The organism is Burkholderia aenigmatica, from assembly GCF_902499175.1.
Classification (GTDB): domain Bacteria; phylum Pseudomonadota; class Gammaproteobacteria; order Burkholderiales; family Burkholderiaceae; genus Burkholderia; species Burkholderia aenigmatica.
Genome location: NZ_CABVQC010000007.1, coordinates 1 through 55736, shown reverse-complemented (window position 1 = coordinate 55736; position 55736 = coordinate 1). Strand labels below are relative to the sequence as shown.

Below are 55736 nucleotides of genomic sequence, written 5' to 3'. Positions count from 1 at the left end.
TTCGGGAAACGCGACGTCGATCTCGACGTCGTCGAGCGTCACGGTTTCGAGCGGCACGTCGTCATCGTCCGCGAAGCTGACGACCTTCAGCGGAAAGCCGTCCTCGGTGTCCAGCCACAGCCGGTAGCGATGCACGCCATCGACCGCGTGCGCGGGCGCGCCCGTGACCGACACGCGCAGCGCGGTCCGGCCGCCGACGGCCTCCTCGCCTTCGGTCACCGTCGCGCCGCCTTCCTGCAGCGCATGGACGTTGCGCAGCAGTTCGCCGACGTCCGACCGGTCGACCCGGTGGCCGCTGCGGTCGCGCACGAGCGGATTGGACGGCGACAGCGTCAACGCGGGCGGCGCGTGCGCGCCGAACGGGCGCAGCCGCACCTTGCCGTCGCCGGGATCGTATGCGAGCACCGCGCCGTGATGCGGCGACACGAAATCCATCCGGACGAAGCCCGGCTTCAGGTACGCGTAGCGGATTTCGGTGTGCTCGCCGCTGCGCGCCGACGAGCGGATCGTCGCGCGGTACGAGCGGACGTGGTCGAAATGCGCCTGCGCGACGGTCACGGGATCGGCGGTCATGCTCGCTCCTATCAGGCTGGCGGCCAGCAACGCGGCGATCACGGCGCCGCCTCGACATCGAGCACGCCTTCCATCCCGCGCTCGCGATGGCTCCTGAAAAACAGCAGCCGATGCGTGCAATAGTAGGCGAACCGGCCCGGCTGCGTGGGCGTGAAGCGAAACGTCTTCGGCGTCGTGACGAGCTCGGTGTGCACTGCGATGCCGGCCTGCGGCGCATCGATTTCGAAGCTGTGCGGCACCAGGCCGGGTTCGGCCGACACGGTCAGTTCGACCGGCAGGTGCGCCCGCACGATCACGTGGTTCGGCCGGAAGAAATAGCTGCCGCCGACGATCGCCACCCGCTGCACGCCGTCGGCGTCGACGGGCACACGCACCGGCGCGTCGCCGTCCGCCCGCGCAAGCGCGGCGCCCGCGGCGAACACCGCCGGCACCAGCATCAGCACGAGGCCCTTCGTCATCGTCGTCTTCATCGCCTGCTCCGTACCGGTGCCGCGCGCGTCACCCCTTCCACGCGTCGGTCGGGCCGCCGAGCGCACCGCACGCGTCGATCGCGAGTTCGCGCAGGCGCCGTTCGTCGCCCTGGCCGGACAATGCGTAGCCCATCCCGCGATCCGACCAGAAATACGTGTAGCGATCGCCGGCCGACATCGCCTGCGGCGCGAGGCGCCGTGCATCGTAGGCCGTCATGTACAGCGTCACGCGCTCGCCGTCCGCACGCTGATACATGAGTTGCGCGGCCGGCCCCGCTTCGCCGGGGAGCAGCCGGCCGCCGAGCAGCTCGTAGCCGTATTCGTCGAGCGACGGCGCACGCACGGACCGCCCGAGACGCGCGGACAGCCACGCGACGAGACGTTCAGGGTCGCCTGCACCGACCTCGATCGGATGTTCGCGGTCGGCCACGTAAGTCGCGTACGCGACATCCGCGCGCGCGGCAAACGCCGGTTCGCGGCCGAACGCCATCCAGCCCGCATGCAGCGTGACGCCGATCAGCAGCCCGGCCGCCAGCCCCGCGAACGCATAGGCGATCCCGCGCCGTCGCGGCGCACCGCGCTGCACGAACAGCGCGGGTGCGGCGCCCGGCAACGGGAACAGCGCCTGCAGCGCGTCGCGCTGCGCACGGTAGTGCGCGAATCGTTCGGCTTCCTCCGGATCGGCCAGCACGCGCTCGAGCACCTCGCGGCGCTCATTCCCGGACAGCTCGCCGTCCAGCAACGCGGACAGCAGTTGCGCCGACGCATCGTCGTCCCGCTCGTTCGAAGGCTTGTGCGGATCGTCCATCATGTCTTCCCGATCACCCGTAACGCGGCCGTGCCGTGCGCCGACGGCTCGTCCGACAGCAGCGCGCGCATCTGCCCGCGCGCCCGTGCGAGCCGCGACATCACCGTTCCCACCGGTACGCCGAGTACCTCTGCGGCATCGCGATAGCTCAATTCCTCAAGGGCGACCAGCAGCAGCACCTCGCGCTGCTCGACCGGCAGCCGGTACAGCGCGCGCTGCACGTCGCGCAGCACCAGCCCGCCAATTTCGCCGGCCGGCGCGGCCATCGTCTGCCACGGTGCCGTCGCGTCATCGACTGCGATCTCGTGCCGCGCACGCAACTGGTCGATGAATCGGTGCCGCAGCAGCGTCAGCAGCCACGCGCGCAGGTTGCCGCCATCGCGCGGCGGGCGGTTCAGCGCGCGCTCGAGCGTGTCCTGCACGAGATCGTCCGCCCAGGCCCGATCGCCCGTCAACGCGCGCGCATAGCGCGTGAGATGCGGCAACCACACCAGCAGATCCGATTCGTAGCTCATCAGGATGCCTCGCGCACCGCCCCACCGCCCGCCGTCATGGACGCGCGACGTGCCACATGCCGCCGATCCCGTCGCCGCCCGCGTCGCCGGGCTTGCGATCCTGCTTCCAGCGATACAGCGGGCGCCCGTGGTACGCCCATTGCTTGCTGCCGTCGTCGCGTGCGACGAGACTCAGCGCGCCCGCGGCCTTGTCGTACGCGTCGGCGCGCGCGGGCGGCCAGCTGGCCGCACACGTGCTGTCGCACGCGCTCTTGCCGGGCGCATCGCGATCGAACACGTACAGCGTCATGTGATCTTCGTCGACCAGTTTCCCGTCGCCGGCCCGGGGCGGTTCCGCGGCGGCCGGCCGCACGATTGCCGCCACCAGCGCGGTGGCGGCGAATATCCGTTTCATGCCCGTTCTCCTTGGCACGGCGTCGCGACAGCGCGGCACCGGCCGGGTCGATCGGCTTCGTCACGGCCATTATCCTGCCGGCCGGCGCTGCCGGGATTCGGTAGGTAAACGGATGGAGGCGACCGGTTATTCCACGCCGGCCGACGAGCGTCGACTACGGCCATTCATGCGACGAAAGAAAGGGGGACACAAAAAGACAACGCGGCATGACATCGCTGTCATGCCGCGTTGCGCGACCCGTTGCGCACGGCGGCCGATCCGGCGCCGCCGTGCGTGTCCGGCCGGTTACTTCGGCAGTGCGCCCGTCAGCGACTGGAGCAGCGACGACACCGGTGCGAGCGGGTTGCCCGGCGCGCTGCTGCCCGAATGCGGCGTGACCGACAGGCCCGGCGCGGAGCCGAGCGCCGTACCCACCGTCGTGCCGACTGCGTTGACGACCGTCGCGGTCGAGTTGGCGCCCGTCGACAGCAGCGAGCCGGCCGCGCCCGCCGTGCCGCCGGCCGCGTTCGCGCCCGAGCCGAGCAGGCTGCCGCCCGCCGCTGCCGTCGAACCGGCCGCGCCCGACAGCGCACCGGCCGCCTGCCCGAGGGCCACCGGACCGTTCGCGAGTGCGCCCGTCACCGAACCGAGCGCCCCGGTCAGTGCACCGGCCGGGTTGCTGCCGCCGGTCAGGCCGTTCACGAGGTTCGTGATCGGTGCGATCGGGTTGTTGCCCGCCGCGCCCGACAGCGTACCGACGACCTGGTTCACGACGCCTTGCACCGGCGCCAGCGGGTTCGATCCGCCGAGGTTGCCGAGGGTGCCGACAACCTGGTTGACGACGCCCTGCACCGGTGCCAGCGGGTTCGTGCCGCCGACGTTGCCGAGCGTACCGACAACCTGGTTCACGACACCCTGCACCGGTGCCAGCGGGTTCGACCCGCCGACGTTGCCGAGCGCGCCCACGACGGAGCCGACCGCGTTACCCAGTGCGTTCGTGGCCGTGCCGACCGCATTGCTGTTGCCGAGCGCGCCGACGACCTGGTTCACGACGCCCTGCACCGGCGCCAGCGGGTTCGACCCGCCGAGGTTGCCGAGCGCGCCCGTCACCGAGCCGAGTGCGCCGGTCAGTGCACCGGCTGGGTTGCCGCCCGTCGGCAGCGCGTTCTGCAGGCCGTTGACGAGGTTCGTGATCGGCGTGATCGGGCTGCCGCCACCTGCGCCGGACAGCGTGCCGACGACCTGGTTGACGACGCCTTGCACCGGCGCCAGCGGGCTCGACCCGCCGAGCGTGCCCGCGAGTTGCGTGACGACGCCCTGCACCGGCGCCAGCGGGCTCCCTGCGCCGCCGACGTTGCCGAGCGTGCCCGTGATCGTGTTGACCGCGTTGCTCAGCGAGCCGGCCGGGTTGCCGCTGCCGAGCGTACCCGTGACCTGGTCGACGACGCTCTGGATCGGCGCCAGCGGGTTCGCGCCGCCGCCGATGCCGCCCAGTGCGCCCGTCACCGTGCCCAGTGCGCCGGTCAGTGCGCCTGCCGGGTTGCCGCTACCGAGCGCGCCCGTCACCTGGTTCACCACGCCTTGTACCGGTGCCAGCGGGCTCGAACCGCCGCCGATGCCGCCCAGTGCGCCCGTTGCGGTACCGAGTGCGTTGCTCAACGTCCCGGTCGCCGTGTTCAGTGCGCCCGTCAGCGCACCCGCCGGGTTGCCGCCGCTCAAAGCGCCCGTCACCTGATTGACGACGCCCTGGACCGGCGCCAGCGGATTCGCGCCACCGCCGATAGCGCCCAATGCGCCTAGTGCCCCCGTCACGTTACCGATCGCACCGGTCACCGTGCCTGCCGGATTACCGGCACCGAGCTCACCCGCCACCGTACCGAGTGCACCCGTCAACGCGGTTGCCGGGTTACCGCTATTGAGCGCCGTCGTTACTTGGTTGACGACGCCTTGAACCGCCCCCAGCGGGTACGAACTGCCACCGACATTACCCAGCGCACCGGTCACCGTGCCGAGTGCACCCGTCAACGCGCCTGCCGGGTTGCCGCCACCGAGCGCCCCCGTCACTTGATTGACGACACCTTGAACCGGCGCCAGCGGGTTCGCGCCGCCGCCAACATTGCCCAGCGCACCGGTCACCGTGCCGAGTGCACCCGTCAACGCACCAGCCGGGTTGCCGCCACCGAGCGCACCCGTTACTTGATTGACGACACCTTGCACCGGCGCCAGCGGGTTCGACCCGCCGCCGACATTACCCAGTGCCCCCGTTACCGTGCCAACCGCGTTGCTCAGCGTCCCCGTCGCCGTATTCAGCGCGCCGGTCAACGCGCCGGCGGGGTTGCCGCCGCTCAGTGCACCCGTTACCTGATTCACCACGCCCTGTACCGGCGCCAGCGGCTGCACCGAGCCGCCGCCACCGCCGAGTGCACCCGTCACCGCCCCCACGGCGCCCGACAGTGCCTGGCCGGGATCGCCAAGCGACGTCTGGATCGCGCCCGCCCCACCTGCCGCCAAGGTGACCGAGCCGAGCGGCGACGTACCCGTCGCGACCAGCCCGACCGACACGCCGTTCGTCTGCGGGTTGACGATCACTTGCGGAATCGGCAGCGCATCAAGGGCCCCCGCCATCGCGGAACCCGAAGCCAGCACCCCGAACACCGTCGCGACCGACAGCGCCACACCCGTCAATTTAAGATTTTGTCCCATCTTTATTTTCCCCATCTCGGTTGGCACTACGTTGATAAAGCATGGGGACGGATTGCACGAAGCGTGCCAATTCAAAAAAATGGATTCATTCGTCTGCCTATTGCTTGGCAATAACGTTTTTTTAATGGATTTCCGACGAAAACCACGGGATGTGGAGCCCGAATCATCGGACGAAAAAGGCCGACGGAGCGCGGATGTAACGTAACGTTTGCGAGCCCCGTAGTAACGTGTTCCGGTACATCCCGCGGGACACCGTAACGGCCGTTCCCGACGGTCCCGCACCTCGTCAGGGCCGGCTGCCCATTGCGTATTTCAGCGAAATGAAAATGCATTGCCGAATCGCGAATTTGCTGATTTTATTTATCTCGCGATTTCTTTCTTGACGATTACGCAGATCATTTCCGATTGCGTAGCCGCCATTAATACGGATAGCAGAATGAAAAACTGTGACGGCCGCAACGCGCCACCGGAGCGCGATGCGGGGCGCGACGATGGCCGGAGCGGCATCGTCGCGCCCCGCGCGTTCAGTTCAGCCGAAGCGCGCGGGCCGGTACGGATGGGGATCGATATAGGTCGGCGCGCCGGTCATCATTTCGGCGAGCAGGCGCCCGCTCGCGGGGCCGAGCGTGAGCCCGTGGTGACAATGGCCGAACGCGAACCACAGGTGGCGATGGCGCGGTGCGGGCCCGATCACCGGGCGCATGTCGGGCGTGCACGGCCGCATCCCGAGCCACGGCTCGGGATCGAGCCGCTCGCCGATGCCGAACGCGTCGCGCGCCAGCGGTTCGGCGCGCGCGAGTTGCACACCGGTCGGCGGCGCACCGCGCAGCGCGATCTCGACGCCGGTCGTGAGCCGCAGGCGGCCGCCTTCCATCGGCGCGACGACGAAACCTTCCTCCGTATCGCACACGGGCACGTTCAACGGCGCGCGCGTCGGCCGGTAGTGCATGTGGTAGCCGCGCTTCGCCCGCAGCGGAATCCGGTAGCCGAGCGGCTCAAAGACGTGATCGGACCACGGCCCGAGCGCCACCACGGCCGAGCGCGCCGAGATCGGCCCGTGTTCGGTACCGACCTGCCAGCCGTCACCCACCTGCGCGAGCGTCTTGGCGTCGCCGCGCACGAACGTGCCGCCGTCGCGCTCGAACAGCCGCGCGTAGGCCTTGGTCAGTCCGCCCGGGCTCGACACGGTCTTCGGGTCCTGCCAGTGGAATGCGCCGCAGAATGCGTCGCTGATACCGGGCTCGCTCGCTCGCAGCGCACGCGCATCGAGCACGGTCATCCGCAGCCCGTGCGCGTCGGCCACGCGCTGCTGCGCACGGGTTTCCGCATCGAACAGCGCGGGCGAACGGAACGCCTCGATCCACCCGCCGTCGTGCACGAGCGGCTGCGCATCGGTGCGCGCGAGCAGCGCGTCGTGCTCGACGACGCTCGCCGCGACGAGCGGCAGCAGGTCGCGCGCGGCGGCCGCGAGCCGCTGCGGCGACGATTCGCGCCAGAAGCGCGCGAGCCAGCCCGCATACGCGGGCAGCGCGCGGTAGTCCCAGTAGAGATCGACCGAGCGGTTGCGCGCATAGCGCAGCAGCGTGCCGAGCCGGCGCGGAAACGCGTACGGCACGACCGACGAGCGCTCGATCAGCCCCGCATTGCCGTGGCTCGTTTCCTCGCCGGGCGCACGCCGGTCGACGAGTGCGACGCGCAGCCCGCGATCCTGCAGATGCAGCGCCGACGACACGCCGACGATGCCGGCCCCCAGAACGATGACGTCGAAATCCATGGTTCCCCGTACTGCGTCGAGATTCGATGCGACGCGCGCCGGCGCGGCGGCCGGCGCGCCGCGGTGGTTACTTCGCGACGATGTCGCGCTTGAAGTACTTCTGCGACAGCGCGCTGAGCGTGCCGTCCTTCTTCAGCGCATCGAGCGCGCCGACGATCTTCGCCTGCAGCGCCTTGTCGTTCTTGCGCATCCCGAAGCCCGTGCCTTCGCCGAGCGTCGCCGGGTCCTTCAGCGGTTCGCCGACGATCTGGTAGTCGCGGCCGGCCGGCTTGTCGAGGAAACCGTCCTGCGCGGTCTGGGCTTCCTGCACGGCCGCGTCGAGACGACCTGCAACGAGATCGGCATAGATCTGGTCCTGATCCTGGTACGACACGACGGCCACCCCTGCATTGGCCCAGTGCGCCTTCAGGAAATCCTCCTGCGACGAGCCCTGCAGCACGCCGACGTGCTTGCCGCGCAGGCTCGCGACGTCGGGCCGCAGCGGCGAGCCGTGCTTGGCGATCATCACGATCGGCACCACGTAGATCGCCGGCGTGAAGTCGATGCTCTGCCGGCGCTTCGACGTGATGTTCATCGCCGAGTTGATCGCGTCGAACTTGCGCGCCTGCAGTGCCGGGATCAGGCCGTCGAACGAATTCTCGACCCAGACGCATTTCATGTTCAGCTTCGCGCACACCGCATTGCCGATGTCGACGTCGAAACCCTGCAGCTGGCCGGCCGGCGTCTTGCTCTCGAACGGCGGATAGGCGGCTTCGATCCCGAAGCGCAACGTGGTCTGATCCGCGTGGGCCGTGACGGCCGCGCAGGCAAGCGCCGCAGCGGCGCAGAGGGAGAGCTTCCAGTTCATGACGGTCCTTCCGTTCTGGATTGAGGCGATGAGGATCGGTCGCACGACGGCCTCGGCCGGGCGCCGGATCGGCATTCGAAGCAGGCGGCCGCCACGCGGCGACGCGTCGTATCCTGCACGCGAAATATAGACTCAAAGTCTACTATAGACTATAGGGGATACAAGAATCGTGTCCCGATACATCGCATCGAAATGTCGCCGACCACCCGGAATGCATTTGATTTATTGATGTTTTTTCAGCACCACGCGGCGAAACGCAGTCTCGAAAAGAAAAATTCTCCTGACTTAGTTTGTCTATATTAGACTTTTCGTCCATCACGAACACTGCCGGACACCGTCGAACGAGACAGTCCTGTCCGGCCCCGACCGGAGATGTCCCCATGACGCAAACCGCCCCGACCCTGCCGCTGACCGTCGACGAAGCCGCGGTGCGCGCGGCCCTGCCGTCGCTCGACGTGCTCGGCACGCTGCGCAGCATGTTCGCGTCGCTCGCCGCGGCGCGCGCGGTGCAGCCGCCGCAAACGCTCACGCTGTTTCCCGACCAGGCCGGCGACTTCATCACGTATCTCGGCGCGCTCGCCGACGCGCAGGTGTTCGGCGCGAAGCTGTCGCCGTATGTCGTGACGGGCGGCAAGCCCATCGTCACCGCGTGGACCGCGCTGATGTCGATGCGCACGGGCCAGCCGCTGATGTGGTGCGACGCGGGCCTGCTGACCGTCGAGCGCACCGCCGGCACGACCGCGCTCGCGGTCGACTGCCTCGCGCCGCGCGACGCGCGCCATCTCGCGATCGTCGGCGCGGGCGCGGTCGGCCTCGCGCATCTGCGGCACACGGCGGGATTGCGCGACTGGGAAACGATCCGCGTGTACTCGCCCGCGCTCGCCGGCGACGCGGCGCAGCAGGCGACGCTCGCGCAGCTCGATCCGCGCGCCCGTGCCGCCGCGAGCATCGAAGCCTGTGTGCGCGACGCAGACGTCGTGATGCTGTGCACGTCGTCGGGCACGCCCGTGCTCGGCGACGGGATGCTCACGCGCCCCGCGCTCGTCACGTCGATCAGCACGAACGTCGCGCGCGCACACGAGATTCCGCCCGCGTGGCTGCCCGACATGGACGTGTACTGCGACTACCGGCACACGACGCCCGCGAGCGCCGGCGAGATGCAGATCGCGACGGCGGAATACGGCTGGGACGCCGCGCGGATCGCCGGCGACCTGCCCGCGCTCGTCGCCGGCTCCTGCCCGGCACCGTCGTACGCCCGTCATGCCTTCTTCCGCTCGATCGGCCTCGGGCTCGAGGACATCGCGATCGCACACGCGCTGTACACGCACCTGACGCGCGCATGAGCGGCACGCGCGCGCGGGGCCGATACAATGGCGCAACCGCCGCGGCGGCCGCGCGCGGGCGCACGGGCATGCCGGCCAACGGTGCGCCGGCACGCCGGCCCGATGCGCTGCCCGGCCCCCGCCCACCCGAGATGGCGAACCCGATGCGCAAGAAGCAATCCCCCGTCAAGAACCTGCTGCTCACCCGCTATGCGCCGATCGCCGACGGTATCGCCGCGCTGTTCTTCCCGTACGCGGAAGTCGTGATCCACGACCTGCACGACCAGACCGTGCTGTATCTCGCGAACAACCTGTCGAAGCGCGAGGTCGGCGACGATTCCGCGCTCGAGGAAATCGATCATTCCGCGCGCGAGCGCGTGATCGGTCCGTACGAGAAGCTGAACTGGGACGGCCGGCGGATGCGCTGCGTGAGCAACGTGCTGTTCGACGACGAAGGCCGCCCGGCCGGGATGATGTGCATCAACTTCAACATCGCGGTGTTCGACGAGGTGCGCGCGACGCTCGACCTGTTCATCAAGGGCGCGGGCGTCGTCGCGCAGCCGGACGAGCTGTTCCGCGACGACTGGCAGGAGCGCATCAACACGTTCCTGCACGGCTGGCTGCGCGAACGGCAGGTCGGGCTGAACGGGCTCACGCGCGAGCACCGGCGCGAGCTCGTCGAAGCGCTTTATGCGGAGGGCGCGTTTCGCGGCAAGAGCGCGGCGAACTACGTCGCGAACGTGCTCGGAATGGGCCGCGCGACGGTCTACAAGCACCTCAAGCACCTGAAGGAAACGCAAGGCGACGCGTAAGCGACCCACCCCGCGGGCCGGTTCGCCGCGACGCGCGGCGGCGGCCGGCATCGGCAATCGCTTTCGGGACGCCGCTTCCGTGTCTATGCTTCGTGATACGCCGGGCGTCCGTTTCACACGGCCGCCCGGGCAAGCCCAAGCGTCGAAGCACAAAATGATATAGTCCCGGTTACATTTTTTTGCTGCCCGGAACCGCCCATGACGACCGCTCCCGCCCCGACTGCCCGCCCGACCCTGACCGTCGAAATCTGGTCCGACCTGATCTGCCCGTGGTGCTGGATCGGCAAGCGCCGCTTCGACGAGGCGCTCGCCGCGTTCGCGCATGCCGACCGCGTCGACGTCGCGTTGCGCGCGTACCGGCTGATGCCCGGCCAGCCGGTCGAGCCGGTCGAGGCGATGCTCGGCGGCAAGTACCGGATGTCGCCCGCGCAGGTCGACCAGATGCTGCGCCAGGTCGCCGACGCAGCCGCGAGCGTCGGGCTGCGCTACGACCTGCCCGGCACGCTCGTCGGCGACACGCTCGACGGCCACCGGCTCGTGAAGCTCGCGGAAGCGACGGGCCGCGCGCACGCACTGACCGAGCGGCTGTACCGCGCGTATTTCTGCGAGCACGGCTCGCTGTTCGATCACGCCGAGCTGACCGAATTCGCGGTCGAAGCCGGACTCGAGCGCTCGGCCGTCGAAGCCGTGCTGCGTAGCGACCTGTACCGCGACGAAGTCGAAGCCGACGCCGCGCGCGCCGCGCAGATCGGCGGTCGCGGCGTGCCGCTGTTCGTGTTCGGCGGCCGCTACGCGGTGTCGGGCGCGCAGCCGGCCGACGCGTTTGCGCAGGCGCTCGACCAGGCATGGCGCGACGGCATCGTCGAACTCGACGGTGACGACGCAGCCGCCTGCGGCCCCGACGGCTGCGCACTGCCGGCGCGCTCGTAACGCCCGTCGCATCCATCGCGCGCGTCCCGCCCGGACGCGCGACTACGCTTCGCTGCTGCCACAAACCGGCAGGAAGCCTGCGCCGATGGGGTCTACAATGCATCCTTTCAAATAACTATCAGAAGGCTGCAAGCCCATGACCCACGGGATTCACGGCGAGAAGCGCTGGTACGCGCTGATCGTCCTCTGCCTCGGCGTGCTGATGATCGTGCTGGACAGCACGATCGTGAACGTTGCGCTGCCGTCGATCAGCACCGACCTCCATTTCACCGAAACCGCCCTCGTGTGGGTCGTCAACGCGTACCTGCTGACGTTCGGCGGCTGCCTGCTGCTCGGCGGCCGGCTCGGCGACCTGTACGGCCAGCGGCGCATGTTCCTCGCGGGCCTCGTCGTATTCACGCTCGCGTCGCTCGCGTGCGGCCTTGCGCAGTCGCAGACGATGCTGATCGCCGCGCGCGCGGTGCAGGGGATCGGCGGCGCGGTCGTCTCGGCCGTCGCGCTGTCGCTGATCATGAACCTCTTCACCGAGCCCGGCGAACGCGCCCGCGCGATGGGCGTGTACGGCTTCGTCTGCGCAGGTGGCGGCAGCATCGGCGTGCTGCTCGGCGGGCTGCTGACGAGTTCGCTGTCGTGGCACTGGATCTTCCTCGTCAACCTGCCGATCGGCATCGCGGTCTATGCGATGTGCGTCGCGCTGCTGCCGCGCCTGCGCGCGCCGGCCGGTACCGCGCGGCTCGACGTCGCGGGCGCGATCACCGTGACCGCGTCGCTGATGCTGGCCGTCTACGGGATCGTCGGCGGCAACGAAGCCGGCTGGCTGTCGTTGCAGACCGTCGCGCTGATCGGCGCGGCCGTCGCGCTGCTCGCGCTGTTCATTGCGATCGAGGCGCGCGCCGCGCATCCGCTGATGCCGCTCACGCTGTTCGCCGCGCGCAACGTCGCGCTTGCGAACGTGATCGGCGTGCTGTGGGCAGCCGCGATGTTCGCGTGGTTCTTCCTGTCCGCGCTGTACATGCAGCGCGTGCTCGGCTACGGGCCGCTGCAGGTCGGTCTCGCGTTCCTGCCGGCGAACCTGATCATGGCCGCGTTCTCGCTCGGGCTGTCCGCGCGCATCGTGATGCGCTTCGGGATCCGTGGCCCGATCGCGGCCGGCCTGCTGATCGCGGCCTGCGGCCTCGCGCTGTTCTCGCGCGCGCCGGTCGACGGCGGCTTCGTCTGGCACGTGCTGCCCGGCATGACGCTGCTCGGTATCGGCGCGGGCGTCGCGTTCAACCCGATGCTGCTCGCCGCGATGAACGACGTCGATCCGGCCGATTCCGGGCTCGCGTCGGGGATCGTCAACACCGCGTTCATGATGGGCGGCGCGCTCGGCCTCGCCGTGCTCGCGAGCCTCGCGGCCGCCCGCACCGACGTGCTTGCGGCGACGCACGCGCCGCTCGTCGCGCTGAACGGCGGCTACCATGCGGCCTTCGCGTTCGGCGCGGCGTTCGCCGCCGCCGCCGCGCTGATCGGCCTCGCGCTGCGCATCCGGCAGCAGGGTGCGGTCGAAGGCGTCGGCCCCGCGATGCACTGACCGGTGGCCGGCGGCTGGCGATGTCCGCCGCCGCCATCGAACCCGGGCGCGCACAGTCGCGCCCTTTTTACGCGCGGCGGGCTCGGACACCCGCCCGCCGCTTCTCCCGGCCTTTCGGGCCGATCGGCGCGATCGCGCCGGCCACCACGCCCCGCCGCTGTTCAAACGCCTGTTTCACCCCCGCTCCGGATGCCCGCCCCACGGGCTTTCCCCACCGATTTTTAACGCAGTCGTACATCCACGCGCCACTTTTGCGACAATGGCGGACTTTGATCCACGCGCCGCCGCCGAACGCCGCATAACCGTCTGCTTCCGATGTCGCTTCCCCATATCGATCTGCTGTACTCGTTGTCCGGCCTGTTCGTCGGCATCCTCGTCGGCCTGACGGGCGTTGGCGGTGGTTCGTTGATGACGCCGATCCTCGTGCTGCTGTTCGGCGTCCACCCCGCGACGGCGGTCGGTACCGACCTGCTGTACGCGGCCGCGACCAAGGGCACCGGCACGCTCGTCCACGGGCTGAAAGGTTCGATCGACTGGCGCATCACGGGCCGGCTCGCGGCGGGCAGCGTCCCGGCCGCGGCCGTCACGCTGTGGTGGCTGCATACGCACGGGATGAACGCGCCGGGCACCGCGCGGATGATCCAGCTCGTGCTCGGCGTCGCGCTGCTGCTCACGTCGCTCGCGCTGATCTTCCGGCCGCAGCTCACCGCGCTCGCCGCGCGCAACCCGCTCGCGCCGAGCCCCGCGCGTACGCTGTGGTCGACCGTGCTGACAGGCGCCGTGCTCGGCGTGCTCGTGTCGATGACGTCGGTCGGCGCCGGCGCGATCGGCGTGACCGTGCTCCTGCTGCTGTATCCGGCGCTCGCGACAACCCGCATCGTCGGCTCCGACATCGCGCACGCGGTGCCGCTCACGCTCGTCGCGGGCATGGGGCACTGGCTGCTCGGCTCGGTCGACTGGTCGATGCTGCTGTCGCTGCTGCTCGGCTCGCTGCCCGGCATCGTGCTCGGCAGCCTGCTGTCGGCGCGCGCGCCCGAGCGGCTGCTGCGCAACCTGCTCGCCGCGACGCTCGTCGCGGTTGGCGTGCGGCTCGTGCTCGCGTAAGGGGCGCGGCTGCCCCTCCCCCGCAGTTACCCCCGCCGGCGTACGACGCGCCGGCCCGTCTCCCGCTTCACAAAAAAACAGCCCGACCGGCCTACGCCGATCGGGCTGTCGTCCATCCGGGGCGATGCGATCCGCGCACGGCCCGGCGGCGAACCGGCGACACGCATCGCATCGCATTGCCGCAGGCGGCGCACGCCGCCCGCTGCGCTTACTGCCCCTGCTGCTGCAGCTTCTGCTGCTTGAGTTGCTGCGTGCGCATCTGCAGCTTCAGCACGCGCTGCAGCGCGGTGCGGTTGGCCAGGATGCCATCGTAGAAGTTGGCCAGATCGCCCTTCAGCGCGGTCCGCGACGCGTCGTTCAGGTAGATCATGTGGCCCGACGGGTAGTTCTTGATCGTCAGGTTCTGCGCCTTGAGCGTCGGATCGAGCGGCATCTGCGCGAGCGTCAGCTCCGTCTGGTGGAACGGCGTGACGGCGTCGAAATAGCCGTTGGCCGACAGCACCTTCAGGTCCGGGTTCACGCTCATCGTCGACGCCAGGTCGCCGGCCGTGTACAGCGTATTGCCGCCGCCCTTGTTCGCGCCGGTCGGGTCGATGTGGCTGAAGTCCCAGTTGTTGAAGACCTGGTCGTTCAGGTCCACGAACGACGACGTCGACGTGTACTTGAGGTCGGTGTTGATGTAGCTGTTCCACAGCACCGTGTACGCACCGCCGACGTTCGTGATCGACGGATCGTTGCTGCCCGAGTTCGGCAGGATGTACGGCGCGATGCCCTTGCCCGTGAAGTTCGCGCGACCGTCGTACTGGCCGATCTGCGTGCCCGGCACGAGCGTCAGGAAGAACGTGTACGGCGGGTTGTCGTCCGACGACGGCACGTTGCCGAGCGCGGCCGGGTTGCCGAACGTCTGGATCAGCGACGTCGGATCCGTGCCGATGTACGAACCCATCTGCTGCGCGGTCTGCAGGTTCAGGTTCAGTCGCACGTTCACGAAGCCGCCGTCCTGCGGGTTCGGCTTCTGCGCGAGCGGCGCGAGCGTGTTGTCCGCGTAGTTGCGGGCCTGGATCATGTACGCGTCGAGATCGGTCGGCGTCGGGTTGAGCGTCGTCTTCTTCCAGTAGAACGCGTCGGCCGCGAGCGTCGGGAACGTGCCCGGCGCGGACAGCGCGTTCGCGTAGTCGAGGATCGACGACTGCAGCGTGATCCCGTTCAGGTCGATGCCGTCCTCATGCAGCACCCACGACACGACCGCGCTGCGCGCGGTGCCGTACGACTCGCCGTACAGGAACTTCGGCGAGTTCCAGCGCGAGTACTTGGTCAGGTAGCGCTGGATGAAGCGGTCGATCGAGCGGGCATCCTGGTCGGTGCCCCAGAAGTCCTTGTTCTTGGCCGGGGCGATCGCCGCCGAGTAACCGGTGCCGACCGGGTTGATGAACACGAGGTCGGTGCGGTCGAGCAGGCTGTCCGGGTTGTCGAGCAGCTTGTACGGCGCGGGCGGCGTGAAGTTCGGGAACGACGACTGCAGGCGCTTCGGCCCGTACGAGCCGAGCAGCAGGTAGACCGACGACGAGCCGGGGCCGCCGTTGTAGAAGAACGTGACCGGGCGCGGCTTCGACGGATCGGGATTGTCCTGCGTGTACGCGACGTAGAACATCTTCGCGTTCGGCGCCGACGTGGTCGGGTCGATCGTCGTCAGGTGGCCGGTGGTGGCCGTGTAGTTGATGGTCTTGCCGCCGACCGTGACCGTGCGGTGCACGACGGCCGCCCCTTCCGTGGAATCCGTGACCGCGTCGTTCGGCCCGGTGCCGTACACGTCGTTGTCGACGTACGGCTGGTCGGCCGGCGTGGCATTCGTTGCGTTGGTGCTGGCCGACGTGCTGCCGTTGGACGTCGTCGCGGCCGCGTTGGCGGCCGCGGCCGGGCTCGACCCGTCGTCGCCGCCGCACCCCGTGACGAGCAGCGCTGCGGCCGCCGCTGCGGCGAGCGGCACGCTCAGTGTCGTTCCGAATAGCGCGAAACCGTCTTTCAAGGACTTCCGTGTCGTCATTATTGCCTCTCGAACAGAACGATAAATACCGCCGGTCGCAAAGGATCATTTGCGCCGGCGCTCCGCACCAGGAATGCATTCGTTATGCGACGCACTCCGAGTTTTTTACCGGATCGGCAAATACCGATCGGCACGATTTACCCCACCCATATTTTTTTGCGACTGCACAATGAAATCCATTCCACTGCACACGACCATTCAATAATCCGCAGCAATACGAATTCACTCAACGAATTTGCACTTGCACAAAATCGACGGCAAAAACATGCCCCGCAAGGCCCGCCCAACAAGGGCGCCCCGCTTAGAACAGACGAACAATCCCCCTCGGCGAGGTGCCGATTAATCGCAAATCCGCGATCAATCGCGACTCGAGCCGATTTAATAAAATCGAAAGGATCGATTAACTAAATGGAAAGAAATGCCTCGTATCTAGAATTTATTAAATTAAGTGAAAATACCGGCGCATATTAGGGCCCCGATTTACCACCGTAAAGTAATAATTTGTTACGGCACTCGCCATTCCGATAAAAGGCAGTACGGGACCGATTCCAGACCACCCCAAAAAAAAGCCGGACAACTGTCCGGCTTGGTGAGGGCGGCGCGGCGGACGCCGTCAGAGCGGCACGTCGATCGCGCCGGCGCCGACCGTGATCGCGTTCGCACCCGGCGCCGCCGAGATCGGCGGCAGGTTCGCACTCGTCAGCGCGGGCGCGGCGCCCGGCGTGCCGCCGCGCGGCACCGTGCGGATCACCTGCGACGGCGGCAGCGGCGCGCCGTTCTTCAGGTGCTTCCACATCAGGTTCAGCGCCTGCAGGTTGTAGTAGTGAACCGGCACGAAGCGCGTGTCGAAGCCCGGCACCGGCAGGAACGCGTCGAAATGCTGGCCGTTCGTCACCTCGTAGAACGCGAGCTGGCTGCGCCCGCCTTCGCTGATACCGTTCTGCGCGACGTACGCGCGCGATGCGTGGTTCACGGGCACGAGCGCATCGCTGCGGCCCTGCACGATGATCGCCGGCTTGCCCTGCAGGTTCGCGTTCACGCGCACCGCGTCGACGTTCGCGGGCATCCCGAGCATCCCGTTCGTCCACAGCTGGCGCAGGCACAACGCGCCCGCGAAGCTCGCATCGGGCGTCGCGAGCCGGTGGTCGACGCCCGCGCCCGTGTTGAACACGAGGTCGATGCCGGCCGTGGGCGGCACGCCGTTGCCGACGCCGAACACGGCCGGCATCGGCGACGTGGCGGGCGCGGCGACAGCGCCCGTCGCCGGGTTCGTCGTCGCGAAGCTGAAATTGCACAGGTTGTCGGTGACGCGCGAGCGCGTGTACGCGTTCGCGTACGTGACCGCGATCGCCGGCATTGCCTGCGAATCCCACATCGGTGCTTGCAGCAGGTCGGAATCGGCGAGGTAGCCGGCCGCGTGGAGCTGCGCGAGCGCGTCGGCGGCCTGGCTTTGCGTATCGGCGCCCGACACGAGCCCGGCCGCGGCGAGCGTCGCGCAGCGCTGGGTGCGGATCGACTGCGTGGTCGCCACCGGCAGCGCGCTCAGGTACGGCGCGCCGGCGAGCGACGCCGATGCGGCCGCGCACGGCTCCAGCAGGTTCGCGAGCGTCGCGTAATCGGCCAGCGGCCGGCCGAACGACGGCACGGTCTGGCCGCCCGAGCGCACGACCGCATTCGGCGCCATCCGCACGTTGATCTGCGGTTCGCCGACCACGACCGCGGTGATCCAGCCGCGGCTGTCCTGCTCGGCCGCCGCGAGCGACGCACCGCCGCCGTTGCTGACCGACGCGGCGATCGTCGTGATGTCGCCCGCGCGATAGCGCACGCCGTGATGCGAGCCGTCGATCAGCGGTCCGAACTGCTCGTTGAGCGCCCAGTATGCGAACTCGACCGACTGCAGCGTCACGCGCCCCCAGTCCTGCTCGGGGTTCTGCTGCGAATGCGCGTGCTTGAACGCGTAGCGATTCGGGAAGCGGGAATTGAACGTGGCGAGATCGCCGCTGGTGACGTTCGCGGTGAACAGGCTCGCGGTGCCGGCCAGCACCGCGTTGGCGAGCGTGCCGTCGATCAGCGTGACGGTATCCGACATCAGCTCGTGCGCGCCGTTACCGCCGCCCTTGTCGTTGTAGGCCACCGCGCAGCCGCGCTTGAGCGCCCATTCGCCGGCCGCGGAAATCGCGCCGTACACGCCGCGCGAACCCGACGACGTCGCCGTGACGATGCACGGCTGCGCGGGATTGAAGCTGGCGGGCACCTGCACCAGCAGCGTGACGTTCTTGCTGCCGCTGCCGTCGTCGGAATACGCGAGATATTCGGTGCCGGGGATCTTGCCTTCGCCGAGCGTGTCGTTGCCGTCGAGGTCGACGTTCGGCCCCCAGAAGCGGCCGTAGCCGCCGTTCGCGCTCATGTCGACGAGCGCGCGATAGTTCGACCAGATCGCGAGGCGGCGCAGCTCGGCGCTCGTCGGCCGGGCGGCATTCGCGAAAGCGGGGGCGCTCGCCGAGCCGAGGCCGGTCTTGCCGAGGCCGGCCGTCAGCAGGTCGTCGCTCGCGCCGTCATAGGCCGTCGTGCGTACGCTGCCGGACACGAAACCGGGCAACCGGTTGCGCTCGGCCGACTCGTCGCCGTTACAGGCGCCGAGTATCGCAACCGCGGCCAGCGCCGCGCCGAAAACCATCCGCCTGCCCCACCCGAGTCTCGTCATCGCCGCCCTCTCGATATCGTTATCGGTCCGCCGCCGCTTCATGCGGCTCGCGGCCTCTCAAGCGCAAACGGGCCCCGGCATGCCGGGGCCCGCCTGAACACGGGCGCACACGGCGCTCGCGCGCCGCGGCCCGGCATCACTGCTGCTGAACCGTCAGCTTGTTCGCGACCGACGTCACGCCCTTCACGCCCTTGGCTGCAGCTTCGGCCTTGTCGATCTGATCCTGGGCCGGCATCGTGCCTTCCAGCGTGACCGCGCCACCCTTCGAACGCACGACGAGGTTCGACACGTTCACGCCGGCTTCCTTCGAAATCGCCTTGCGCACCGCGTAGCCGAGCTTGCGGTTCGCCTTCTTCGCGGTCTTCGCGGCGGCCTTCGGCGCGCTGGTCGCGGCCGCGGGCGCTTCCGTTGCCGCCGCATCGCTCGACTGCGCATACACGCTGCCCGACAGACAGGCCGCCACGGCGGCGACGCCCAACGCTCTCAACACGATCGACTTCATGCTATCTCCTTATCACTCCGGAACGGCCGTGCACAGTACGGCCGGATACCCCCAAAAACAGCCGGCCCACGCGCGAACGGGCGGGACAGCCGGTGTTTTCCACGGCGATACGAGAGAGGCGAGACGGGCTGGCGGTCGGCGCACGCGAAAAGCGGGCCGGCCGGGCCGGACAGCCGCCGGCCGAACGCGCCCGGTCTGATTGCGTGCCGGGTCGCGCGCAAATCGGGCGCGGCTGCGTCGCACAATGTAATCCAGCGCCCGCGGAAGCGCAAAGCTTTTGACGCGGGGCCGCCCGCCACTGTCGCCGCGGTGCCGCGCCAGGCCGCCCCACTCGCGCACGCGCGGCGAAACCGGGTACCATCGCCGCGAGAATCCCCATCGTCCGCGACGACGGTCACCGATCCGTCACGCCAGCGTCATCCACCGCCGCCATGAAGCCAGCCCGCCCTCGCCCGCCTCGCCGCATCCTCGCCCGCTTCGTCGCGGTGTCGTGGCGCGACCTCGCGCTGTCGATCGGCCCCACCGTGCTGCTCGCCGTCGCGGCCGTCTGGCTCGCGGTCAAGCTGATCCAGCCGGCACCGCCGTCCACGCTCGTGATCTCGTCCGGGCCGCCCGGCAGCACGTACTGGAACGCCGCGCAGAAGTACAAGACGATCCTCGCGAAGAACGGCGTCACGCTCGACGTCCAGTCGTCCGAAGGGTCCGCCCAGAACCTCTCAAGGCTGTCGAACCCGAACGCGCCGGTCGACGTCGGCTTCGTGCAGAGCGGCATCGGCCCGAAGGAGCGCGACGAACACCTCGTGTCGCTCGGCAGCATCGGCTACGTGCCGCTCGCGATCATGTACCGTGGCCCGGTCGTCGCACGCCTGTCCGACTTCAACGGCAAGCGGCTCGCACTCGGCGCGGAAGGCAGCGGCGCGCGCGAGTTGAGCCTCGCGTTGCTGAAGATGAACGGCATCGTGCCGGGCGGTTCGACCGAGCTGCTGCCCACCGCCGGCGAAGATGCGGCCACCGCGCTGCTCGACGGCAAGATCGACGCGGCGTTCCTGTCCGGCGACTCGACGCAGATCCCGGTGATGGCGAAGCTGTTCCGCGCGCCGGGCGTGCACGTGTATTCGTTCACGCAGGCCGAGGCGTACGCGCGCCGCTTTCCGTACCTGACCGCGATCACGCTGCCGATGGGCGTCTACGATCTCGGCCGCAACCTGCCGCCCGCCGACATCCACACGGTTGCGCCGACGATCGAGCTCGTCGCGCGCGACTCGCTGCACCCGGCGCTGTCCGACCTGCTGATCGAGGCCGCCCGCGAGGTGCACGGCCACGCGACGATCCTGCAGCACGCGGGCGAATTCCCGTCGCCGGTCACGCGCGGCTTCCCGCTCTCCGACGACGCCGCGCGCTACTACAAATCGGGCAAGACCTTCCTGTACCGGCGGCTGCCGTTCTGGGTCGCGAGCCTCGTCGACCGGCTGCTCGTCGTGGCCGTGCCGCTGATCGTCGTACTGATCCCCGGGCTGCGGCTCGTGCCGTCGCTGTACGGCTGGCGCGTGCGCTCGCGCATCTACCGCTGGTACGGCGCGCTGATTTCGCTCGAGCGCAGCGCGCTCGGCGAACACACGGCCGAGGAACGCGTGCAGTTGCTCGACGAACTCGACGACATCGAGGAAGCGGTGAACCGGATGAAGATGCCGCTCGCCTATGCCGGGCAGTTCTACGTGCTGCGCGAGCACATCGGCTTCGTGCGCGAACGGCTCACCGCGCACGACCAGGATCCGACGGCCAACCCGCCCGGTGCCGGTGGGCAGCCGCACGCACGTGCCGACACCGCGCCGCCGCAGGCTGGCGATCCCCCCCGGGCGACTCCCGGTTCCGCGTGAGCGGACGATCCGCGATCATTGCCGCATGCGCGCGCCGCCGCGTAACATGAAGGCCGCCGCCAGGCGCCGCACGCCCCACCCACTGGAGATCGACATGACAACCGGCCTCGATACCACCCAGCCCGCCTGGTTCTTCGACTTCGTGTCGCCGTTCTCCTACCTGCTGCTCGAACAGCATGACAAGTGGCCCGACGTGCCGTTCGAACCCGCCGCCGTGTCGTTGATCGACCTGCAGCGTCACTGGGGGCAGCGCTCCGGCGCCGACGTGCCGGCCAAGCGCGTGTTCACGTACCGTCACGCGCTGTTTCGCGCGGAGCAGCTCGGCATCCGCTTCAAGATGCCGCCCGCGCACCCGTTCGAATCGGACAAGCTGCTGCGCCTCGCGATCGCGCTGCGCGCCGATATCGCGACCGTACGGGAGATGTTCCGATTCATCTGGCGCGACGGCAACGATCCGTCGACGCCGGAAGGCTTCGCGGCACTGTGCGAGCGGGTCGGCGTCGGCCACGGCGATGAATTGATCGAGTTCGAGGAGACCACCGCGCAACTGGCCCGCAACAACGCCGACGCGATCGCGCTCGGTGTGTTCGGTGTGCCGACGTTCTGGATGAACCAGCAGCTGTTCTGGGGCGAGGACGCGCTGCCGATGGTGCTGTACTGCGCGCGCACGCCGAACTGGCTCGAATCGCGCGAGGTCAAGCGGATCAGCGCGCTGCCGAAGGGCCGTGCGTGATGGCCGGTATCACGCACGCCAACGCGCGGCTGCGGTAAGGTTACGCTTCACCTGAATCACCCCAACCGATGGAAGACGACGACCGTACCGCCTCGCTCGATATCTGGCTCGTGCGCGTGTTGCGCACGCTGCTGCTCGAGCGCAGCGTCACGCAGGCCGCGCTGCGGCTGAACCAGACCCAGCCCGCGATCAGCACCGCGCTGCGCAAGCTGCGCGAGACGCTGAACGACCCGATCCTCGTGCGCGGCAAATCCGGCATGGTGCCGACCGAATACGGCGCGTCGCTGCTCGAGGCCGCGCAGCGCGCGCTGCGCGAGGTCGACTTCATCGCGACGCCGCACGGCGATTTCGATCCGTCGTCCGCAAGGCGCACGTTCCGCGTCGCCGCGCCCGACTACCTGAACGATTTCTTCATGCCGACGCTGATCGAGCGCTTTCGCGACGCGGCGCCGCATGCCCATCTGGAAATCGATTCGCTGAATCCCGCGCTCGATCACGCGGGCGCGCTCGAATCCGGCGCGCTCGATCTCGTGATCGGCAACTGGCCGAAGCCCGACCCGCAGTTCGCGCGCCAGGACCTGTTCTCCGACACGATCGTGTGCCTGATGCGCGATGCGCACCCGCTCGCACGCGTGCCGCTCACGCGTGAAGCGTATGCGTCGGCCGCGCACGTCGCGCCGACGCCGTACACCGGCGACAAGCGCAACGCGATCGAGATCGGCCTCGCGCGCGCACGCCTCACGCGGCGCATCGTGACGACGCTGCCGTATTTCGGGATCGTCCCGCAGGTGCTGCTGCAGTCGGACCTGATCTTCACGACGACGCGCCGCTTCGCGACGCACTATGCGCAGTTGCTGCCGCTCGTGGTCGTCACGCCGCCCGTACCGTTCCCGCGCATCAAGAGCTACCTGCTCACGCATCCGCAGCCCGACCGCCCGACCGACATCGCGTGGCTGTGCGCGCTGATGCAGAGCGTGTCCGACGAGCTGACGGTTCCCCGCAGCCGCAAGCGCTGAGCCGCGGCGCAAAACGCGGCACGGCCGCTCGAGTTCAGGCCGTGCAGAAGGTTTCCTGCAGATGGGTCCAGCGCACGACGCCCGCCGCGTCGCGCTCGAACACGGCGGTTGCACGGCGCGCAGGCAGTTCGCCCGAAGCCGCGTGCTGCGCTTCGAGATAGGTGAGCGTCGCATGCGACGCGTCGGCCGCAAGTACGCGAGTGTCCGACAGCGTGATGCGCAGCCCCGGCTTCGCGCCGGCGAGCTTTGCGAACAGTGCGCGCGTACCGTCGTGGTCGACCTCGCGGCCGTCGGTCAGGATCATCGTGAAATCGGCGGAAAACGGTGCGAGCATCGCGTCGAGCGCCTCGGGCGCGGTATCGACGCCGGATAGCCAGCGCTCGATGGCGACGAGGCTCGATTCGAGCGTGTCGAGATAAACCTGATGATCGGACATGGCATGTGCACGGTAAGGCGCGGCCCGATGCCGCGCGTCGTCGTGCAGTGTATGCAAAAACGCGCGGCCCTGCGCTGGCCGCGCGGCGCTACCGCGCGCAGGACACGTCGTCGCGTGCCCGCCCCGCTGCGGCTGCCTTCGCTTCGGCCACCGGCATGCCCGAGCGCGCCTGCAGCAGCTCCGCGCACACGGCCACCGCGATCGCGCCCGGCGCCTTGTCGACGATGCCCGCGACGCCGATCGGGCACACCATCTCCACGAGCCGCGCCGGATCGACGCCGCGCGCGGCAAGCCGCCGCTCGAACTTCACGCGCTTGGTGCGCGAGCCGATCATCCCGAAGTACGCGTAGTCGCGCCGCCGCATGATCTGCGCGGCGAGCGAGAAGTCGAGCGCGTGGTTGTGCGTCATCACGAGGAAGTACGCGCCGGGCGGCGCCGCGTCGACGACGGCCTCCGGCGTGTCGGTCGGCTCCGGCTGCACGTTCGGCGGACATTCGTCCGGGAACAGCTCGTCGCGCGTATCGACCCACTGCACGACGCACGGCAGCGCGCCGAACAGCGTGACGAGCGCGTGACCGACGTGCCCGGCGCCGAACAGCACGATGTGCATCGGCGCCGGCGTGCCGGTCGCGCGGTTGCGCTGGCCGGTGCCCGGCGCGAACGCCGGGGTCGACGCGGTGCGGAGCGAGCGTGCGGGGCCGTTCATGTCAGCCTCCGCCGGGCCGCCCCAAGGAGGCTGACCGCCCCCACGGGGGGCAGCGAACGAAGAGAACGTGGGGGCCGTTTCATCTCAGCCTGCCTTCGCCGCACGCACTGCGCTGACCGCGCGCAGGATCGACTCGCCGGTAGCCGGCGCATCGAGCGGCGGGTTCACCTTGTAGTCGCCGACCGCGGCCACGGCATCGCGCACCGCGAAGAACACCGAGAACGGCAGCAGCAGCGGCGGCTCGCCGACGGCCTTCGAACGGTGGATGCTGTCCTCGACGTTGCGGTTCTTGAACAGCTGCACGTTGAATTCGGGCGGCGTGTCGTTCACCGTCGGGATCTTGTACGTGGACGGCGCATGCGTCATCAGCTTGCCGCCCTGGTTCCACCACAGCTCCTCGGTCGTGAGCCAGCCCATCCCCTGGATGAACGCGCCTTCGACCTGGCCGATATCGAGCGCCGGGTTCAGCGACGCGCCCACGTCGTGCAGTGCATCGACGCGCAGCGTGCGCATCTCGCCCGTCAGCGTGTCGATCACGACTTCCGACACGGCCGCGCCGTACGAGTAGTAGTAGAACGGCCGGCCCTGCAGCTTCGACTGATCCCAGTACAGCTTAGGCGTCGCGTAGAAACCGTCGGACCACAGCTGCACGCGCGCGAGGTACGCCTTCGCGATCACTTCGCCGAACGGCACGCCGTTGCCGCCGACCCACACGAAGTCGTTGCCGAACTTCACGTCGGCCGCATCGACCTTGCCGTCGCCGAACTGCTTCGCCGCGAACACCGCGAGCCGCTCGCGCAACTGGCGCGCCGCATCCTGCGCGGCCTTGCCGTTCAGGTCCGAGCCCGTCGACGCGGCCGTCGCGGACGTGTTCGCGACCTTGCTGGTGTCGGTCGCCGTCACGCGGATCCGGCCGAAGCGGATGCCGAGCTCATGCGCGACGACCTGCGCGACCTTCGTGTTGAGCCCCTGCCCCATCTCCGTGCCGCCGTGGTTCACGAGCACCGAGCCGTCGGTGTAGATGTGCACCAGCGCGCCGGCCTGGTTGAAGTGCGTGACGTTGAACGCAATGCCGAACTTCACCGGCGTGATCGCGATGCCCTTCTTCAGCACCGTGTTGCGCGCGTTGAATGCGCGCACGCCCGCGCGCCGCGCGCGGTAGTCGCTCGTCGCCTCGAGTTCGCCGAGCAGTTCCTGCAGCACATTGTCCTCGACCGTCTGCCCGTACGGCGTGACGTTGCGTTCGGTCTTGCCGTACAGGTTCGCGTAACGGACGTCGAGCGGATCGCGATCGAGCGAACGCGCGACGTCGTCGAGGATGTACTCGATCGCGAACGCGCCCTGCGGGCCGCCGAACCCGCGGAACGCGGTGTTCGACTGCGTGTTGGTCTTGCCGCAGTAGCCGGCGATGTTCACGTCGCCCAGCCAGTATGCGTTGTCGAAGTGGCACACCGCGCGCGTCATCACCGGGCCCGACAGGTCGGCCGAGAAGCCGCAGCGCGACGTCATGTCGAGCGCCACGCCGTCGATGCGGCCGTCGTCGTCGTAGCCGACGTCGAAGCGGTAATGGAAATCGTGCCGCTTGCCGGTGATCATCATGTCGTCGTCGCGGTCCGGACGCAGCTTCACCGGGCACAGCAGCTTCCATGCGGCAAGCGCCGCGCAGCACGCGAACAGGCCCGACTGCGATTCCTTGCCGCCGAACCCGCCGCCCATCCGGCGGCATTCGACGAGCACGTTGTGCGACGCGACGCCGAGCACGTGCGCGACGAGGTGCTGCATCTCGCTCGGGTGCTGCGTCGAGCAGTACACGTGCATCCCGTCGTCGTCCTTCGGCACCGCGTACGCGATCTGCCCTTCGAGGTAGAACTGCTCCTGGCCGCCGAGCAGCATTTCGCCCGACTTGCGGTGCGGCGCGACGGCGAGCCGCGCAGCCGCGTCGCCGCGCGCGAGCTTCAGCGGCGGGATCACGTAGGTTTCGGCCGCGCGCGCTTCCTGCGCGGTGAGGATCGCCGGCAGCTCCTCGTAGTCGACCTGTGCGCGGCGCGCGGCGAGCCGCGCGGTTTCATGCGACGTCGCGACGACGATGAACATCGGCTGGCCGACGAACTGCACGATGCCCTTCGCGAGCACCGGGTCGTCGTGGATGATCGGGCCGCAATCGTTGACGCCCGGGATGTCGTCGGCCGTAAACACGGCGACCACGCCCGGCGTCGCGCGCACCGCGTCGAAGTTCATCGACACGATCCGCGCATGCGGCTTCGCCGACAGGCCGAGCGCCGCGTGCAGCGTGCCGGCGACGACCGGGATGTCGTCGGTGTAGGTGGCACGCCCGCTCACGTGAAGGTGCGCGGATTCGTGCGCGCGCGAGACGTGCACCTGCGCGGCGTCGGCTTGCGGGTCGAGGGTGCTCAGGAACGGTTCTGCTTGCTGGTTCATGTTCGGTGTTCTCCGTCTTCAGACGCGCGCCGCGTCGGTGCCGACTTCAGCGGCCACTTCACGCACATTCAGGGCTTGCGGCGGCAGCGGGTCGTGCGGGCGCGTCTCCAGCCAGAATCGGTACATCAGGTTTTTCGCGGTATCGAGGCGATACGTGTTCGTCGCGCGCATGTCGGACAGCGGCTGGTAGTCGCGCTCGAGCGCCTGCATCGCGGCCTGCGCGGTGGCTTCGTGCCACTGCGCGCCGTCGAGCACGGCTTCCGTGTGGGCCGCGCGCTTCGGCGTCGCGGCCATCCCGCCGAACGCGATGCGCGGCTCGCGGATCATGTCGCCGTCCGCGATGAACGCGAACGCCGCGCACACGGCCGAGATGTCGGAGTCGAACCGCTTCGACAGCTTGTAGGTACGGAACTGCAGCTTCTCGCGCGCGCCGGTGCGGGTCGGCACCTTCAGGCCGACGACGAATTCGTGCGGCGCCATGTCCTTCTGCTGGTAGCCCGTGTACAGCGCCTCGAGCGGCAGCTCGCGCACCGTGTCGCCGCCGCGCAGCACCACGCGCGCGCCGAGCGCGATCAGGCCCGGCATCGAGTCGCCGATCGGCGAGCCGTTCGCGACGTTGCCGCCGATCGTGCCCGCGTTGCGGATCGGCAGCGACGCGAAGCGCTTCCACATCTCGATCAGCTCCGGATACGTACCAGCCAGCGCCGCATACGCGTTCTCGACCGTCACGCCCGCGCCGATCTCGATCCAGTCGCCGCGTTCCACGACGCGCTGCAGTTCGGCGATCTGGCCGACGTAGATCAGGTCGTCGAGCCGGCGCATCTGCTTGGTGACCCACAGGCCGATGTCGGTGCTGCCTGCGAGGATGCGCGCGTCCGGCCGCTCGGCCTTCAGCGCGGCCAGCGCGTCGAGCGTGCGCGGCGCCGCGAAGCGCGCACCGTTGATCGTCGTGTAGTCGAAGGTGTCGTCGCGCTTGAGCGACGCGAGCGTGCGGGCCAGCGCGGCCGTGTCGACCGGCGCCGACGGCGCCGGTGCATCGAACATCTGCACGGCCGCATCGACGATCGGGCGATAGCCGGTGCAGCGGCACAGGTTGCCCGTCAGCGCATCGGCGATCTCAGTGCGCGTCGGCACGTCCTTCGCCTTCGCACACGCGCTGCCGCAGCCTTCGTGGCCGTGCTTCTCGTAAAGTGCCCACATCGACATCACGAAGCCGGGCGTGCAGAACCCGCATTGCGAACCATGGCAGTCGACCATCGCCTGCTGCACCGGATGCAGCGAGCCGTCCGGCTGGCGCAGGTCCTCGACCGTCAGCAGCGCCTTGCCGTCGAGCGTCGGCAGGAACTGGATGCATGCGTTGACGGCCTTGAACTCGACCGCGCCGGCGTCGGTCAGCTCGCCGACGACGACCGTGCACGCGCCGCAGTCGCCTTCCGCGCAGCCTTCCTTGGTGCCGGTGCAATGCGCGTCCTCGCGCAGGTATTGCAGCACGGTGCGGGTAACGTCCGCGCCGCTGACTTCGCGGATCGCGTGACGATGGTAGAAGCGGATCGGCTCACTCATGTCTCGATGATTCTTCAAATGGGGGCAAGGCGGCCTGCGCAGTGCACTCGACCGACGTTTTTCTGACAGTTTGCACGCTATCACCATCAAATTCCGCAACCCATAGCCCATCACGCATGGGGCCCATATAACTGCCGCGATATGAGCGCCGGGGCCGCTCGGCGGCCTTTCCACGTGGGGCTCCCAGGCCCTTCCCTGCGCCCCCGCAACCGTCCGTCATCCTCAAAAACAGGTCGCGATTAACTAAATGGTACCTGCGTGAAAACCGGTTCCATGGGAAAATCCCGATTCCCTTTTTCGCCGTCCCCCGTCCGCTTCGTTCATTCGTTCCGACCCCATGTCAACCGATTCCGCCACACCGCCGCGCAGCGGGTTCGCGGTCACGCTGCAAATCGTGTCCGTCGTCTGCTTCACGTTCATCTGCTACCTGACCATCGGCCTGCCGCTCGCGGTGCTGCCGGGCTTCGTCCATGACGACCTCGGCTTCTCCGCGATCGTCGCGGGCGGTGCGATCAGCGTCCAGTACTTCGCGACGCTCGCATCGCGGCCGCTCGCGGGGCGCCTGGCCGATACGCTCGGGCCGAAGCAGACGGTGCTGCGCGGGCTGGTCGGTTGCGGTGTGTCGGGTGTGCTGCTGCTCGTCGCGCTGCTGCTCGCGCACTGGCCGGTCGCGAGCCTCGTGCTGCTGGTCGCGAGCCGGCTCGTGCTCGGCGTCGGCGAGAGCCTGTGCGGCACCGGCGCGATCCTGTGGGGCATCGGCCGGGTCGGCGTCACGCACAACGCGAAGGTGATCTCGTGGAACGGCATCGCGACCTACGGCGCGCTCGCGCTCGGCGCGCCGGTCGGCGTCGCGATCGCGCATACGCTGAATCCGGCGCTGATCGGCGTGATCGTGATCGCGCTGGCCGCGACCGGCTTCTACCTCGCGCGCCTGATCGCTTCCGTGCCGCTCGTGCACGGCGAGCGGATGTCGTATGCGAGCGTGTTCACGCGCGTGCTGCCGCACGGCCTCGGCCTCGCGCTCGGCTCGGCCGGCTTCGGCTCGATCGCGACCTTCGTCACGCTGTACTACGCGGCGCGCCACTGGCCGAACGCCGCGCTGTCGCTGACCGTGTTCGGCACGCTGTTCATCGGTGCGCGCCTGCTGTTCGCGAACACGATCAAGATCTACGGCGGCTTCCGCGTCGCGATCGTGTCGTTCGCATTCGAATGCTCGGGCCTCGTGCTGCTGTGGCTCGCGCCCGTGCCGCACGTCGCGCTCGTCGGCGCCGCGCTGACGGGCTTCGGCTTCGCGCTGATCTTCCCGGCGCTCGGCGTCGAAGCCGTCGCGCTCGTGCCGCCCGCGAGCCGCGGCGCGGCGCTGTCCGCGTATTCGGTGTTCCTCGACCTGTCGCTCGGCATCACGGGCCCGCTCGCCGGCTATGTCGCGGGCGCGTTCGGCTATCCGCAGGTGTTCCTGTTCGCGGCGGTGGCGGCTGCCGCGGGCGTGGCGCTGTCGATGGTGCTGTACCAGCGGCAGGCGCGGGTCGAGGGAAGCAGCGCGGCGGCCTGAGCGCGTCGCTTGCCGCACGGAGGCCGGTCGCGCGGTTGTCACCGCCGGCCGCCCAAAAGAAAACGCCCGCATCGCGCGGGCGTTTTTGTATCCGGACGGGGCCGGTACGGCGGGCAAGCCGGTCAGGCGGTCCGCAGAAACAACCGCCGCGTCAGGTCGAACGCGACCAGGTTGCCGGCCACGACAAGCAGCAGCCCGACCACCGCGAGCGGCGACCACTGATAGCCCTCGAACACCGTCGACACGGCCAGCGCGACGATCGGGAACAGCACCGTGCAATACGCGGCACGCTCCGGCCCGATCCGGCCGACCAGGGTCAGATACGCGGTAAAGCCGATCACCGAGCCCGGCACGGCCAGGTAGACGAGCGCGCCGAGATAGCGCGGGCTCGTGTCGAGCGTGAACGGCAACCCGGCCACCGCGCTGCCGACGGTCAGGATCGTGGCGCCGATCAGCATCGCCCAGCCGTTGGTCACGAGCGGGTGCAGCCCCATCGACTGCATCCGGCTCGACAGCAGGTTGCCGGCCGAGAAGCACATCGTGCCCGCGAACGCGATCGCGAGCCCCGTCCAGGTCGCGTGGTCGTCGAGATGGCCGGCCATCTGCTGCCAGAACAGGCACGCGATGCCGGCCAGCCCGAGCAGCGCACCGGCGATCGCCGACGGCCGCAGCGGACGGCCCATGAACAGCCGGCCGTTGATCGAGTTCAACAGCGGCGCGGTCGAGAAAATCACCGCGACGAGGCCGCTCGGCACGACCTGCTCCGAGTAGTAGAAGCACAGGAAGTTCAGACAGAACAGCGCGAAGCCTTGCGCCAGCAGAAAGCGCCACGCTTCGCGCGGCGGGCGCACCGGCCGGCGCATCACGCGCAGCAGCGCGAACAGCACGGCGGCCGCGAGCCAGAAGCGCCATGCAATCGACACGGGTGGCGGCACGGAGCCGAGCTGCCACTTGATCGCGATCCAGGTGGTGCCCCAGATCAGCACGGTGACGAAATAAAGCGACAGGTTCATGGCGGCAACGATCCGAAAAAACAGGTGAAACGGATCCCGACTATGCCGCCGCCCGGCGCGCGCCGATTGTCCGGAATTGCGGTCTTTTTCGGGTCGCCGCACGCGGCGCCGCGCACCCGCTTATACTCGGCCCATCATGAGCCTCTCCCTGTCCGCCCCGCCTGTCGATCACCCCGCCGCCCTGGCCGGCGGCGATCTGCCGTTCGGCCTGCAGTCGGTCTGCCGCACGCTCGCCGACGCGAACGCGACGCTCGAGCGCTTCGCGTGGCTCGGCGACCATCTCGCGATCGCCGAATGGACGCGGATCACCGATGAAAGCGAGACGGTCTACGAACAGCCCGGCCACCATACGCTGTCGTGCTACCTCGACGGCGGCTACCGGACGGAACGCCAGCGCGTGCCGCGCTACGGCGCGCCGAGCCTGCTGTGCGCGCTGCCGGGCGACCATGAATCGCGCTGGTGGGTGCGCGGCGAGATGCACTTCATCCACCTGTATTTCCTGCCCGAACACTTCACGCAGCGCGCGATCCGCGAACTCGACCGCGAGCCGCGCGAGCTGAAGCTCGCCGACCGCACCTACTTCGAGGATGCGCGCGTCGCGACGCTGCTGCGTTCGCTCGCGCTGGACGGCTGGGACGATGCCGACGAACGGCTGCGCGTGAACGAGACCGCGCACGAGGTGCTGAGCCTGCTGCTGCGCGGGCAGAGCACGACGCGCACCGACACGTCGTTCCGCGGCGGGCTCGCGCCGGCCGTGCGCCGCCGCGTGCGCGACTACATCGACACCTACCTGACGCAACCGCTGACGCTCGGCGAACTCGCCGACGTCGCCGCGCTGTCCGAATACCACTTCTCGCGGATGTTCCGGCTGTCGTTCGGCCGCGCACCGCACGCGTGGGTGGCCGAGCAACGGCTGGCGCGAGCGCGCGAGTTGCTGCGCACGACGGCGCTGCCGCTCGCGCAGATCGCGGCCGACTGCGGCTATGCGAACGCCGGCCACTTCGGCCATCGCTTTCGCGACGCGCACGGCACGACGCCGAATACGTACCGGCGCGCGATGCAGGGCCGCTGAGCGCGGCCCCTCTCGTCGTTTCGCGGCTTACGCGCCGCGCTGCGACAGTTCCTGTTCAAGCGCCGCGACACCGGCCGGCAGATCGACCGGCACCTTCAGGTCGACCATCGTGCGGCCGAACGCGTGCAGCGTGCGAAACAGGTTGTGTTCGCGGCACTGCTCGCCCATCTGGCCGATCCGCACGATCGGCAACCCGAACGAGCCCGAAATCTCGACCTGGTACTGCTTCGAGATATGGCCGCAGACCATCCCGGGCGTCAGCCCCTCGGGCGTCTCGATCCCGACCACCGAATTGAGCCGGCAGTCCTTCGGCGCATAGAGCTTGAGCCCCATCGCCTCGACGCCCGCCTGCAGCGCGAGCGAGCAGCGCAGGTGGCGTGCGAAGCGGCTTTCGAGCGTTTCCGCGCAAACGAGCCGCAGCGCCTCGTGCAGCGCGAGCACGCCCGACACCGGCGCCGTGTAGTGATAGCCCGCGTTGTGCCAGAAGTTTTCCGCGAGCGCCATGTCGAGGCACCAGTGCGCATTCGGCTCGGGGCGCTGCTTCATCCGGTCCCAGGCGGCGTCGGAGAACGCGATCAGCGACACGCCGGGGATCGACGACAGCCCCTTCTGCCCGCCGGTGATCACCGCGTCGATGCCCCACGCGTCCATTTCGAGCGGCATCGTCGACAGCGTACACACCGCATCGACGACCACCAGCGCACCGGCCGCCTTCGCGAGCGCCGCGATGTCGCGCAGGTCGCGGTTCCACACGGTGTTCGACGTCTCGCCCTGCACGATCGTGACGATCTCGGGCCGCTCGCGGGCGATCGCGTCGGCGATCTCGTCGAGACTCGCGACCGCGCGGTCGGCCACTTCGAGCGTCGAGACGTCGGCGCCGACGCGCGTGGCCATCTCGGCCATCCGCGCGCTGAAGAAGCCGTTGCGGATCGACAGCACGCGCGTCCCGCGCCACGCGAGGTTCGAGATCGCCATTTCCATGGCGGCCGAACCGGGGCCCGCGACGCCGAGCACCCACTTCGTGCGGGTCTGGAAGACATAGCGCGCCATCTCCTTCACCTGCTCGATGATCTTCGCCATCGTCGCGCCGAGGTGGTTGATCACGATCGTGTTCGCCTTCGCGACGGCGGCCGGGATCGGAACCGGGCCGGCCCCCATCATCAGCAGCGGTTCTTCGGGCAGGATCGCGTCGAGCGGCACGACGACGGGACAGGGAATCGGCGAGTAATCGATGGACATGGCTGGTAAAAAGTGAGGAAAGGAAGTGCACGGGCGCCCGCCGCACGACATGGCGAACTGATCGATCATTCCGCGTTCCGCCGCCTCGCGCAAGAGGCACCCGCGGCCGGACAGCGCGACGGTGGCCCGGTCGCCGCACCGGGCCAGCCGGCCGCGCGCGGGTCGCACGCCAATCATCCGGATTGAAAAAAGATTGCCGGCCGGGTTGTGAAACGGTTCCATTCGTGCAGCAAGCACACGATTTACTCCGTCAATAACAGCACGATTCGCCGAGATCGCCGGTTCAGCGCGACTTTGTATCGAGCGAAATAGACCGGATCCACGATAAAAATCGCCGAACAGAATCCGATACGAAAAATCCACGCACGGGCGAAAAACATCCATTATTCCGGCATGTATTGGGGATCGCTTCCGGTCAATACCGGAACAAGCCTGCCATGCTGGATTGCAACCTATTGATTAACATACGAAATATTCGATCCCTCCATGCTTATTCGAATACCCCGCCGTCTTTGAACGGCAGACGAGCGAGACAGCGCCGGGTTTAACGCGTTACCCCCGAATTCGATTTTTCGCAACCCGCCCCTTTTCTCAGGTTGACGGATATCGCTTCCGTATTGAACAATCGTCTGCGGAATCGAAAAAAGCGATTTTTCGATACGAGGGAGAACTGGGTGTCGCGCGATGCGCTTTCGGGGTTGCGCGACGAAAAACCACAACCATAATCAATCAACCGGGCCAGAAATACGCAAGCCATGAACCAGATTCAGACCATGCGTGTATTCGTCTGCGTCGCCGAGCAGCAGAGCTTCCGGCGCGCGGCGCACCATCTCGGCGTGTCCAATGCACTCGTCACGCGTTCGATCGCGATGCTCGAGGGCCACCTGAACACACGGCTGATCCACCGCACCACGCGCAACCTGTCGCTCACCGAGGCCGGCGTGCGCTACCTCGACGGGTGTCGCGCGCTGCTCGAGGAATTCGACCACCTCGAATCGTCCGTCGCGCATGCCGTGCGCGAACCGGCCGGCACGCTGCGCGTCGTCGCGTCGGGCCTGCTGTCGCCGCTTGCGCTGACGCCGCTCGTCAGCAGCTTCCGGCATCGCTACCCCGAATTGCGTGTGCAACTGACCGTCGCAGAGGGGCCGCTCGACGTGCTCGATTCGGGTTACGACGTCGGCATCGTCACCGGCAACCGGCTCGACGGCAACCCGACGCTGGTCGGCCACGCGCTCGCGCCGAACCCGTTCGTCGCGGTCGCGGCGCCGGCCTATCTCGAGCGACGCGGCGAGCCCCGCGTGCCCGACGACCTGCCGGGCCACGACTGGGTCACGCTCGCGCCGCACCAGCATGCGCCCACGTGGCAACTGGTCGGCCACGACGGCATCGCGCATTCCGTCACGGTGCGTCCGGCCTGCACGGTCAACCAGCTCGCGCTCGTCCAGGCGGCCGCCGTGGCCGGTGCCGGCATCGCGGTACTGCCCGAGCCGTGCGTCGCCAGCGCGCTCGCAAACGGCACGCTCGTGCGTCTGCTGGCCGGCTACCGGATCGACGATCCCGACACGCAGTTGTCGCTCGTCTACCCGAACCGCCAGTACGTGCCTGCCCGGACGCGCAGCTTCGTCGAGCACGCGCTCGATCACTTCAGCGCGCAGCCGGCCCGCGAACGGACCGACTACGGCTTCCTGCTGCCGCCGCGCGGGCCCGAGCGCGCCGACATCGTCACGGGCCTGCAGTAAACTGCGCGCGTCAGCCATCGGAGGTGCAGCGTGCGCGTGATCCTGTTCAGCAGCCGGCAGTACGACGACGATTCGTTTGCTGCCGCCAACCGGCGGTTCGGCTATCGGCTGCACTTCCAGCCGTCGCACCTCGACGCGGAAACCGCGATCCTCGCGCATGGCTATGACGTCGTCTGCCCGTTCGTCAACGACACCGTCGACGCGGCGGTGCTCGAACGGCTGGCGGACGGCGGCACGCGCCTGATCGCGCTGCGCTCGGCGGGCTTCAACCATGTCGACCTGGCCGCCGCCGAGCGGCTCGGCATCACGGTCGTGCGCGTACCCGCCTATTCGCCGCACGCTGTGGCCGAGCACGCGGTCGCGCTGATCCTCGCGCTCAACCGCCGCCTGCCGCGCGCCGTCGCGCGCACCCGCGAAGGTGACTTCTCGCTGAACGGCCTGCTCGGCTTCGACCTGCACGGCAAGACCGTCGGCGTGATCGGCACCGGCATCATCGGCAGCGTGTTCGCGAAGATCATGATGGGCTTCGGGATGCATGTGCTCGCGCACTCGGTGCCGCCGTACAACGACGAGCTGATCGCGTTCGGCGCACGCTATGTCGAGCTCGACGAGTTGCTGCACCACGCCGACATCGTCAGCCTGCACTGCCCGTTGCTGCCGTCGACGCACCATCTGATCAACGAACGGACGCTCGCGCGGATGAAGCACGGCGCGATGCTGATCAACACCGGGCGCGGCGGCCTCGTCGATGCACAGGCGCTGGTCGACGCGCTCAAGAGCGGCCAGCTCGGCCATCTCGGGCTCGACGTGTACGAAGAGGAAAGCGGACTCTTCTTCGAGGATCACTCCGACCTGCCGCTGCAGGACGACGTGCTCGCGCGCTTGCTGACGTTCCCGAACGTGATCGTCACGTCGCACCAGGCATTCTTCACGCGCGAGGCGCTCGCCGAGATCGCGCACACCACATTGCTGAACATCGAGGCGTGGCATGCGGGCACGCCGCAGAACGTCGTGACGGCGAATCGCTGACAAATCGACGAAATCAGCCAATTTCATGGTGACCGGCGCCACCGCAATCGTTTGCTTTTGATCGGCACTGAAAATGCGATCTTTTGCATCAACAATTTCTCGCTTTGTTTCGACTGATGTAACGATTCCCGCGCGCCGTCTGCTATCGTTGCGCCGACGTTATCCCGCCCCCGCCTGCTCATGCGTTTCGACGACTCCGACATCGCCGCCGTCTACCGCGCCATTTTCGAACGGCGCGACATGCGCCACTTCACGCCGGCCCCCGTCGATCCGGCCGTGCTCGCACGGTTGCTGCGCGCGGCGCATCACGCGCCGAGCGTCGGCTTCATGCAGCCGTGGCGCTTCATCCGCATCACCGATCCCGCGCTGCGGACCGCGATCCATGCGCTGGTCGAGGCCGAGCGCCGCGCGACCGCCGACGCACTCGGCGAGCGCCAGGATGAGTTCATGCGGCTGAAGGTCGAAGGCGTGCGCGAATGCGGCGAGCTGCTGGTCGTCGCGCTCGCCGACGGCCGCGAGCGCCATGTGTTCGGCCGCCGCACGTTGCCGGAGATGGATCTCGCGTCCGCCGCGTGCGCGATCCAGAACATGTGGCTCGCGGCCCGCGCCGAAGGGCTCGGGATGGGCTGGGTATCGCTGTTCGACGTCGACGCGCTGCGCTCGCTGCTGCGGATGCCCAACGGCGCGAAGCCGATCGCCGTGCTGTGCGTCGGGCACGTCGATGCGTTCTATGCGAAGCCGATGCTCGAGCAGGAGCGTTGGGCTGCGCGGATGCCGATCGAAGCGTGCCTGTTCGAAAACGGCTGGGACGATCCGGCCGCGAGCGATGCCGCCGGCTCGCCGTCGTCGCCCGTGGATGCCGACGCGGATGCGGCAAGCGCATCGCGCACCCGTGTCGACGGATCCCCCGAACGCTCCGCCTGACGACCACCCCGCCGCCGTCATCACGCCGCCCACGGCGCATTCGCCGCCGCAAACCGCGTCGAATCCCACACTGTGAGCGTCTCGCACACTGCCCCGTCGCACGCCGGCAACATCCGTTTTGGCCCCAAGCATAGGGGTTTTCACTGAAGTAGAATCGCGGCTGTCGTTCGCCTTACCGTCCGCCCGTCCCGCGCATCCCGCGCCCGCCCGAGCGGCGGCTATTCCCGAGCCTACCGCGATGCCCTTACCTCTTTTCGCCCTCGCCGTCGCCGCATTTGGAATCGGTACCACCGAGTTCGTGATCATGGGGCTGCTGCCCAATGTCGCGCGCGACCTCGGCGTGTCAATCCCGGCCGCCGGGATGCTCGTGTCCGGCTATGCGCTCGGCGTGACGATCGGTGCGCCGATCCTCGCGATCGTCACCGCGAAGATGCCGCGCAAACGTGCGCTGATGGGCCTGATCGGGCTGTTCATCGCGGGCAACCTGTTCTGCGCGATCGCACCGGGCTATGCGGTGCTGATGGCCGCACGCGTCGTCACCGCGTTCTGCCACGGCGCGTTCTTCGGGATCGGCTCGGTGGTCGCGAGCAACCTCGTCGCGCCGAACCGTCGCGCGCAGGCGATCGCGCTGATGTTCACCGGCCTCACCCTTGCAAACATGCTCGGCGTGCCGCTCGGCACCGCGCTCGGCCAGGCGTTCGGCTGGCGCGCGACGTTCTGGGCCGTCACCGGCATCGGCATTGCCGCGGCCGCCGCGCTCGCCGTCTGCCTGCCGAAGAACCTCGCGATGCCCGACACCAGCATCACGCGCGAATTCAGCGTGCTGAAGCATCCGCAGGTGCTGATGGTGCTCGGCATCAGCGTGCTCGCATCGGCCAGCCTGTTCAGCGTGTTCACGTACATCACGCCGATCCTCGAGGACGTGACGGGCTTTTCGCCACGCCAGGTCACCTATGTGCTGCTGCTGTTCGGCCTCGGCCTGACGGTCGGCGGCACGCTCGGCGGCAAGCTCGCCGACTGGCGCCGGATGCCGTCGCTGATCGCGACGCTCGCCTTGATCGGCGTGATCCTCGCGCTGTTCGCGGGCACGATGCATCTGCCGTTCGCCGCGCTCGCGACGATCTTCGTGTGGGGCATCCTCGCGTTCGCGATCGTGCCGCCGCTGCAGATCCTGATCGTCGACCGCGCCAGCGACGCGCCGAACCTCGCGTCGACGCTGAACCAGGGCGCGTTCAACCTCGGCAACGCAACCGGCGCGTGGCTCGGCGGGATGGCGATCGGCTCCGGCATGTCGCTCGTGAACCTGCCGTGGGTCGGCGTCGCGATGGCCGTCGCAGCACTCGCGCTCACGCTGTGGTCGGCGTCGCTCGAACGCCGCCCGGTGGCCGTGCCGACCGAATACGTGTAACTCAACCCTGTTGAAATCGTTGCGTGCACAACTCCACTCGAAGCTGATGGCCTTCATGGACCTTTCAAGGTCCGAGGTGTAGCATCGCGCCCGATGAAAGCCATTCTTAATCGCGATTTCCTCGCCCTCATTCTGAGCGTCGCGGTCGTCGGTCTCGGTACCGGCGCCACGCTGCCGCTCACCGCGCTCGCGCTGACCGAAGCCGGGCACGGCACCAACGTCGTCGGCATGCTGACGGCCGCGCAGGCCCTCGGCGGCCTTGCGATCGTCCCGTTCGTCACCGCGCTCGCGCGACACATCGGCTCGCGCCGCGCGATCGTCGTATCGGTCGTGCTGCTCGCGGCCGCCACCGCGCTGATGCAGTTCACGTCGAACCTGATTCTGTGGGGCGCGCTGCGCGTGCTGTGCGGCGCGGCGCTGATGCTGCTGTTTACGATCGGCGAAGCGTGGGTCAACCAGCTCGCCGACGATTCGACGCGCGGCCGCGTCGTCGCGATCTACGCGACCAACTTCACGCTGTTCCAGATGGCGGGCCCCGTGCTCGTGAGCCAGATCGCGGGCGCGACGAGCATCCGCTTCGCGCTGTGCGGCGCGCTGTTCCTGCTCGCGCTGCCGACGCTCGCGACGATCCGGCGCGCGCCGCTCGCCGGCGACGACGCGCATCACGCGCAGCACGATCACTGGCTCGCCGTGCTGCCGCGCATGCCCGCGCTGATCATCGGCACCGGCTTCTTCGCGCTGTTCGATACGCTCGCGCTGTCGCTGCTGCCGCTCTACGCGATGGATCACGGCGTCGCGAGTGCCACGGCCGTGCTGCTCGCGTCGATCATGCTGTTCGGCGATACCGCGATGCAGTTCCCGATCGGCTGGCTCGCGGACAAGCTCGGCCGCGAACGCGTGCATCTCGGCGCAGGCTGGATCGTGCTCGCGGGCCTGCCGCTGCTGCCGTTCGTGATCGCGAATCCGTGGCTGTGCTGGCCGCTGCTATTCGTGCTCGGCGCGGCGGCCGGCAGCATCTATACGCTGTCGCTCGTCGCGTGCGGCCAACGCTTCCGCGGTGCGGCGCTCGTCACCGCAAGCTCGCTCGTGTCGGCGTCGTGGAGCGCCGCGAGCTTCGGCGGCCCGCTGGTCGCCGGTGCGCTGATGGAGCAACTGGGCAGCAACGCGCTGGTCGGCGTGCTGGTCGTCTGCGTCGCGGCGTTCGTCGCGGCCGCGCTGTGGGAACGTCGCGCCGCATTGCAACGCGCGGTCTGACGCCGGCGCGAGCACGCCACCGCGCTCCGCCCTTTCACTGAATACGCCGACTTCGAAACGACGACGGCCCGTGCAATGCGGGCCGTCTTGCTCATGCTCGCGCCACGTTGCGCGTTACGCCTTCAACGCCGGCAGGATCTTGCCGACACACGTACCGAAGCCGACGCGATAGCCGTCGCCCTGGCACCAGCCGGCGAGCGTGAGCTCGTCGCCGTCCTCGATGAACGCGCGGCTGCCGCCACCGTTCAGCGTGACCGGCTCCTTGCCGTTCCACGTCAGTTCGAGCAGGCTGCCGAACGAATCCTTCGTCGGCCCGCTGATCGTGCCCGAACCCATCAGGTCGCCCACTCGCGTGTTGCAGCCCGCGACCGTGTGATGCGCGAGCTGCTGCGCCATCGTCCAGTACATGTGCTTGAAGTTCGTGCGGCAGATCGAGGTTGCTTCGGCCGCCCCTTCCTCGCGCAGCGTCACTTCGAGCGCGATGTCGAACGCATGCCTGCCTGCGTGCCGCAGGTACGCGAGCGGCTGCGGCGATTGCTCCGGCTGCGCGGTGCGGAACGGTTCGAGCGCGTCGAGCGTGACGATCCACGGCGAGATCGTCGTCGCGAACGTCTTCGCGTTGAACGGGCCGAGCGGCACGTATTCCCACTGCTGGATGTCGCGCGCGCTCCAGTCGTTCAGCAGCACCATCCCGAAGATATGCGCTTCCGCGTCCTCGCACGCGATCGGCTCGCCGAGCGCGTTGCCCTGGCCGACGATGAAGCCCGTCTCGAGTTCGATGTCGAGCTTGCGGCATGCACCGAACACCGGACGCTCCTGGTCGGGCAGCTTCAGTTGCCCGTTCGGACGCCGCACCGAGGTGCCGCTCACGACTACCGACGACGCGCGGCCGTTGTAGCCGATCGGCATCTCCGACCAGTTCGGCAGCAATGCATTCTTCGGATCACGGAACATCGAGCCGACGTTGGTCGCGTGCTCCTTCGACGAATAGAAGTCGGTATAGCCGGGAATGTCGACCGGCAGATGCAGCGTCGCGTCGCGCAGCGCGACGAGCACCTGCGCGCGCAGCGCCGTATCGTCGCGCAACCGCGCATTGTCGCGCGAAAACAAATCAGACAGCTGCACGCGCACGCTGCGCCATGCGTCGCGGCCCAGTGCGATGAACGGGTTGAGTGTCGGCGCGGCGAACGCATCGGCGCCGGCCGGCAGCGTCACGAGGCCCGCGCGCGCGAGCGCCGCGAGATCGACGATCTGGTCGCCAAGTGCCACGCCTGCACGGCGCGACGCTTGCTTCGCATCGCTGAAGATCCCGAACGGCAGGTTCTGGATCGGGAAATCGCAGGCGGGATCGTTCGCCGTCTCGACCCAGCTCTTGCGAGCCGGGTCGAGCGTCGCGCGCCAGTCTTGGGTATCGCTCATCGTTGCTCCGGATTGAAATGTTTCTTGATGCCTTGCCAGCATTCGAAGTAGTCGGCCTGCAGCTGCGCGGTGTCGAGCGCGTAGCGCGTCGGCCGGATCAGCGTGCGCGTTTCGAACATGAACGCCATCGTCGCGTCGACCTTGTGCGGCTTCGTCGTGTCGCTCGCGGACGCCTTCTCGAACGTATCCGCGTCGGGCCCGTGGCCCGACATGCAGTTGTGCAGGCTCGCGCCGCCCGGCACGAAGCCTTCGGCCTTCGCGTCGTACGCGCCGTGCACGAGCCCCATGAACTCGCTCGCGACGTTGCGGTGGAACCAGGGCGGGCGGAACGTATCCTCGGCTGCGAGCCAGCGCGGCGGGAAGATCACGAAGTCGATCGTGTCGACACCCGGCGTATCGCTCTGCGACTGCAGCACCAGGAAGATCGACGGATCGGGATGGTCGTAGCTGATCGAGCCGATCGTGTTGAACAGGCGCAGGTCGTACTTGTACGGCGCGTAGTTGCCGTGCCATGCGACGACGTCGAGCGGCGAATGGCCGATGTCCGCGCGCCACAGGCGGCCGTTCAGCTTCGCGATCAGCTCGAACGCGCCTTCGCGGTCTTCGTAGGCGGCTTGCGGCGTCAGGAAATCGCGCGGATTCGCGAGACCGTTCGAGCCGATCGGGCCGAGATCCGGCAGGCGCAGTTGCGCGCCGAAGTTTTCGCAGATGTAGCCTCGCGCGTCGCCGTCCGGCAGCGCGACGGAAAAACGCACGCCACGCGGGATCACCGCGATCTCGAACGGCTCGACGTCGAGCCGGCCGAATTCGGTCGCGATGAAGAGCCGCCCCTGCTGCGGCACGATCAGCAGTTCGCCGTCCGCGCTGTAGAAGAAGCGATCGTGCATCGAGCGGTTCGCGGCATACAAATGAATCGCGCAACCGTTCATCGCGGCGGCCGAGCCGTTGCCGGCCATCGTCACGAGACCGTCGACGAAATCGGTCGGATCGACCGGCATCGGCAGCGGATCCCAGCGCAGCTGGTTCGGCGGTGTCGGCGGCACGTCGGCCGAATCGCCGAATTCCGACACGAGCCGCTGCGGGCCAGCGTACGGCTCGAACGGCCGGTGCACGGCCGCCGGACGGATGCGGTACAGCCACGAGCGGCGGTTGTGGCCCCGCGGCGCGGTAAATGCCGTGCCCGACAGCTGCTCCGCATACAGCCCGTACGGCGCGCGCTGCGGCGAGTTGCGGCCGTGCGGCAGCGCGCCGGGCAGTGCCTCGGTCGCGAATTCGTTCCCGAAACCGCTCTGGTAGCCGGCGGTCGCCGGTTTCGACAGGTCAAGCGTCATCGTTTCCTTTCTCCCTCAATTCATCGCGGCGTTCGGCGCCTGCGCGCCGTTGCGCCGCGTCACACCGGCAAGCCCGAGGACGAACAGCGCCGAGCACAGCACGGGCACCGCGGCCGCGTGGAACAGCGCACCGTTCGACCAGTTGAGCGCAATCAGTTGTCCGCCGACGAGCGGCCCGAGCACCGAGCCGATCCGGCCGATGCCGAGGCTCCAGCCGATGCCCGTCGAGCGCAGCGACGTCGGGTAATACTGGCCCGCGAGCGCGTTGACGGCCGGCTGCCCGCCGACCACGCAGAACCCGCCCGCGAACACCACCACCAGCAGCCACGGCAGCGCATGCGCGACCGAGCCGATCAACCCCACCGACACGGCCGCGCACGCGAAGCATGCGAACAGCACGCGCACGAAGCCGTGGCGTTCGATGAACCAGCCGAGCGACAGCGTGCCGATCACGCCGCCCGTCTGCAGCACCGTGCCGACGATCACCGCCGTGCCGGGCGAATAGCCCGCGTCGCGCATCACGGTCGGCAGCCAGTTCGACAGGAAGTACAGATCGATCAGGTTCATGAAGCTGATCGCCCACAGCAGCAGCGTGACCGGCAGGCGGCCATGGCTGAACAGCTCGGCGACCGGTGCGCCGGTCGCGGCGCGCTCGCGCACGACGAGCCGCGTATTCGCATCGATGCCGGCCTGCGGCGCGAAATGCGTGAGCCAGTCGCGCGCCTGCGCGACGCGCCCTTTCAGCACCAGGAACTGCAGCGACTCGGGCAGCCGCGCGACCATCGCGACCGTCAGCACGAGCGGCACCGCGCCGCCGACGAAGAACACCGACCGCCAGCCGAGGGCCGGAATCAGCGCGGCGCTGATGAAGCCGCCGAGCGCCGCGCCGAGCGTGAAACCGCACGACACGATCATCATCCGCTTCACGCGATGCGCAGCCGGGCTGAACTCGCCGACCAGCGCCATCGCATTCGGCATGATGCAGCCGAGGCCGAGGCCCGTGACGAAGCGCAGCGCCATCAGCACCGGGATCGAGCCCGCGAACGGCGTCGCGAGCATCGTCACCGCGAAGAACAGCGTCGAGCCGATCAGCACCGGGCGCCGCCCGATCCGGTCGGCCAGCACCGACAGCCCGAGCGCGCCGAGCAGCATCCCGAACAGGCTCGCGCTGAACACGGGCCCAAGCGCCTGCTTCGGCACGCCCCATTCGGCGATCACGCTCGGCGCGACGTAGCCCATCGCCTGCGCATCGAAACCGTCGATCACGAGGCACAGCCCGCACAACACGAGCAACATCCAGTGGAAGCCCGGGCGATGGGTATCGTCGATCACGCACTCGACTTCGAGCACGCGTGCGTCAGCCGGCGCCGCACTCATTGCGCGACCTCGGCAGCCGGATGCACGGGCGGCGTCACGCCCTGCCGCGCGAGCGTCATCGCTTCGCGCAGCACGTCGGTGTCGCCGATCTGGTTCGCGAGCAGCAGGATCAGCTTCGCGTTGACGAGCTGGCTGTCGGCGTCGGACAGGTCGCGATGCATGTCGATCAGCGCTTCATAGAACGCGTCCGGGTCAGCCAGGCGCGGGCGGGTGTCGAGTGAGGGCATGACGGAGTCTCCAGTGTCTTTATCGTTTTCAGCGTGCACAGGTCGCGCGCGCCAGGGCGTCGGCAAGCGCCTGACGGTCGAGCGTGCGCGTGCGGGCGCAGACATGCTGGTCGGGGCGCAGCAGGTAGAACGTGCCGGGCTTCGCGTCGTAGCGTTGCGCGGCGAAGCCGTCGACGTCCTCCACGACGACGACACCCGCGACCGGCTGCGCGTGCCCGGCCGGCACGACGAGCACGGGCCGCACCGGCAGCGCAAGGCCGTCGAGCGCCTGCGCAAGCGCGGCCGCGTCGCCCGGCAACCCGAACAGCACGCCGGTGAAGCCGCTGCCCAGATGCTGCAGCAACCAGCCTGACGCGCCCTGCGTCCGCACCGGCGCATCGGCTGCCGCGGCACCCGGCCGCATCGCGCCCGCGAAGGCGTCGCCGTGGCGGTCCGGCGTGTTCAGCGGCGAATCGGCCAGCACCGCCGGCACCGACAGGCGGCCGCTGTTCACGAGCTTGCGCGCGAATTCGCAGTCACGCGCGAGCTTCAGCGTCGCATCGCGGAACACCCGCGACACCGGGCTCTTCGGCGTGATGAAGTCGGTCGAGCGCGTCGAGTTGCGGATGTTCTCGTCGGCCGCGAACTCGCGCTCGCTCGCATACGTGTCGAGCAGGCTGTCGCCGGAGCGGCCGTCGAGCACGAGCTTCAGCTTCCACGCGAGGTTGTCCGCATCCTGCACGCCGCTGTTCGCACCGCGCGCGCCGAACGGCGACACGCCATGCGCGGAATCGCCCGCGAACAGCACGCGGCCGTGACGGAACGACTCCATCCGCTGGCAGCGGAACGTATAGACGCTCACCCATTCGAGCTCGAACTCGACATCCGGCCCGAGCAGCGCGCGCACACGCGGGATCACGCGCTCCGGCTGCTTCTCGGCGACGGGGTCGGCATCCCAGCCGAGCTGGAAGTCGATGCGCCACACGTTGTCGGGCTGCCGATGCAGCAGCACCGACTGATTTGGGTGGAACGGCGGATCGAACCAGAACCAGCGCTCGGTCGGAAACTCCGCCTTCATCTTCACGTCGGCGATCAGGAAGCGGTCCTTGAACGTGCGGCCGTGGCTTTCGAGGCCCATCATCGTGCGCATCGGGCTGCGCGAGCCGTCGGCCGCGATCACGTACTGTGCGCGCAGCGTCGCGACGCCTTCCGGCGTTTCGATCGTCAGCACCGCGTGCTCGGACGACTGGTCGATGCCCGTCACCTTGTGCTTCCAGCGGATGTCGATGTTCGGCAGCTCGAACGCGCGGTCGGCCAGATAGCCTTCGACGTAGTACTGCTGCAGGTTGATGAACGCGGGGCGCGCATGCCCTTCCTCGGGCAGCAGGTCGAACGCGTAGAGCTGCTCGTCCTGCAGGAACACCTTGCCGACGTGCCAGCTCACGCCCTTGTCGACGAAGCGCTCGCCGCAGCCGAGCCGGTCGAAGATCTCGAGCGTGCGCTTCGCGAAGCAGATCGCGCGCGAGCCGGTCGACAGCGTGTCGTCGTCGTCGAGCAGCACGACGGGCACGCCCTGCTGCGCGAGGTCGATCGCGGCCGCGAGGCCCACCGGGCCCGCGCCGACGACGATCACCGGGTGAACGGCGGTGTCCTGCGCACGCGCGCGGTATTCGAACTTCAGCGTCTGGTAATCGATGCTCATGGTCGCCATCCGCCCCTCAACCCTGCCGGGCGCGCGCCAGCCCGCCCGTCATCCCGTCCGTCGCCTGCCGGCGCACCGCGCCGCCCTCCCGCGTGCAATTCCTGTCAACCGCCACGTCTCGCTCCTTGCTTCCTGTTGATTCGTGAACGGCGCCGTTTCGCGGCGCCCGCATGCCGCATTTCTTGATCGGCGACAAATCCTGGATTTACGAATAGTAAAACCAATTACGAATAGTGAAATCAACGTAAACCCTAGGCGAAGCATCGAGGACGGGATAACCATATGAACGAAACGCCAAGCCGAGCTTGGCCGGCGCTGCTAATATCAAGCTACGAGGCGGCCCGTTCGGCCGCCGTTTTTCCTTCTTACGCCGATGATTCCGCCCACCATTCCCGAGCTGGTCGCCCGTGCGGGGCAACTGCCGTATCTGCGGGATCACCTCACGCTCGCCGATGGCGGCACCGCCAGCGCGAACCTGCCCGAGCGCACGCTCGGCAGCGCCTACGAACCGATCTACGACGTGACGATGCCGGGTGCGCCGCAATCGACGTCGTTCGCCGACGCAATCGAGCGCTACGGCGACGAGCTCGGCTTCCAGGCCGTCACCGTCGTCACGGGCGCGCCGCACGATCCGGTCGACTCGGCCGTCGACGACCAGACGCTCGTCGCGATCGACCGCCTGTCGCGCACGTTGCACTCGATCAACTTCTTCGGCGCGCAGCGCCACGGGCTGCTGTTCCTGCGCGTGCACGAGCGGCTGCTGAAGAGCGTGAAGTACGACCACGGCAAGCACTTCTCGTCGGTGCTGCAGCGCTTCGGGCTGCCGAGCGAGCGGATCGTGATCGAGCTGCCGGCGGTCGCGGTCGCGCACAAGACCTTCCTCGGCTACCTGACACGCAGCTACCAGCATCACGGCTTCAAGGTCGCGGACAAGCTGCCCGACCCGGGCCGCATCCTCGCGGTCGAATCGGAGATGGCGCGCCCCGACTACATCAAGATGGATGCGGGCATCGCGTTGCGCGACGGGATGGTCAAGGCGCTCGTCGCGTATGCGCAGCGCGTGCGGATTCCGCTGATCTTCGACGGCGTCGTCGACGAAACGCAGTGCGAACTGCTGCGCCAGCACGACGTGCGGTTCATGCAGGGGCCCGTGTTTGCGAAGGTCGTGACGGCGTGAGTGGATGAGGTGGCCGGCACGCCGGATGTGGGGCGCGGGTGATGTGTCGGGAGGATCGGGTCGTCTGGCGTGACCGGCCGTCCGATGTCCGGCGGGTTGTTGCCGACCTCGCTGAAAGACCGGCTTCGTGGGCGCCCTTCACTTCCGGCGCCGGCGGTGCCGGCGATTACCGCTTACGCTCTTCCGCCATCGTCGTACTTGGGCAGATCGTCGTCGATCTCGATGCCCGGATAGCGATCCCCGTACCAGACATGCCAGGCCGGACGCAACCGTGATGGCTCGTCGAGCGTCGCGGAATTGATCTCGACCGTCTTGGGTGCATCGATTTGCCGGTATTCGAGCTGTGCGCCGCAACGGCCACAGAAGCGCCGCTCACCCCACGCGCTCGACGCATAGACCGTCGGCTCACCTTGAAGGTATTCGAACGCGTCGATCGGCACCGATGCCGACGCGACGACCGCTGCGCCGGTCGTGCGCTGGCAGAGCCGGCAGTGGCAAAAGCCGGCGTCAGTCGGAACATGGGCGATCCGGTATCGAATCGCGCCACATGCGCATCCGCCTTCCATCAGTTCTGCGTGAGACATGGCAACCCTCTTCGTCGGTGAGCTGGCGAACGATCATGCGCGCGGTTCGTCCGTGGCACAACCGGCGGCGGAGGCGGCGGTATCGCTCTCGTGCGTTGTCGCCGGTGCCGGTGCCGGCGACGGCACCGCTACCGCTCGCGCTCTTTGCTCAGGCCGTCTGCTCAGGCCGTCTGCCCGAGCCGCTGCGCGAGCGCCTTCAGCTTCGGCCCGACCTGCGTACGGAACACGTCCTCGTCCATCGACGACGCGGGGCCACTGCAGCTCAGGATCAGCCAGCGCCCCTCGCGCGGCTCGCGAAACGGTACGGCCGCCGCGTTGACGTCCATGTGCCACGCCCGGAACGAATAACAGCAACCGCCTGCCGAGAACTCGGCCACCGCGTGCTGCGCGGCGGCGACGAGCGCATCGGCGTCGGCCGCGCCGCCGGCCGCGCGATGCAGTTCCGCATAGAGCGCGCGGCGCACGTCCTCCGGTTGCACGGCCAGGTACGCGCGCCCCATCGAGCTCGTCAGCATCGACAGCCGCGAGCCGGGCGCAAGCCCAAGCGTCAGCGCGGTCTCGCTGCGGATCGTCTCCAGATAGATCATGTCGAGCCCGTCGCGACAGCCGAGCGATACGGCCGCGCCGATATCGCGCGCGAGCGCCTGCATGTGCGGCCGCGCGAGGTCGATCGTCCCCGAGCCCGACAGCAGTGCGTAGCCGAGGGACAGCACGCCGGCGTCGAGCGCATACTTTCCGAGCGTCTCGTCGTAGCGGAGGTAGCCAAGCACGGTCAGCGTGTACGCGAGCCGGTTCACGGTCGCCTTCGGCAACCCCGTACGCTCCGCGAAGTCGCGGTTGCCGAGCATCGTCTCGCCGGGCCGGAATGCACGCAGCAGGTCGAGCCCGCGCGCGAGCGCGACGACGAACTTGCGTTCGTCGATCGTGGTTTCGTCGATGGTTGAAAGTGTCATCTGGTGCTACACTGGGTTCGATTTGCAAAACATTGTTCCGCACAGCGGAACTTCCGTCAAGCAAACTCTCAGGCAACAAACCCGGCTGAATCAGGGACCGACCGTAAAGCATGGGGCTCGGGAAAGCGCCGAAGTGCCGACTCGGGCCAAACGCAAAGCATGGAACCCGAGTAAGCGCTGAAGTGCCCGACTCGGGTCGACCGCAAAGCATGGGACCCGAGTAAGCGCTGAAGTGCCCAACTCGGGCCGACCGCAAAGCATGGGACCCGAGTAAGCGCTAAAGTGCCCAACTCGGGTCGACCGCAAAGCATGGGACCCGAGTAAGCGCTGAAGTGCCCAACTCGGGCCGACCGCAAAGCATGGGACCCGAGTAAGCGCTGAAGCGCCAACTCGGGCCGACAGGAGATGAGACGATGAGTGCTGCAACTTTTCATTGGGACGATCCGCTGCTGCTCAACCAGCAACTGACCGAAGAAGAGCGGATGGTGCGCGATGCCGCGCAAGCGTACGCGCAGGACAAGCTCGCGCCGCGCGTGACCGAAGCGTTCCGCCACGAACGTACCGACGCCGAAATCTTCCGCGAGATGGGCGAAGTCGGCCTGCTCGGTCCGACGATTCCCGAGGAATACGGCGGCCCCGGCCTCAATTACGTGAGCTACGGGCTGATCGCCCGCGAAGTCGAGCGCGTCGATTCGGGCTACCGGTCGATGATGTCCGTGCAGTCGTCGCTCGTGATGGTGCCGATCCACGAATTCGGTTCCGACGCGCAGAAGCAGAAATACCTGCCGAAGCTCGCGACCGGCGAATGGATCGGCTGCTTCGGGCTGACCGAGCCGAACCACGGCTCCGATCCGGGCAGCATGGTCACCCGCGCGAAGAAGGTGCCTGGCGGCTACTCGCTGTCCGGCGCGAAGATGTGGATCACGAACTCGCCGATCGCCGACGTGTTCGTCGTGTGGGCGAAGCTGGAAGAAAACGGCAAGGACGCGATTCGCGGCTTCATCCTCGAGAAAGGCTGGAAGGGCCTGTCGGCACCGGCGATCCACGGCAAGGTCGGGCTGCGCGCGTCGATCACCGGCGAGATCGTCCTCGACGAGGTATTCGTCCCGGAAGAGAACCTGATGCCGAACGTGAGCGGCCTGCGCGGCCCGTTCACGTGCCTGAACTCGGCCCGCTACGGGATCGCATGGGGCGCGCTGGGTGCCGCCGAGTCCTGCTGGCACACCGCGCGCCAGTACGTGCTCGACCGCCAGCAGTTCGGCCGGCCGCTTGCCGCGAACCAGCTGATCCAGAAGAAGCTCGCAGACATGCAGACCGAAATCACGCTCGGCCTGCAAGGCGTGCTGCGCCTCGGCCGGATGAAGGACGAAGGCACGGCGGCCGTCGAGATCACGTCGATCATGAAGCGCAACTCGTGCGGCAAGGCGCTCGACATCGCCCGGCTCGCGCGCGACATGCTCGGCGGCAACGGGATCTCCGACGAATTCGGCGTCGCACGCCACCTCGTGAACCTCGAAGTGGTCAACACGTACGAAGGCACGCACGATATCCACGCGCTGATCCTCGGCCGCGCGCAGACGGGCATCCAGGCGTTCTTCTGATCGTCCGGGTGAGGCGTGCGCGGCAGCCATGCTGCGCACGAGTACGCACAAAAGACACGGCCCGCCCGGCATGACTGCCGGGCGGGCCGTTTTTCATCGGAGCCGCGCACCGGGCGCCAGCCCGGTACCGCGTTCGCGCGCAGCCGCTGCTTACTTGTTCGGCTGCGGCGTGAGGCGCAGATACGGACGCACTGCGTTGAAGCCCTTCGGGAAGCGCTTCTTCAGCTCTTCCGGATCTTGCAGCGACGGCACAATCACGACGTCGTCGCCATCCTTCCAGTTGCCCGGCGTCGCGACCTTGTAGTTGTCGGTCAGCTGCAGCGAGTCGATCACGCGCAGCACTTCGTCGAAGTTGCGCCCCGTGCTGGCCGGGTACGTGATGGTGAGCCGCACCTTCTTGTTCGGGTCGATCACGAACAGCGAACGCACCGTCAGCGTTTCGTTCGCGTTCGGGTGGATCATGTCGTACAGCTGCGAAACCTTGCGGTCCGCATCGGCGATGATCGGAAAACCGACGACTGTCGACTGCGTTTCGTTGATGTCGTTGATCCAGCCCTTGTGCGATTCGACACCGTCGACCGACAGCGCGATCACCTTCACGTTGCGCTTCTCGAATTCGCCCTTCAGCTTCGAGGTCAGCCCGAGTTCGGTCGTGCACACCGGCGTGTAGTCGGCCGGATGCGAGAACAGGACACCCCAGCTGTCGCCCAGCCAGTCGTGAAACTTGATCGGGCCCAGGCTCGATTCCTGCTCGAAATCCGGTGCGATGTCGCCAAGACGCAGACTCATGATGTTCCCTCCTCGAACGATGCTGGTTGAAACCGCGCCCGGATCGGCGCGGGAAAGTCTGTCAGCTTACGGGAAGCAATGGGTCGTGCGAACGATTATTCCGTTTGATATTCATACTTTTTTGTCATTTTTGCCCGGCGTCGGCGCAGGACGCGCGACCACGCGGGAAACTTTTCACCCCGTTTGCCGCTCTGTTGATGATTACAAGTCGTTTACCATGCGGTCTTGCACGGCCGTCGTGTGTCTTCCCGGCTCGCCAGCAGGCAGGCGTTTCGCTACGATGTGAACCTGCAGCATGACAGCATGAAGGGAGTTGCAATGTCGGAAATCAACAAGGAGAAACTGATGTCGGATATCAAAACCGTTCTCTCGGACGCCGAAGACCTGCTCAAGCAAGCTGCGAGCAGCACGGGCGACCGTGCGGCCGAGCTGCGCGAAAAAGCCATGTCGCGCCTGAAGCAGGCCAAGGAAAAGGCGGCCGACGTCCAGGTCGTGGTGGTCGAGAAAGGCAAGAAGGCCGCACGCGCGACCGACGATTACGTGCACGAGCATCCGTGGACGTCGATCGGCGTCGCCGCAGGCGTCGGCGTGCTGATCGGCCTGCTGATCAACCGCAAGTAACGCGCTCTGCGCCGTTTCGTCCCGTTGGCCGCGTCGCGCGGCCTGCGGGCGTCGAAGCCAGCCGGCGGTTTCCGCCGGCCGGCTTTGTCCTAGCTGCACACTGCACGCGCACGCACCTCACCCATGACGACAGACACCACCTCGCAGCCGTCCGGCCAAGGACCGCTGCGCCGCCTCGTCGGCTCCGCGATCGGACTTCTGCAAACGCGCCTCGAACTGGTGAGCATCGAGCTTGCCGAGGAGAAGGAGCGCCTGCTGGGCGTGCTGTTCCTCGGGCTCGCCGCGATGATGCTCGCGACGATGGCACTGATCAGCCTCACCGTGCTTGTCGCGATCGCGTTCTGGGATACCTACCGCTGGCAGTCGCTCGCGGCGATCACCGCGCTGTATGCCACAGGCGGCATCGTATGCGCACTGAAGGCCCGCTCGGGCCTGCGCGATGCGCCGACCGTATTCGAGGCAACGCTCGCCGAGATCGAGAAAGACCGCGAACTGTTCCGCGGCAAGCCGTGAACGCAATCGCGCTCACCCCTTCCACCTATTTCGCCGACGCGCCATGAGCCAGAACATCACGGGCAATTCACCCCGCTCCCATTCGTCGCGATCGAACTGGAGCGCGTCGCAGCATCGCGCGCTCCGCAAGGAACTGCTGATCCTGCGATCCGAAGTCGAGCGGCTCGAACTCGCGGAAGCCGCCGGCGAAATGCGCCAGGCCGTCACGCGCTTCAGCTGGCTCAAGGTGTTCATCCCCGGCCTGTCCAGCAACAAGTTCAGCCAGTCCGCCAAGAACCTGAACGCGAGCCTCGGCCAGCTCGTCAACCAGTATCCGATGCTGAGCTCGCTCGCATCGCTCGTGCTCGCAAAACCCGTTCGCTCGCTGCTGCGCGCGAGCGCGGGGCCCGCGCTGAAGTGGGGCACCCTCGGTTTCGCTGCATGGGAGGTCTACCGGATCTGGAAGCAGTCCCGCAACGAGCGCGGGCTCGACACGCACGACGACTGACCGTCGGCATCCTGCGCGCACGGCCACGCGCCGTGGCGCGCCTTCCATCCGACCTCAACGCACACCCCAGCACACCGCGACCTGTTCATCGGCGCCATCACTTCGCACATTGCCCTTCGTCCCGTCCGAGCGCAGCGTGAAGGCACCGCACGCATCGTCGTGCATCGGGCCCGCGTCGAGCGGGATGGCTTCCAGTTCGTAGCTCACCGGCGAATCACCGCCGTCCGGCCGCCTGATCGCCACTCGATAGACCGCGCGCCCGTCCGGCGGCGCCTGCGCGAGCGCATCTGGTAATGCCGAAGGCGGCGCACCGTCCCGCGTTTCGAGATATTGGGCCGCCCGGTACAGCGCGGCGACCGCCGACGCGCGATGAACGCGCGCGACATGCGCGCGATACGACGGGATGCTCCATCCGGCCAGTACCGCGACGATCGCGAGCACGATCATCAACTCGATCAGCGTAAATCCCGCCGAACGGTACACCGACGTGCGGCCGTTCATCGAAGCACTGTCGCGACGCGACGCCAGCGCAAGGCGACGATGTGTCCGTCGCGTATCGCGACCTGATGCTGCAGCCAGACGGCGCTCGATGCATGCGCACCGACGCCACGCGCAGTGACGACATAAGCGCGGCTGCCTGCCGGCCCTGCCCCGCGCCATGCTTCGATCAGGCATCGCGGCGGTTGCGCAGCCATCGGCCAGCCGGCGAACGGCGCAAACGCTTCGGCGGCCGCCAGCGCCGGCATGCGCCGCCACGCGTCCGGCTCCGTGTGCGACTCGCGTTCGCTCACGTAGGGCGCGGAACCCCGGCGCAATCGTGCGGTGCACGCAGCAAGCGCGGCATCGGCCGCGTGAAATGCGACCAGCCGATCGGACAACGCACGCGTGCGGCGCGACTCCGTCAGGGCGGCTTCGAACCACGTGCCAGTCAGCGCCGCAACCGCCGCGCCAACCGCGATCACCGCGGGCAAGGCAAGGCCCGCATCGCGATGCCAATCGCGGCTGGCTGACCGCAAGCGTATGCGCGACGCTCGCCGGCTTGTCGTCCGGGCTTCCGCACCTGCAGCCTGCAGCGGCTCGTCGCCGTGCGTCGCGATATGCTCATGCGTATCGCCTGCCGCGACGTATCGCAATCTCTTCGCCGCGTACTGCCCCGCTCCGTTCATCGCGGCACCTCGCGTTTATCCGTTGCATCGCGCAACGTATCGTCGACTGCGTGTTCGGCATTCCTCAACGCGACGATGCGATCGAGCGTCAGACGCGCGCGGCCGTCTTGCGCAACGACAGTGCGGCCGTCGCAATCGACGTGTCGCGCCGGTTCGCCCGCCGGTTCGCCGCGCGCACGCACGCAGACGTGCACGGCCACGACATCGGGCCAATCGTCGCTCCGCATTGCACCGGCATCGACGAACTGCGTGCCGCCGCGGCGAAGATAGCGCACCCGCAGCTGGTCGATTCCCGACACGACCGGCTGCGGCGTACCCGGACGGCCGTTTCCTTCGCAATACAGTTCGGGCTCGCCCGTCGACGGACTGACATGGACGTCGAAGCGGTTCTCCACCCGCGCACGCTCGCCGGACACGCCGACACCCTGCCCTAGGCAATCCGACACCTGGCCGCTTACGGTGGGCCACGTCGACACGGCATCGCCGACATACCGGATCAACAACGCGTCCGACGCAGCGCGCACGGGCTCGCACCGTACCTGTGCGCCATCGCCCCTCACGCGCGCCATCGAACAGCCGAACACCGGCGGCAATGACGACACCCCGTCCGCATCGAGCGGCCGGAAACCGGCCATCTGGATCTGCTGGCCGATCAGCATCAGTGCCGTGGCGGCTGCATCGCGCATCCGGAACCCGTCGTCCGCGCGCCGCTGCGCAACGCGCTGCGCGTGGTACAACGCACCGGCCGCGACGACCACGAGCAGACCGACGGTCATCGCAATCAACACTTCAAGCAGCGTATGCGCGCGCATGCGGCGATCAGCGTTCATCGGCGTCGACCTCCCGATATGGAATCCGGACGCATGACGGCGGCTGCACCGACCTGCCCGCCGCTTCGCATCGCGACCCGGTAGCCGCACTGCCGCCGTGCCAGCCGACAACCGCGTAGTGGACGCCATCCGGCCCGTCACCGCGCGTCATCGCGCCGCCGGGCAGCGACGCCGCAGCCCGCGCCGCGAGGCCATCGTCGGCTCCGGCGACTACATGCAAGCGCTCGATACGCGCATCGGCCAGCCACAGCGCGCGCTCGCGCCAGATCGTCGCGCGCTGCGCACGCGCCATCGCAAGCTGGCTACCCGCTACAGCCAGCATCACGGTCGCGAGCAGCGCGACGGCCAGCATCGCTTCGATCAGCGACGTGCCGCGCATGGCGTTGCGCATGATGCTCACGCCGCGTCGCAGCGGCCGGCGACAACTCGCGCCCGGCCGCCTGCCGCGATCCGCACGCAACGCGATACTCGCGCGTCGCCAGCCCCCGGCACGTCGCGTCGCGGACGCAATTCGAAACGCCGGATGCCACCGATTGCCTGACCGACCGGCGGTGCGAACGCGAGATCGTGCGCGGCACCCGCGACGGCCACTTCGGCATCGTGCGGATAGCGCCGCAGCACGCGCGACTGCCCGTCGACCTGCCCGCTGACGATCCAGTCGCACGACCATTCGGCCGGATCGCACCGCTCACCGGCACGCAGGCAGGTGCCGCCGCTCGCGGCCCGGCACAGCGTGACGCGCACGCCGAGACGCGTCGCCTCGGTGCGCGCAAACGACAGCGCGCCGAGCAACGCGCGCGAGCGTGCGTCCACGCGTTCGCGCATGCGCCACTGGTCGAACACGGGTGCCACGTAGAGCGCGAGCCCCGCCGCCAGCGAGATGGCAACCATCAGCTCGACGAGCGTGAACCCGCCCGAGCGTTGCAATACATATTTCAGGGGTTGAGCGTGCCGTGCCATCGCAGTCGTCCTTCGCCGGGGTGATGCGACGACTGTAGCGGCGTGTGCGGACGCGCACCATTTGCCGAATGGCCGACTGGTGGCATGCGATCGCGATCGACACAATCGGCGCGAACTGACCCAACGGAGAAGACGATGAACGGACGCAGCGCGTCAGCGCTTACGCGGAGTCTTGGCGGGAGAGGCGCGACGGAACTCTTCGATCACGTCGGCAAATTCGGAAACGTCCTCGAACCGGCGGTACACCGATGCGAAGCGGACATAAGCGATCGTATCGAGGCCGCGCAACTCGTTCATCACGAGTTCGCCGAGCTTCTCGCTACGCACTTCGCGCTCGCCTGTCGCGAGCAGTTGATACTCGATGCGGGCGACCGCCGCGTCGATCGCGTCGGCAGCAACCGGCCGCTTGCGCAGCGCGAGTTGCATGCTGGCGACGATCTTGCGACGGTCGAATTCCGTGCGGCTGCCGTCCTTCTTCACGACGAACGGCAGGGACAGCTCGACCCGCTCGTACGTCGTGAAGCGCTTGTCGCAAGCCGAGCAGCGACGGCGCCGCCGGATCGCGGCGCCATCTTCGGACACGCGCGAGTCCACGACCTGCGTGTCGTCATGCCGGCAGAACGGGCAGCGCATCGTCGATCAGCGATAGACCGGGAAACGCTTGGTCAGCTCGGCGACCTGCGCACGCACGCGCTCGATCGTCGCTGCATCTTCCGGGTTGTCCAGCACGTCCGCGATCAGGTTGCCCACCTGTTCCGCTTCCGCCGGACCGAAGCCGCGCGTCGTCATTGCCGGCGAACCCAGGCGCACGCCGCTCGTCACGAACGGCTTTTCCGGATCGTTCGGGATCGCGTTCTTGTTCACCGTGATGTGCGCCGCACCCAGCGCTGCTTCCGCTGCCTTGCCGGTGATGTTCTTTGCGCGCAGGTCGACCAGCATCACGTGGCTTTCCGTACGGCCCGACAC

Annotated in this window: 51 protein-coding genes and 1 pseudogene (1 of these 52 running past the window's edge); 20 read left to right on the top strand and 32 right to left on the bottom strand. The window is 68.2% G+C overall.

Annotated features, from left to right (window positions below):
• From BDO18943_RS07205 to BDO18943_RS07170, 8 genes are all read right to left on the bottom strand, one after another.
• Positions 1 to 615, bottom strand: the 5' portion of a protein-coding gene (locus BDO18943_RS07205) for a LolA family protein (protein WP_089450014.1). The gene continues 18 nt to the left of window position 1, outside the view; the window shows 615 of its 633 coding nt (coding positions 1–615); it begins with the start codon at positions 613 to 615; its stop codon lies off the left edge, out of view.
• Positions 612 to 1043: a cupredoxin domain-containing protein gene (locus BDO18943_RS07200; RefSeq protein WP_175021812.1), complete on the bottom strand. Its 432-nt coding sequence runs from the start codon at positions 1041 to 1043 to the stop codon at positions 612 to 614. Before BDO18943_RS07200 ends, BDO18943_RS07205 begins: the two co-directional genes overlap by 4 nt.
• A gap of 28 nt (positions 1044 to 1071) precedes the next feature.
• Positions 1072 to 1854: an anti-sigma factor family protein gene (locus BDO18943_RS07195; protein ID WP_175021811.1), complete on the bottom strand. Its 783-nt coding sequence runs from the start codon at positions 1852 to 1854 to the stop codon at positions 1072 to 1074.
• Positions 1851 to 2366 (bottom strand): sigma-70 family RNA polymerase sigma factor, encoded by a 516-nt coding sequence (locus BDO18943_RS07190; RefSeq protein WP_089450011.1) that lies wholly within the window; start codon positions 2364 to 2366, stop codon positions 1851 to 1853. The genes BDO18943_RS07195 and BDO18943_RS07190 overlap by 4 nt, the downstream gene beginning before the upstream one ends.
• A gap of 34 nt (positions 2367 to 2400) precedes the next feature.
• Complete coding sequence (locus BDO18943_RS07185; RefSeq protein WP_175021810.1) at positions 2401 to 2760, bottom strand: COG4315 family predicted lipoprotein; 360 nt, start codon at positions 2758 to 2760, stop codon at positions 2401 to 2403.
• A 285-nt stretch (positions 2761 to 3045) separates the two neighbouring features.
• Positions 3046 to 5442, bottom strand: a complete 2397-nt coding sequence (locus BDO18943_RS07180; RefSeq protein ID WP_175021809.1) for a beta strand repeat-containing protein — start codon at positions 5440 to 5442, stop codon at positions 3046 to 3048.
• Positions 5443 to 5971: 529 nt separating this feature from the next.
• The gene (locus tag BDO18943_RS07175) at positions 5972 to 7216 is read right to left on the bottom strand and encodes an NAD(P)/FAD-dependent oxidoreductase (protein ID WP_089450008.1); all 1245 of its coding nucleotides are present in this window, start codon (positions 7214 to 7216) and stop codon (positions 5972 to 5974) included.
• A 67-nt stretch (positions 7217 to 7283) separates the two neighbouring features.
• Entirely contained in the window at positions 7284 to 8063 is a 780-nt protein-coding gene (locus BDO18943_RS07170) for an ABC transporter substrate-binding protein (protein ID WP_175021808.1), read from the bottom strand.
• A 380-nt stretch (positions 8064 to 8443) separates the two neighbouring features.
• On the opposite strand from BDO18943_RS07170, the gene BDO18943_RS07165 reads away from it, so the two are divergent.
• From BDO18943_RS07165 to BDO18943_RS07145, 5 genes are all read left to right on the top strand, one after another.
• Positions 8444 to 9406, top strand: a complete 963-nt coding sequence (locus BDO18943_RS07165; protein WP_175021807.1) for an ornithine cyclodeaminase family protein — start codon at positions 8444 to 8446, stop codon at positions 9404 to 9406.
• Positions 9403 to 10197 carry a helix-turn-helix transcriptional regulator gene (locus BDO18943_RS07160; RefSeq protein WP_175021806.1) on the top strand — a complete coding sequence of 265 codons (795 nt, stop codon included), beginning with the start codon at positions 9403 to 9405 and terminating at the stop codon, positions 10195 to 10197. Before BDO18943_RS07165 ends, BDO18943_RS07160 begins: the two co-directional genes overlap by 4 nt.
• Before the next feature lie 198 nt (positions 10198 to 10395).
• The gene (locus BDO18943_RS07155; RefSeq protein WP_175021805.1) at positions 10396 to 11127 is read left to right on the top strand and encodes a DsbA family oxidoreductase; all 732 of its coding nucleotides are present in this window, start codon (positions 10396 to 10398) and stop codon (positions 11125 to 11127) included.
• A gap of 136 nt (positions 11128 to 11263) precedes the next feature.
• Positions 11264 to 12700, top strand: coding sequence for a DHA2 family efflux MFS transporter permease subunit (locus BDO18943_RS07150; RefSeq protein ID WP_175021804.1), 1437 nt, complete (start codon positions 11264 to 11266; stop codon positions 12698 to 12700).
• Between the two features lie 315 nt (positions 12701 to 13015).
• Positions 13016 to 13804: a sulfite exporter TauE/SafE family protein gene (locus BDO18943_RS07145; protein ID WP_175021803.1), complete on the top strand. Its 789-nt coding sequence runs from the start codon at positions 13016 to 13018 to the stop codon at positions 13802 to 13804.
• 208 nt (positions 13805 to 14012) lie between these two features.
• Here BDO18943_RS07145 and BDO18943_RS07140 read toward each other — a convergent pair whose 3' ends face one another.
• The 3 genes from BDO18943_RS07140 to BDO18943_RS07130 all read right to left on the bottom strand — a co-directional run bounded on the left by BDO18943_RS07140 (position 14013) and on the right by BDO18943_RS07130 (position 19054).
• Positions 14013 to 15848, bottom strand: a complete 1836-nt coding sequence (locus BDO18943_RS07140; RefSeq protein ID WP_043189334.1) for a S10 family peptidase — start codon at positions 15846 to 15848, stop codon at positions 14013 to 14015.
• Between the two features lie 613 nt (positions 15849 to 16461).
• A complete protein-coding gene (locus BDO18943_RS07135) occupies positions 16462 to 18552 on the bottom strand; it encodes a D-(-)-3-hydroxybutyrate oligomer hydrolase (protein WP_175021802.1) in 2091 nt (696 codons plus the stop codon).
• Positions 18553 to 18688: 136 nt separating this feature from the next.
• Entirely contained in the window at positions 18689 to 19054 is a 366-nt protein-coding gene (locus BDO18943_RS07130; RefSeq protein WP_043189339.1) for a BON domain-containing protein, read from the bottom strand.
• Between the two features lie 431 nt (positions 19055 to 19485).
• On the opposite strand from BDO18943_RS07130, the gene BDO18943_RS07125 reads away from it, so the two are divergent.
• From BDO18943_RS07125 to BDO18943_RS07115, 3 genes are all read left to right on the top strand, one after another.
• Positions 19486 to 20931: a TAXI family TRAP transporter solute-binding subunit gene (locus BDO18943_RS07125; RefSeq protein WP_043189342.1), complete on the top strand. Its 1446-nt coding sequence runs from the start codon at positions 19486 to 19488 to the stop codon at positions 20929 to 20931.
• 94 nt (positions 20932 to 21025) lie between these two features.
• The gene (locus BDO18943_RS07120; RefSeq protein WP_175021801.1) at positions 21026 to 21664 is read left to right on the top strand and encodes a DsbA family protein; all 639 of its coding nucleotides are present in this window, start codon (positions 21026 to 21028) and stop codon (positions 21662 to 21664) included.
• A gap of 68 nt (positions 21665 to 21732) precedes the next feature.
• A complete protein-coding gene (locus BDO18943_RS07115) occupies positions 21733 to 22680 on the top strand; it encodes a LysR family transcriptional regulator (RefSeq protein WP_043189348.1) in 948 nt (315 codons plus the stop codon).
• A 34-nt stretch (positions 22681 to 22714) separates the two neighbouring features.
• Here BDO18943_RS07115 and BDO18943_RS07110 read toward each other — a convergent pair whose 3' ends face one another.
• The 4 genes from BDO18943_RS07110 to xdhA form a co-directional block, all read right to left on the bottom strand.
• On the bottom strand, positions 22715 to 23116 hold the full coding sequence (locus BDO18943_RS07110) for a nuclear transport factor 2 family protein (RefSeq protein ID WP_175021800.1): 402 nt from the start codon (positions 23114 to 23116) through the stop codon (positions 22715 to 22717).
• Positions 23117 to 23204: 88 nt separating this feature from the next.
• The gene (xdhC, locus tag BDO18943_RS07105; protein ID WP_175021799.1) at positions 23205 to 23822 is read right to left on the bottom strand and encodes a xanthine dehydrogenase accessory protein XdhC; all 618 of its coding nucleotides are present in this window, start codon (positions 23820 to 23822) and stop codon (positions 23205 to 23207) included.
• 84 nt (positions 23823 to 23906) lie between these two features.
• Positions 23907 to 26261, bottom strand: coding sequence for a xanthine dehydrogenase molybdopterin binding subunit (xdhB, locus tag BDO18943_RS07100; protein WP_175021798.1), 2355 nt, complete (start codon positions 26259 to 26261; stop codon positions 23907 to 23909).
• Positions 26262 to 26279: 18 nt separating this feature from the next.
• Complete coding sequence (gene xdhA / locus BDO18943_RS07095) at positions 26280 to 27824, bottom strand: xanthine dehydrogenase small subunit (protein WP_175021797.1); 1545 nt, start codon at positions 27822 to 27824, stop codon at positions 26280 to 26282.
• 337 nt (positions 27825 to 28161) lie between these two features.
• Between xdhA and BDO18943_RS07090 the strand changes: the two genes are divergently transcribed.
• The gene (locus tag BDO18943_RS07090; RefSeq protein ID WP_175021796.1) at positions 28162 to 29376 is read left to right on the top strand and encodes an MFS transporter; all 1215 of its coding nucleotides are present in this window, start codon (positions 28162 to 28164) and stop codon (positions 29374 to 29376) included.
• 122 nt (positions 29377 to 29498) lie between these two features.
• On the opposite strand, the gene BDO18943_RS07085 is transcribed toward BDO18943_RS07090, so the two are convergent.
• Entirely contained in the window at positions 29499 to 30389 is an 891-nt protein-coding gene (locus tag BDO18943_RS07085) for a DMT family transporter (protein WP_043189370.1), read from the bottom strand.
• 136 nt (positions 30390 to 30525) lie between these two features.
• Here BDO18943_RS07085 and BDO18943_RS07080 point away from each other — a divergent pair, with 136 nt between their 5' ends.
• A complete protein-coding gene (locus BDO18943_RS07080) occupies positions 30526 to 31461 on the top strand; it encodes an AraC family transcriptional regulator (RefSeq protein WP_175021795.1) in 936 nt (311 codons plus the stop codon).
• Between the two features lie 27 nt (positions 31462 to 31488).
• On the opposite strand, the gene BDO18943_RS07075 is transcribed toward BDO18943_RS07080, so the two are convergent.
• The gene (locus tag BDO18943_RS07075; RefSeq protein WP_089449996.1) at positions 31489 to 32700 is read right to left on the bottom strand and encodes a pyridoxal-phosphate-dependent aminotransferase family protein; all 1212 of its coding nucleotides are present in this window, start codon (positions 32698 to 32700) and stop codon (positions 31489 to 31491) included.
• Between the two features lie 755 nt (positions 32701 to 33455).
• Between BDO18943_RS07075 and BDO18943_RS07070 the strand changes: the two genes are divergently transcribed.
• From BDO18943_RS07070 to BDO18943_RS07050, 5 genes are all read left to right on the top strand, one after another.
• Complete coding sequence (locus BDO18943_RS07070; protein ID WP_175021794.1) at positions 33456 to 34439, top strand: LysR family transcriptional regulator; 984 nt, start codon at positions 33456 to 33458, stop codon at positions 34437 to 34439.
• A gap of 30 nt (positions 34440 to 34469) precedes the next feature.
• The gene (locus tag BDO18943_RS07065; RefSeq protein WP_043189380.1) at positions 34470 to 35468 is read left to right on the top strand and encodes a 2-hydroxyacid dehydrogenase; all 999 of its coding nucleotides are present in this window, start codon (positions 34470 to 34472) and stop codon (positions 35466 to 35468) included.
• Between the two features lie 180 nt (positions 35469 to 35648).
• On the top strand, positions 35649 to 36392 hold the full coding sequence (bluB, locus tag BDO18943_RS07060; protein ID WP_175021793.1) for a 5,6-dimethylbenzimidazole synthase: 744 nt from the start codon (positions 35649 to 35651) through the stop codon (positions 36390 to 36392).
• A gap of 238 nt (positions 36393 to 36630) precedes the next feature.
• Positions 36631 to 37800 carry an MFS transporter gene (locus BDO18943_RS07055; protein ID WP_175021792.1) on the top strand — a complete coding sequence of 390 codons (1170 nt, stop codon included), beginning with the start codon at positions 36631 to 36633 and terminating at the stop codon, positions 37798 to 37800.
• Positions 37801 to 37893: 93 nt separating this feature from the next.
• Positions 37894 to 39054 carry an MFS transporter gene (locus BDO18943_RS07050; RefSeq protein WP_089449992.1) on the top strand — a complete coding sequence of 387 codons (1161 nt, stop codon included), beginning with the start codon at positions 37894 to 37896 and terminating at the stop codon, positions 39052 to 39054.
• 114 nt (positions 39055 to 39168) lie between these two features.
• Here the strand turns inward: BDO18943_RS07050 and fahA are convergent, their stop codons facing one another.
• From fahA to BDO18943_RS07025, 5 genes are read right to left on the bottom strand one after another with little or no spacing between them, the layout of a single operon-like run.
• Complete coding sequence (gene fahA / locus BDO18943_RS07045) at positions 39169 to 40473, bottom strand: fumarylacetoacetase (protein ID WP_175021791.1); 1305 nt, start codon at positions 40471 to 40473, stop codon at positions 39169 to 39171.
• Entirely contained in the window at positions 40470 to 41804 is a 1335-nt protein-coding gene (gene hmgA / locus BDO18943_RS07040; RefSeq protein ID WP_175021790.1) for a homogentisate 1,2-dioxygenase, read from the bottom strand. Before hmgA ends, fahA begins: the two co-directional genes overlap by 4 nt.
• A 15-nt stretch (positions 41805 to 41819) precedes the next feature.
• Complete coding sequence (locus tag BDO18943_RS07035) at positions 41820 to 43181, bottom strand: MFS transporter (protein ID WP_175021789.1); 1362 nt, start codon at positions 43179 to 43181, stop codon at positions 41820 to 41822.
• Positions 43178 to 43408: a DUF2783 domain-containing protein gene (locus tag BDO18943_RS07030; RefSeq protein ID WP_175021788.1), complete on the bottom strand. Its 231-nt coding sequence runs from the start codon at positions 43406 to 43408 to the stop codon at positions 43178 to 43180. Before BDO18943_RS07030 ends, BDO18943_RS07035 begins: the two co-directional genes overlap by 4 nt.
• A 28-nt stretch (positions 43409 to 43436) precedes the next feature.
• Positions 43437 to 45098 (bottom strand): FAD-dependent oxidoreductase, encoded by a 1662-nt coding sequence (locus tag BDO18943_RS07025; protein WP_175021787.1) that lies wholly within the window; start codon positions 45096 to 45098, stop codon positions 43437 to 43439.
• 364 nt (positions 45099 to 45462) lie between these two features.
• Between BDO18943_RS07025 and BDO18943_RS07020 the strand changes: the two genes are divergently transcribed.
• A complete protein-coding gene (locus BDO18943_RS07020) occupies positions 45463 to 46266 on the top strand; it encodes an EAL domain-containing protein (RefSeq protein WP_089449986.1) in 804 nt (267 codons plus the stop codon).
• Between the two features lie 173 nt (positions 46267 to 46439).
• Here BDO18943_RS07020 and BDO18943_RS07015 read toward each other — a convergent pair whose 3' ends face one another.
• Positions 46440 to 46850, bottom strand: coding sequence for a GFA family protein (locus tag BDO18943_RS07015; protein WP_175021786.1), 411 nt, complete (start codon positions 46848 to 46850; stop codon positions 46440 to 46442).
• Positions 46851 to 47011: 161 nt separating this feature from the next.
• Positions 47012 to 47803: an IclR family transcriptional regulator gene (locus BDO18943_RS07010; protein ID WP_175021785.1), complete on the bottom strand. Its 792-nt coding sequence runs from the start codon at positions 47801 to 47803 to the stop codon at positions 47012 to 47014.
• 413 nt (positions 47804 to 48216) lie between these two features.
• Between BDO18943_RS07010 and BDO18943_RS07005 the strand changes: the two genes are divergently transcribed.
• Positions 48217 to 49404 (top strand): acyl-CoA dehydrogenase, encoded by a 1188-nt coding sequence (locus BDO18943_RS07005; protein ID WP_043189404.1) that lies wholly within the window; start codon positions 48217 to 48219, stop codon positions 49402 to 49404.
• 150 nt (positions 49405 to 49554) lie between these two features.
• Here the strand turns inward: BDO18943_RS07005 and BDO18943_RS07000 are convergent, their stop codons facing one another.
• Positions 49555 to 50193 (bottom strand): peroxiredoxin, encoded by a 639-nt coding sequence (locus BDO18943_RS07000; RefSeq protein ID WP_043189406.1) that lies wholly within the window; start codon positions 50191 to 50193, stop codon positions 49555 to 49557.
• A gap of 318 nt (positions 50194 to 50511) precedes the next feature.
• Here BDO18943_RS07000 and BDO18943_RS06995 point away from each other — a divergent pair, with 318 nt between their 5' ends.
• The 3 genes from BDO18943_RS06995 (at position 50512) to BDO18943_RS06985 (ending at position 51814) form a co-directional block, all read left to right on the top strand.
• Positions 50512 to 50814 (top strand): DUF883 family protein, encoded by a 303-nt coding sequence (locus BDO18943_RS06995; RefSeq protein ID WP_006494044.1) that lies wholly within the window; start codon positions 50512 to 50514, stop codon positions 50812 to 50814.
• Positions 50815 to 50937: 123 nt separating this feature from the next.
• Complete coding sequence (locus BDO18943_RS06990; RefSeq protein ID WP_175021784.1) at positions 50938 to 51327, top strand: phage holin family protein; 390 nt, start codon at positions 50938 to 50940, stop codon at positions 51325 to 51327.
• A gap of 43 nt (positions 51328 to 51370) precedes the next feature.
• On the top strand, positions 51371 to 51814 hold the full coding sequence (locus BDO18943_RS06985) for a DUF3318 domain-containing protein (protein WP_043189413.1): 444 nt from the start codon (positions 51371 to 51373) through the stop codon (positions 51812 to 51814).
• A 54-nt stretch (positions 51815 to 51868) separates the two neighbouring features.
• On the opposite strand, the gene BDO18943_RS06980 is transcribed toward BDO18943_RS06985, so the two are convergent.
• The 7 genes and pseudogenes from BDO18943_RS06980 to glyA all read right to left on the bottom strand — a co-directional run.
• Positions 51869 to 52315: a type IV pilin protein gene (locus tag BDO18943_RS06980; protein WP_175021783.1), complete on the bottom strand. Its 447-nt coding sequence runs from the start codon at positions 52313 to 52315 to the stop codon at positions 51869 to 51871.
• Positions 52312 to 52830, bottom strand: a complete 519-nt coding sequence (locus BDO18943_RS06975) for a hypothetical protein (protein ID WP_175021782.1) — start codon at positions 52828 to 52830, stop codon at positions 52312 to 52314. The genes BDO18943_RS06980 and BDO18943_RS06975 overlap by 4 nt, the downstream gene beginning before the upstream one ends.
• 146 nt (positions 52831 to 52976) lie before the next feature.
• Positions 52977 to 53810, bottom strand: a complete 834-nt coding sequence (locus tag BDO18943_RS06970; RefSeq protein ID WP_175021781.1) for a PilW family protein — start codon at positions 53808 to 53810, stop codon at positions 52977 to 52979.
• Positions 53800 to 54201, bottom strand: coding sequence for a type IV pilus modification PilV family protein (locus BDO18943_RS06965; RefSeq protein ID WP_235995871.1), 402 nt, complete (start codon positions 54199 to 54201; stop codon positions 53800 to 53802). The genes BDO18943_RS06970 and BDO18943_RS06965 overlap by 11 nt, the downstream gene beginning before the upstream one ends.
• Positions 54202 to 54206: 5 nt before the next feature.
• Positions 54207 to 54770, bottom strand: coding sequence for a GspH/FimT family pseudopilin (locus BDO18943_RS06960; protein WP_175021780.1), 564 nt, complete (start codon positions 54768 to 54770; stop codon positions 54207 to 54209).
• A 153-nt stretch (positions 54771 to 54923) separates the two neighbouring features.
• Entirely contained in the window at positions 54924 to 55403 is a 480-nt protein-coding gene (nrdR, locus tag BDO18943_RS06955) for a transcriptional regulator NrdR (protein ID WP_006476792.1), read from the bottom strand.
• A gap of 6 nt (positions 55404 to 55409) precedes the next feature.
• Positions 55410 to 55736: pseudogene (glyA, locus tag BDO18943_RS06950) on the bottom strand (serine hydroxymethyltransferase); the annotation flags it as partial.

What these genes read in the sequence shown, in the direction of transcription:
- xdhA (WP_175021797.1), bottom strand. Translation starts at nt 27,824, where the DNA reads ATGAGTGAGCCGATCCGCTTCTACCATCGTCACGCGATCCGCGAAGTC.
- BDO18943_RS07120 (WP_175021801.1), top strand. Translation starts at nt 21,026, where the DNA reads ATGACAACCGGCCTCGATACCACCCAGCCCGCCTGGTTCTTCGACTTC.
- BDO18943_RS07090 (WP_175021796.1), top strand. Translation starts at nt 28,162, where the DNA reads ATGTCAACCGATTCCGCCACACCGCCGCGCAGCGGGTTCGCGGTCACG.
- BDO18943_RS06980 (WP_175021783.1), bottom strand. Translation starts at nt 52,315, where the DNA reads ATGAACGGCCGCACGTCGGTGTACCGTTCGGCGGGATTTACGCTGATC.
- nrdR (WP_006476792.1), bottom strand. Translation starts at nt 55,403, where the DNA reads ATGCGCTGCCCGTTCTGCCGGCATGACGACACGCAGGTCGTGGACTCG.
- BDO18943_RS07020 (WP_089449986.1), top strand. Translation starts at nt 45,463, where the DNA reads ATGATTCCGCCCACCATTCCCGAGCTGGTCGCCCGTGCGGGGCAACTG.
- BDO18943_RS07085 (WP_043189370.1), bottom strand. Translation starts at nt 30,389, where the DNA reads ATGAACCTGTCGCTTTATTTCGTCACCGTGCTGATCTGGGGCACCACC.
- BDO18943_RS07075 (WP_089449996.1), bottom strand. Translation starts at nt 32,700, where the DNA reads ATGTCCATCGATTACTCGCCGATTCCCTGTCCCGTCGTCGTGCCGCTC.
- BDO18943_RS07160 (WP_175021806.1), top strand. Translation starts at nt 9,403, where the DNA reads ATGAGCGGCACGCGCGCGCGGGGCCGATACAATGGCGCAACCGCCGCG.
- BDO18943_RS06960 (WP_175021780.1), bottom strand. Translation starts at nt 54,770, where the DNA reads ATGGCACGGCACGCTCAACCCCTGAAATATGTATTGCAACGCTCGGGC.
- BDO18943_RS07150 (WP_175021804.1), top strand. Translation starts at nt 11,264, where the DNA reads ATGACCCACGGGATTCACGGCGAGAAGCGCTGGTACGCGCTGATCGTC.
- BDO18943_RS07055 (WP_175021792.1), top strand. Translation starts at nt 36,631, where the DNA reads ATGCCCTTACCTCTTTTCGCCCTCGCCGTCGCCGCATTTGGAATCGGT.
- BDO18943_RS07185 (WP_175021810.1), bottom strand. Translation starts at nt 2,760, where the DNA reads ATGAAACGGATATTCGCCGCCACCGCGCTGGTGGCGGCAATCGTGCGG.
- xdhB (WP_175021798.1), bottom strand. Translation starts at nt 26,261, where the DNA reads ATGAACCAGCAAGCAGAACCGTTCCTGAGCACCCTCGACCCGCAAGCC.
- BDO18943_RS07190 (WP_089450011.1), bottom strand. Translation starts at nt 2,366, where the DNA reads ATGAGCTACGAATCGGATCTGCTGGTGTGGTTGCCGCATCTCACGCGC.
- BDO18943_RS07005 (WP_043189404.1), top strand. Translation starts at nt 48,217, where the DNA reads ATGAGTGCTGCAACTTTTCATTGGGACGATCCGCTGCTGCTCAACCAG.
- bluB (WP_175021793.1), top strand. Translation starts at nt 35,649, where the DNA reads ATGCGTTTCGACGACTCCGACATCGCCGCCGTCTACCGCGCCATTTTC.
- BDO18943_RS07180 (WP_175021809.1), bottom strand. Translation starts at nt 5,442, where the DNA reads ATGGGACAAAATCTTAAATTGACGGGTGTGGCGCTGTCGGTCGCGACG.
- BDO18943_RS07010 (WP_175021785.1), bottom strand. Translation starts at nt 47,803, where the DNA reads ATGACACTTTCAACCATCGACGAAACCACGATCGACGAACGCAAGTTC.
- BDO18943_RS07080 (WP_175021795.1), top strand. Translation starts at nt 30,526, where the DNA reads ATGAGCCTCTCCCTGTCCGCCCCGCCTGTCGATCACCCCGCCGCCCTG.
- BDO18943_RS07015 (WP_175021786.1), bottom strand. Translation starts at nt 46,850, where the DNA reads ATGTCTCACGCAGAACTGATGGAAGGCGGATGCGCATGTGGCGCGATT.
- BDO18943_RS07030 (WP_175021788.1), bottom strand. Translation starts at nt 43,408, where the DNA reads ATGCCCTCACTCGACACCCGCCCGCGCCTGGCTGACCCGGACGCGTTC.
- BDO18943_RS07175 (WP_089450008.1), bottom strand. Translation starts at nt 7,216, where the DNA reads ATGGATTTCGACGTCATCGTTCTGGGGGCCGGCATCGTCGGCGTGTCG.
- fahA (WP_175021791.1), bottom strand. Translation starts at nt 40,473, where the DNA reads ATGAGCGATACCCAAGACTGGCGCGCGACGCTCGACCCGGCTCGCAAG.
- BDO18943_RS07050 (WP_089449992.1), top strand. Translation starts at nt 37,894, where the DNA reads ATGAAAGCCATTCTTAATCGCGATTTCCTCGCCCTCATTCTGAGCGTC.
- BDO18943_RS07035 (WP_175021789.1), bottom strand. Translation starts at nt 43,181, where the DNA reads ATGAGTGCGGCGCCGGCTGACGCACGCGTGCTCGAAGTCGAGTGCGTG.
- BDO18943_RS07115 (WP_043189348.1), top strand. Translation starts at nt 21,733, where the DNA reads ATGGAAGACGACGACCGTACCGCCTCGCTCGATATCTGGCTCGTGCGC.
- BDO18943_RS06970 (WP_175021781.1), bottom strand. Translation starts at nt 53,810, where the DNA reads ATGAACGCTGATCGCCGCATGCGCGCGCATACGCTGCTTGAAGTGTTG.
- BDO18943_RS07025 (WP_175021787.1), bottom strand. Translation starts at nt 45,098, where the DNA reads ATGGCGACCATGAGCATCGATTACCAGACGCTGAAGTTCGAATACCGC.
- BDO18943_RS07165 (WP_175021807.1), top strand. Translation starts at nt 8,444, where the DNA reads ATGACGCAAACCGCCCCGACCCTGCCGCTGACCGTCGACGAAGCCGCG.
- BDO18943_RS07170 (WP_175021808.1), bottom strand. Translation starts at nt 8,063, where the DNA reads ATGAACTGGAAGCTCTCCCTCTGCGCCGCTGCGGCGCTTGCCTGCGCG.
- BDO18943_RS06965 (WP_235995871.1), bottom strand. Translation starts at nt 54,201, where the DNA reads ATGCGCAACGCCATGCGCGGCACGTCGCTGATCGAAGCGATGCTGGCC.
- BDO18943_RS07195 (WP_175021811.1), bottom strand. Translation starts at nt 1,854, where the DNA reads ATGATGGACGATCCGCACAAGCCTTCGAACGAGCGGGACGACGATGCG.
- xdhC (WP_175021799.1), bottom strand. Translation starts at nt 23,822, where the DNA reads ATGAACGGCCCCGCACGCTCGCTCCGCACCGCGTCGACCCCGGCGTTC.
- BDO18943_RS07125 (WP_043189342.1), top strand. Translation starts at nt 19,486, where the DNA reads ATGAAGCCAGCCCGCCCTCGCCCGCCTCGCCGCATCCTCGCCCGCTTC.
- BDO18943_RS07070 (WP_175021794.1), top strand. Translation starts at nt 33,456, where the DNA reads ATGAACCAGATTCAGACCATGCGTGTATTCGTCTGCGTCGCCGAGCAG.
- BDO18943_RS07135 (WP_175021802.1), bottom strand. Translation starts at nt 18,552, where the DNA reads ATGACGAGACTCGGGTGGGGCAGGCGGATGGTTTTCGGCGCGGCGCTG.
- BDO18943_RS06985 (WP_043189413.1), top strand. Translation starts at nt 51,371, where the DNA reads ATGAGCCAGAACATCACGGGCAATTCACCCCGCTCCCATTCGTCGCGA.
- BDO18943_RS07000 (WP_043189406.1), bottom strand. Translation starts at nt 50,193, where the DNA reads ATGAGTCTGCGTCTTGGCGACATCGCACCGGATTTCGAGCAGGAATCG.
- BDO18943_RS07130 (WP_043189339.1), bottom strand. Translation starts at nt 19,054, where the DNA reads ATGAAGTCGATCGTGTTGAGAGCGTTGGGCGTCGCCGCCGTGGCGGCC.
- BDO18943_RS06990 (WP_175021784.1), top strand. Translation starts at nt 50,938, where the DNA reads ATGACGACAGACACCACCTCGCAGCCGTCCGGCCAAGGACCGCTGCGC.
- hmgA (WP_175021790.1), bottom strand. Translation starts at nt 41,804, where the DNA reads ATGACGCTTGACCTGTCGAAACCGGCGACCGCCGGCTACCAGAGCGGT.
- BDO18943_RS07155 (WP_175021805.1), top strand. Translation starts at nt 10,396, where the DNA reads ATGACGACCGCTCCCGCCCCGACTGCCCGCCCGACCCTGACCGTCGAA.
- BDO18943_RS07110 (WP_175021800.1), bottom strand. Translation starts at nt 23,116, where the DNA reads ATGTCCGATCATCAGGTTTATCTCGACACGCTCGAATCGAGCCTCGTC.
- BDO18943_RS07200 (WP_175021812.1), bottom strand. Translation starts at nt 1,043, where the DNA reads ATGAAGACGACGATGACGAAGGGCCTCGTGCTGATGCTGGTGCCGGCG.
- BDO18943_RS07140 (WP_043189334.1), bottom strand. Translation starts at nt 15,848, where the DNA reads ATGACGACACGGAAGTCCTTGAAAGACGGTTTCGCGCTATTCGGAACG.
- BDO18943_RS06995 (WP_006494044.1), top strand. Translation starts at nt 50,512, where the DNA reads ATGTCGGAAATCAACAAGGAGAAACTGATGTCGGATATCAAAACCGTT.
- BDO18943_RS07145 (WP_175021803.1), top strand. Translation starts at nt 13,016, where the DNA reads ATGTCGCTTCCCCATATCGATCTGCTGTACTCGTTGTCCGGCCTGTTC.